Source organism: Streptococcus timonensis (genome assembly GCF_900095845.1).
In the GTDB taxonomy this organism is placed as follows: domain Bacteria; phylum Bacillota; class Bacilli; order Lactobacillales; family Streptococcaceae; genus Streptococcus; species Streptococcus timonensis.
In genome coordinates, this window is sequence record NZ_FMIX01000004.1 from 64,808 (window position 1) to 121,624 (window position 56,817).

Sequence of the window (56,817 nt, forward strand, 5' to 3'; positions counted from 1 at the left end):
GGTGTAATCGGAACACCTATGACTGTATCATCTGACATCTATCGTCAGAAAATCCATGATCTGGATCCGGATTTACAGGTGGGAAGCTTGGCCTGTCCCAAATTTGCTCCTTTGGTTGAGTCAGGTGCACTTTCAACCAGTGTGACCAAGAAAGTAGTCTACGAAACTCTACGTCCTTTGGTCGGAAAAGTGGACAGTTTGATTCTGGGTTGTACTCATTATCCGCTCCTAAGACCTATTATCCAAAATGTGATGGGACCAGAAGTAAAACTAATTGATAGTGGAGCAGAGTGCGTGCGGGATATCTCCGTCTTACTCAATTATTTCGAGATTAATCGTAGCCGGGATGCCGGCCCTCTACAACACCGTTTTTACACGACTGCAAATAGTCATAGTTTTGCTCAGATTGGAGCGGAATGGCTAGAAAAAGAGATTCATGTGGAGCATGTAACATTATGACCAACAAAATTTATGAATACAAGGATGACCAGGACTGGTATGTAGGCTCTTATAGCGTTTTTGGCGGTATTCGGACCTTGACGGATGATGAGTTAGACTTTCCTATGTTACAATTCGTCAAAATATTTGGAGATGAAGAGCGAGGCTTCCCGCTTTCAGTCACTGTTTTACGCTATGGTTCCCCTTATCGTTTGCTCTCATTTGTGGTAGATATGCTCAACCAAGAGGCAGATCGCAATTTAGAAGTCATTCAACGTCAGGGAGCTCTGCTTTTGGTTGAAAACGGGAAACTCTTATATGTGGAATTACCTAAAGAAGGAGTAGATGTTGAAGCCTTCTTTGAAACTAGCAAGGTCAGAGAAACCTTGCTCATAGCAACTCGTAATGAGGGTAAGACCAAAGAATTTCGTGCTATCTTTGACAAACTTGGATATGATGTGGAGAATCTCAATGATTACCCAGATCTACCTGAAGTTGCTGAAACTGGTATGACCTTTGAAGAAAATGCTCGCCTTAAGGCTGAAAACATCTCCAAATTGACAGGAAAGATGGTTCTAGCAGATGATTCAGGTCTTAAAGTCGATGTCCTCGGTGGTTTGCCAGGCGTTTGGTCAGCTCGATTTGCAGGAGTGGGAGCCACTGACCAGGAAAACAACGCTAAACTTTTGCACGAATTAGCCATGGTCTTTGAACTCAAGGACCGTTCGGCACAATTCCACACCACTTTGGTTGTGGCTAGCCCAGGTAAGGAAAGCTTGGTGGTCGAAGCTGATTGGCCAGGCTACATTAACTTTGAATCTAAGGGTGAAAATGGTTTTGGCTATGACCCTCTTTTCCTAGTAGGAGAAACAGGCAAGTCATCAGCTGAATTAACCCTTGAAGAAAAAAATAGTCAATCTCACCGTGCCTTAGCCGTTAAGAAACTTTTGGAGGTATTTCCATCATGGCAAAGCAAACCATCATTGTAATGAGCGATTCCCACGGAGATAGCTTGATTGTAGAAGAAATACGTGATCGCTATCTTGGGAAAGTTGATGCCATTTTTCACGATGGTGACTCGGAGCTTCGCCCAGATTCACCACTCTGGGAAGGGATTCAGGTAGTTAGAGGAAACATGGATTTCTATTCAGATTATCCAGAACGCTTAGTGACTCAACTGGGTCCTACCAAGATTATCCAGACTCACGGACACTTATTTGACATTAACTTCAATTTCCAAAAACTAGATTTCTGGGCCCAAGAGGAAGATGCTGATATCTGTCTCTATGGTCACTTGCATGTGCCAAATGCTTGGATGGAAGGGAAGACCCTCTTTCTAAATCCAGGTTCTATCAGCCAACCACGTGGAACCATTAGAGAATGCCTCTACGCTCGTGTGGAAATTGATGACAGCTATTTCAAAGTGGATTTTTTGACACGTGATCATGAGGTTTATCCAGGCTTGTCCAAGGAGTTTGCTCGATGATTGCCAAAGAATTTGAACTCTTTTTGCTGGAGCAAGAGGAAACCTTTTTGACTCCTGCTGAAAATTTGGCTGTCTTAATCGATACCCACAATGCAGATCATGCAATCCTCTTACTTAGTCAGATGACCTATAGTAGGGTTCCAGTAGTAACAGATAAGAGAAAATTTGTCGGAACAATTGGCCTAAGAGATATTTTAGCCTACCAAATGGAGAAAGGCTTGAGTCAAGAGGCCATGGCGGATACAGACATTGTTCATATGACTAAAAAGAATGTTGCAGTTGTGGAGCCAGATTATCATCTAACGGATGTATTGCACAAGCTAGTGGATGAGTCCTTCCTCCCTGTCGTAGATAAGGATGGTGTCTTCCAGGGAATTATCACACGTAAGTCTATCCTAAAGGCTGTTAATGCCCTCTTACATGACTTTAGTAAGGAATATGAGATTCGAAGTAAATGAGAGAATGGATTGTAGCATTTTTAGATGAAAAACAGGATTTGTCCAGTAATTCTAAGCAGTCTTATAAGTATGATTTAGAGCAATTTTTAGACATGATAGGAGAGCAAATTTCTGAGACAAGTTTAAAAATCTACCAAGCTCAACTATCAAATTTTAAAATTAGTGCCCAAAAGCGTAAAGTTTCTGCTTGTAATCAATTTCTCTTCTTTTTGTACCAAAAAGGAAAGATTGATACCTTTTACCGTTTGGAATTAGCCAAACAAGCTGAGAAAAGGGAAGAAAAACCAGAATTATTAGACTTGAGTTCTTTCTGGCAGGAAAGTGATTTTCCAGAAGGACGCTTACTGGCTTTGCTGATGTTGGAATTAGGACTGTTGCCAAGTGAAATTCTAACCTTGAAAATTGCGGATATAAATCTGGACTTTCAAGTGTTGAGAATTACTAAGTCTTCCCAACAAAGAATTGTAGCTTTCCCAAGAGCCTTGCTAACAGAGTTGGAGCCCTTTATGGGGCAGACCTATCTGTTTGAGAAGTCTGGAAAAACTTATTCGCGTCAATGGGCCTTTCGTCAGTTAGAAGCATTTCTAAAGGAAAAAGGTTTTGCAGATTTATCGGCTCAAGGGTTAAGGGAACAGTTTATACTGAGACAAATTGAAGAGAAGGTTGACTTGTACGAAATCGCCAAAAAATTAGGATTAAAAACAGTCATGACCTTAGAAAAATATAGATAATGGATATTAAATTAAAAGATTTTGAAGGGCCTTTGGATTTGCTCTTACACTTGGTTTCAAAGTACCAGATGGATATCTATGATGTGCCTATTACAGAGGTTATTGAGCAGTATCTAGCCTATGTATCAACTTTACAAGCTATGCGTTTAGAAGTGGCAGGTGAATATATGGTGATGGCTAGCCAACTCATGCTGATCAAAAGTCGTAAGCTCTTGCCAAAGGTTGCAGAAGTGACAGATTTAGAAGATGATCTTGAACAGGACCTCCTTTCTCAAATCGAAGAATACCGTAAGTTTAAACTTTTGGGAGAGCAGTTGGAAGTCAAGCACCAAGAACGAGCTCAATATTACTCAAAAGCACCTACTGAATTGATTTATGAGGATGCTGAACTTGTGCATGATAAGACCACGATCGATCTTTTCTTAGCCTTTTCAACCTTACTGACCAAGAAAAAGGAAGAATTCTCGAAAAACCATACAACCATTTTACGAGATGAGTATAAGATTGAGGATATGATGGTCATCGTTCGGGAAGCCTTGGTAGAAGGGCAACAACTATGTCTGCAGGATTTGTTTAAAGAAACCAAGGATTTACAAGAGGTCATTACACTCTTTTTGGCAACCCTGGAGTTGATTAAAACCCAAGAAATTCTCTTGATTCAAAAAGAGAGTTTTGGAGATATCTATCTCATGAAAAAGAATGAGGAAAATCAAGTAGAGCAAAGTCAGGCTTGATAGAGAGGAAGTATGAGTACTTTAGCAAAAATAGAAGCACTCCTGTTTGTGTCGGGTGAAGATGGAATTAGGGCTCGCCAGTTAGCAGAGCTCTTATCGTTACCACCAACAGGGGTTCAGCAGAGTCTTGAAAAATTAGCCAAAAAGTATGAAAAAGACCAGGATTCTAGTTTGGCCCTGATTGAGACAGGAGGTGCCTACAAATTGGTAACCAAGCCTCAATTTGCTGATATTTTAAAAGAATATTCTAAGGCGCCAATCAACCAGAGTCTATCTCGGGCTGCGCTTGAAACATTGTCCATTATTGCTTATAAGCAACCTATCACACGTATAGAAATCGATGCTATTCGTGGGGTTAATTCGAGTGGAGCTTTGGCAAAGTTACAGGCCTTTGACTTGATACGAGAAGACGGGAAAAAAGAGGTGCTTGGACGCCCTAACCTCTATGTAACGACGGATTATTTTCTGGATTACATGGGTATTAACCATTTGGAAGAATTGCCTGTGATTGACGAGCTTGAAATTCAAGCACAAGAAAGCCAATTATTTGGTGAAAGGATAGAAGAAGATGAGAATCAATAAATATATTGCCCACGCAGGTGTGGCCAGTAGGAGAAAAGCAGAGGAGTTGATCAAGCAAGGCTTGGTGACTGTTAACGGTCAGGTAGTACGCGAACTAGCGACAACCATTAAGTCTGGCGATAAGGTAGAAGTTGAAGGTCAACCCATCTATAACGAAGAAAAGGTCTACTATCTTCTCAATAAACCCCGCGGAGTGATTTCTAGTGTGACAGATGATAAGGGACGTAAGACTGTTGTCGACCTCTTGCCGAATGTTAAAGAGCGCATCTACCCTGTGGGACGTTTGGACTGGGATACGTCAGGTGTATTGATTTTGACCAATGATGGTGACTTTACAGATGAGATGATTCACCCGCGTAATGAAATCGATAAGGTTTATGTGGCGCGTGTTAAAGGTGTGGCTAATAAAGAAAATCTCCGCCCCTTAACTCGTGGTCTTGAGATTGATGGTAAGAAAACTAAGCCAGCGGTTTATGAGATTCTTAAAGTAGACCCAGTCAAAAACCGCTCTGTAGTACAGTTGACCATTCATGAAGGACGTAATCACCAGGTTAAAAAGATGTTTGAAGCAGTTGGGCTTCCTGTGGATAAGTTGTCTCGGACACGTTTTGGACACTTAGACTTGACGGGTCTTCGTCCAGGAGAATCACGTCGTCTCAATAAAAAAGAAATCAGCCAACTACATACTATGGCTGTAACTAAGAAATAATGAAAAGAATTTTAATTGCGCCTGTGCGCTTTTACCAACGTTTTATATCCCCAGCTTTTCCGCCTTCTTGTAGATTTGAGCCAAGTTGTTCAAACTACATGATTCAGGCTATTGAGAAGCATGGATTTAAGGGCGTTCTCATGGGACTGGCTCGAATTTTACGATGTCATCCTTGGTCTGAAATAGGTAAGGACCCCGTACCAGATCACTTTTCTTTAAAGAGAAATTCAAAATAAAAAGAATCACAGTCGTGATTCTTTTTTGGTGTAGATAGATCTATAGATTGATGATTTTCACTACCCTTCTCCTATAAAAAGTGGTAAAATGGTTGAAAGAAAGAAGGGATAGAAATGACAACATTATTTTCTAAAATCAAAGAAGTAACAGAACTTTCTGCTATCTCAGGTCATGAAGCGCCTGTTCGCTCTTATCTCCGTGAGAAAATATCACCTCACGTGGATGAAGTAGTGACAGATGGCCTAGGCGGTATCTTCGGTATCAAACATTCAGAAGTTGCGAATGCACCTCGCGTCTTGGTAGCATCTCACATGGATGAAGTTGGTTTTATGGTGAGTGAAATTAAACCAGATGGAACCTTCCGAGTAGTTGAAATCGGTGGTTGGAACCCGATGGTTGTCAGCAGCCAACGATTTAAACTCTTTACGCGCCAAGGACGTGAAATTCCAGTCATCTCAGGTTCAGTACCTCCACATTTGACTCGTGGAACAGGTGGGCCAACCATGCCAGCTGTTTCAGATATCGTCTTCGATGGTGGTTTTGCGGATAAGGCTGAGGCTGAAAGTTTTGGTATCCGTCCTGGAGATACCATCGTTCCAGATAGTAGCGCAATCCTAACAGCTAACGAAAAAAATATCATCTCAAAAGCTTGGGACAACCGCTACGGAGTTCTCATGGTGAGTGAATTAGCAGAAAACTTGTCAGGTCAAAAACTAGGCAATGAACTTTATCTTGGTGCCAATGTCCAAGAAGAAGTCGGACTTCGTGGTGCTCATACCTCAACAACTAAATTTGACCCAGAAGTTTTCCTTGCTGTAGACTGTTCACCAGCTGGTGATGTTTATGGTGGTCAAGGTAAGATTGGTGATGGAACCTTGATTCGTTTCTACGATCCAGGTCACTTGCTTCTCCCAGGTATGAAGGATTTCCTTTTGACGACAGCTGAAGAAGCTGGTATCAAGTACCAATACTACTGTGGAAAAGGTGGAACTGACGCTGGGGCAGCTCATCTGAAAAATGGTGGTGTACCATCAACAACAATCGGTGTTTGTGCCCGTTATATCCACTCTCACCAAACCCTTTATGCTATGGACGATTTCCTTGAAGCTCAAGCATTCTTACAAGCCTTGGTTAAAAAATTGGATCGTTCTACAGTAAATTTAATCAAAAATTATTAAACAGAAAAGATGGAGGTGATAGGTGTGGAAGAACCAAACCTAGAAACCTTGATACGGGATCTTTACAATAATGCCCGTCAAAACCTGAGTGAAGATTTAGTGGCTGCGCTCCTAGAGACTGCTAAGCAATTGCCCAGCACCAATGAGCGATTGCTAGCAGTACGGCTATCAGGTCTAGTCACTCTTGAACTTCTCAAAAATCCTAGGACACCTTCGCCAGAGTTAGTCAATCTGGCCCGCTTTATCAAAAAGGAAGAAGCGAGATACAGGGGTGCAGCCGCATCTTCCTTTATGATTGGAGAGCTGTTTAAAATGCTTTGATTCGAAAGAATCAAAGCATTTTTTTCGTTTTAAATTTGTTCTGCCAAAACCTTTTCAGCAAGGTTCATAGCGTGGTCTGATACACGAGTGTAGTGAGAAATGATATCGATAAAATTGACACCTGCTTGGGTAGAACATTCTCCGTTATTAAGACGTTTAATATGAGTCTTACGAAGGACACGTTCCATGTTGTTGATGTCTTCATGTCGTTCGATAAGAGCTTGAGCTTTTTTGAAATCATTATTTTCAACACTCTCAAGAGCATCTTTAACGAATTCGCTAGTTTTATGATAAATCTCTGCTAGTTCCTCTAAGGCAGCCTCAGAGAATTGAACATTTTTACGTTGCAAGTAATCGTTGAGATTGATAAGAGCTTCAGCGTGGTCTCCGATACGTTCTAAGTCTCGTGAAGAGTCAAGGATATTTGTTAAGACTTCACTCTCTTTTTGGCTCAAAGCTTCACCAGATAAACTAATGAGGTAACGAGTCAATTTTTCATCAATAGTATTGATAGCTTCTTCAGTCTTATGTCCCTTTTCTGCAACTTTTTCATCAGAATTGATGATATAGTCGTAAGAGAGGTCAAAGGCTTTCGCAGCATAATTACCCAAGTGTAGAAGTTCTTTTTTAGCATTTCCAAGAGCGATAGATGGAGCTTGTTTGATCAGTTGCTCATCAAGGTAAAGTGGCTCGTATTTGACAACTTCGTCTTCTCCAGGGATAAGTTTGGTTACCAAGAAGGCAAGAGCACCGATGAATGGAAACTGAATAATCGTGTTAGTAATGTTGAAGGTTCCGTGGGCGAAGGCAATGGTCATTTCTGGAGCTAGATTTAAGAAGCTCTCAAACCATTGGATTAAGCCTGTAAATGGAACGAGGAAGATAATACAGATAACGGTTCCGATAACGTTAAAGGTCACATGGGCTGCCGCCACACGTTTGGCTGCAATATTAGCACCCAAGGAAGCGATAATAGCAGTGATAGTAGTTCCGATGTTATCTCCAAAGAGAACTGGTAGGGCACCCTGAAGGTCAATCAGATTGCTAGCGTAGAGATTTTGTAGGATCCCGATGGTCGCTGAGGAAGCTTGAATCAGAAGGGTTAAACCTGTTCCGACAAGAACACCAAGAATTGGATTCTTACTCAGTTCTACCATGTAGTCTTTAAAGACTTGTAAATCCTTAAGGGGTTCCATAGCGCCACTCATAAGATTGAGGGCAAAGAAGATACCACCGACACCAAAGACAATTCGTCCGATGTTATTGATGGTTCTATTTTTGGTGAAGAAGAGACAGACTGCTCCGAGAAAGAGCATGGGTAAAGCATAGTCTCCCAATTTAAAACCAATGATAAAGGATGTGACGGTTGTTCCAATATTGGCTCCCATAACAATCCCAATAGCCTGATGCAGGGTCAATAGTCCAGCACTAACCAGACCAACTGTAATAACTGTAACACCTGAACTCGATTGAATCAGGGCAGTCATTCCAATTCCAACTAAAATTCCAAAGAAAGGATTGCTGGTATATTTGTCAATGTAAAATCGAAGACGATCTCCAGCTGCTTGTTGCAAACCGTCCCCCATGGTCTTGATACTATATAAGAATAGTCCCAGACCACCTAAAAAGTGAAATGCAATTTCCTGCCAATTAATGGACATTTTCTTTTTCCTCCGAAAACTAATCACGGAATTTCTCCCATTCTATTTTAAAGGATTCTAAGCAATCTCACAAGTGGTAAATAGTAAATTTTAATAAAAATGTAATGAATCTTTTATTAAAAAGTATCATTTAGTTGGGCTATTATTATTCCAACTAGTAAGCATTTTATGATTTTTTGGATGAAAATTTAAAATTAGTGAGAGTTTCGATTATCTAAGACTCACTAGTTTTATACTCTTATTTTTAAAGTCCCAGACTAATCGAGAAAGAGAAAAGTTTAAGGTTTTTCTATCTCTTTTACTGATTTTGTGATATAATTAACACATAAAAAAATTAAGGAGTCTTTTCAAATGGCAAAATTGACTGTTAAAGATGTTGAGTTGAAAGGGAAAAAAGTTCTCGTTCGTGTTGACTTCAACGTTCCTGTAAAAGATGGCGTGATTACTAACGATAACCGTATCACTGCAGCTCTTCCAACTATCAAGTACATCCTTGAACAAGGTGGACGTGCAATCCTCTTCTCTCACCTTGGACGTGTGAAAGAAGAAGCTGATAAAGAAGGTAAATCACTTGCTCCTGTAGCTGCTGACTTGGCTGCTAAGTTGGGTCAAGAAGTTACATTTATCCCAGGTGTTACACGTGGTGCTGAATTAGAAGCAGCTGTTAACGCTCTTGAAGATGGACAAGTTCTTTTGGTTGAAAACACTCGTTACGAAGATGTTGACGGCAAGAAAGAATCTAAAAACGATCCTGAACTTGGTAAATACTGGGCATCACTTGGTGATGGTATCTTCGTAAACGATGCATTCGGTACAGCTCACCGTGCACACGCATCTAACGTTGGTATCTCAGCAAATGTTGAAAAAGCTGTTGCTGGATTCCTTCTTGAAAACGAAATTGCATACATCCAAGAAGCAGTTGAAGCTCCAGAACGTCCATTCGTGGCTATCCTTGGTGGTTCAAAAGTTTCAGACAAGATCGGTGTTATCGAAAACTTGCTTGAAAAAGCTGATAAAGTTCTTATCGGTGGTGGGATGACTTACACATTCTACAAAGCACAAGGTATCGAAATTGGGAACTCACTTGTAGAAGAAGACAAATTGGATGTTGCCAAAGCTCTTCTTGAAAAAGCAAACGGTAAATTGATCTTGCCAGTTGATTCAAAAGAAGCTAATGCATTTGCTGACTACACTGAAGTGAAAGACACTGAAGGTGAAGCAGTAGATCCAGGATTCCTTGGTTTGGATATCGGTCCTAAATCTATCGCTAAATTTGACGAAGCTTTGACTGGTGCTAAAACAGTTGTATGGAATGGACCAATGGGTGTATTTGAAAACCCTGACTTCCAAGCTGGTACAATCGGTGTAATGGACGCTATCGTGAAACAACCAGGCGTTAAATCAATCATCGGTGGTGGTGACTCAGCTGCCGCAGCTATCAACCTTGGTCGTGCAGACAAGTTCTCATGGATCTCTACTGGTGGTGGAGCTTCAATGGAGCTTCTCGAAGGTAAAGTCCTTCCAGGACTTGCAGCTTTGACTGAAAAATAAGAATATTAAAAAGGAGAACTCGGCTTCTCCTTTTTTACGCTCTTTTAAAGTTTGAGAGTCCCGAGGGATAATTGGACAGAATCCAAAAAAAACAGTAAAATAGAGGAATACCAATTTAAATGAAATTTGAGTGATAATCGTGGAAAAAAGAGACAATCATACAAAAACAGCTATTTGCGGTATTATCAATGTCACCCCAGATTCTTTCTCTGATGGGGGTCAATTTTTTGCTGTTGAGGAAGCCTTGAAACAGGCTAGAAAATTGATAGACGAAGGAGCCACTATCCTAGATATTGGTGGAGAATCCACTCGACCTGGAAGTAGCTATGTTGAGATTGAAGAGGAAATCCAACGTGTTATCCCAGTCATTAAGGCTATCCGTCAAGAGAGTGATGTTCTGATTTCGGTCGACACATGGAAAAGTCAGGTTGCAGATGAAGCTCTAAAAGCTGGTGCCCATATAGTCAATGACATTACAGGTCTTATGGGGGATGAGAAGATGGCGGAAGTGATTGCCAAATCTGGAGCTCAGGTAGTCATCATGTTTAATCCAGTCATGGCACGCCCTCAGCACCCTAGTTCACTTATCTTCCCTCATTTTGGCTTTGGAGAGCCTTTTACACAGGAATACCTAGATGAGTTTGAAAAACTACCAGTAGAAGAATTGATGACAGCTTTCTTTGACCGTGCTCTAGTAAGAGCGGAAAAAGCAGGAATTTCGAAAGAAAACATCATGCTAGATCCTGGGATTGGCTTTGGCTTGACCAAAAAGGAAAATCTGCTACTTCTACGTGACCTTGATAAATTACACGAGATAGGCTATCCTATCTTTTTAGGAGTCTCTCGCAAGCGCTTTGTCATCAATATTCTGGAAGAAAATGGTTTTGAAGTAAACCCAGAAACTGAAGAAGGCTTCCGCAATCGTGATACGGCTTCAGCTCATGTGACCAGTATCGCCGCTAGACAGGGTGTAGAAGTTGTGCGTGTACACGATGTAGCCAGCCACAAGATGGCAGTTGAAATCGCATCAGCCATCCGTCTGGCAGATGATGCGGAAAATTTAAACTTGAAACAGTATAAATAAGATGAATAAAAACGAAACAAATCAGTGGATAGCTAACTATCGGACAGACCAACCGCATTTTGGTTTGGAGAGGATGGTGAAGCTATTAGCCCTACGTGGCAATCCCCATCTCAAGCTCAAGGTTATCCATATCGGAGGCACCAATGGTAAGGGTTCTACTATAGCCTTTTTGAAGAATATGTTGATAAAGATGGGGCTAAGAGTTGGAGTCTTTAGCTCACCCTATCTGATTCATTATACCGATCAGATTGCCATTAATGAGGAATCTATCCCAGAAGCAAGATTAGAGACCTTGATGGTAGACTATCGCTCACTACTTGAGGGGGAGCATGCTCTTGATTTGCAGGAAACGACAGAGTTTGAGATTATCACTGCTATAGCCTATGATTATTTTGCTTCTGAGCAAGTCGATGTGGCTATTATGGAAGTAGGTATGGGCGGACTTTTGGATAGTACCAATGTCTGTCAACCTATGCTAACGGGAATCACGACTATCGGATTAGACCATGTAGCGCTTTTAGGGGATAGCTTGGAAGCTATCGCGGAGCAGAAAGCTGGAATTATCAAACAAGGAGTTCCCCTGGTAACAGGAAATATTGTCCCAGAAGCCTTAGCAGTTATCAACCAAATCGCTAAAACGAAAGAGGCTCCCAGGCTTGTTTATGGGGAAGATTATCAAGTCAGTCATCAAGGGAGTGTGAGGACGGGAGAAGTCTTTGACTATACAAGCCCGCTTAGGCAGGGGCGCTTTCAGACAGGTCTACTTGGCATTCATCAGATAGAGAATGCTGGGATGGCCATAACCCTGTTAGATACCTATTGCAAAGAGACTGGCCGAGAATTGGCAAGTAATAACATAGTGGCTCAGGCCTTGGCAGAGACAAGCTGGCCTGGACGCTTGGAAGTTTTTTGTAGAGAACCCTTAATGATTTTGGATGGGGCCCATAATCCCCATGCTATCAAGGCTTTGGTAGAAACATTGCAAGAACGATTTGCGGACTACCATAAAGAAGTCCTCTTTACTTGTATTAAAACTAAAGCTTTAGAGGACATGTTAGACTTATTAGAGACTTTGCCAGATACTGAGCTGATATTGACTCACTTTGATGATGGTCGAGCTACAGACAAAGAAGTACTAAAAAAAGTAGCTTATTCTAGAAATCTAAACTACAAAAGTTGGCAGTCATTTCTAGACCAAAGTATGATAGATATTGAAGAGAAAAAAACAGTTAGGATAGTTACGGGCTCCTTGTATTTCTTGAGCCAGGTGAGAGCCTATCTAATGGAGAGGAAAAACTAGAGAATGGATACACAAAAGATTGAGACGGCTGTAAAAATGATTATCGAAGCGGTAGGTGAAGATGTTAATCGCGAAGGCTTACAGGAAACTCCTGCACGTGTAGCTCGCATGTATCAGGAGATTTTTTCAGGACTTGGTCAAACTGCGGAGGAGCATTTGTCAAAATCCTTTGAAATTATCGATGATAATATGGTAGTGGAAAAGGATATTTTTTTCCATACCATGTGTGAACATCACTTCTTGCCTTTTTATGGGAAAGCTCATATCGCTTATGTTCCAGACGGACGTGTGGCAGGTTTATCAAAGCTGGCACGTACAGTTGAAGTTTATGCTAAAAAGCCACAGATTCAAGAACGCTTGAATATCGAAGTGGCTGATGCTTTGATGGAATATCTAGGTGCCAAAGGTGCTTTCGTTGTTATTGAAGCAGAGCATATGTGTATGAGCATGCGTGGTGTTCGGAAACCAGGAACTGCAACTTTGACCACAGTGGCTCGTGGAGTGTTTGAGTCAGATAAGGACCTTCGAGACCAAGCATATCGTCTCATGGGACTATAAAAAATCCGCTTCAAGTGGATTTTTCTAGAAAGGATTTGTTATGGATCAACTGCGCATTAAAGATCTAGAAATTTTTGCTTATCATGGTCTTTTCCCGAGTGAGAAGGAACTGGGCCAAAAGTTTATCATTTCAGCTAGTTTATCCTATGATATGACCAAGGCTGCAACAGAGTTGGATTTGGAGTCTTCTATCCACTACGGAGAACTATGCAAAGAATGGACAGCTTGGTTTCAGGAAACCACTGAAGACTTGATTGAAACAGTTGCTTACAAACTAGTAGAGCGTACATTTGAGACTTACCCTATCGTTCAAGAGATTGAGCTGGAGCTGAAAAAACCTTGGGCACCTGTTCATCTACCCTTGGAGACCTGTTCGGTAACTATCCATCGACGTAAACAGCGAGCCTTTATTGCATTGGGAAGTAATATGGGAGATACAAAGGTCAATCTCAAACAAGCTCTTGACAAGATGCGTGCTCGAGGAATTCGTATTCTCAAAGAGTCTAGTGTGATTACAACTGAGCCATGGGGTGGTGTAGAACAAGATAGTTTTGCCAATCAGGTTATTGAAGTGGAAACATGGTTGCCGGCTCCAATTTTATTAGAAAACTTATTAGCTATTGAGTCTGAAATGGGACGGGTCAGAGAAGTGCTTTGGGGACCTCGTTTGATTGATCTGGACTTGCTTTTTATGGAGGATCAGGTCATTTATAACGATAATCTCATCTTGCCGCATCCTTATGTTGCTGAGCGACTCTTTGTTTTAGAGTCGCTGCAGGAAATTGCACCTCATTTCATCCATCCAGTCCTAGGACAACCGATTCGTCACTTATATCAAGAATTGAAAAAATAAAAAAACCTAGTCTCCTAAACTAATTGTTAGGATGCTAGGTTTTTTAATAAAGTTCATTTTCTTCTGGGAGAAGGATAGTTTCCTTTCCATCCATATCTAAGACAATTACTTTAGGTGGATAGAGAGGGTCAAAAGGGTGGGTGAAGTCAAAATCAATGATTGTAGGTAGATGTTGACTTGAAAATCGAAAGGTAATAGCTCCATTGCTATTTAAGAGTCGAAACTCTAGCTCATCTTCTAACTCAAAAACATGTTTTAGGAAATGGTCAATAATATACCAAATGGAGTCGATGACATCGTCTGGTAAGTTAGTTGCGATACCAAAACTTGCACAACGTCTATGAGAATCTGTAAAAGCCATCCATACCTCCAACTCGTTTTCTTATTATCATACTGCAAAATGGTGTAAAAATCAAGAAAAGTTTGTTGTAAAAAACTGAAGGAAATAAGAATTTTAAATAAAAATTTATTAAATGCTTGAAAATGCTTACAACAAGTGATAGAATGAAAATGGTACAAACATGAAAACAAAATTTTCAATAGAGAAAGGAACCGGAATGAACACAGATGATACAGTAACAATTTATGACGTTGCCCGTGAAGCAGGAGTTTCGATGGCGACAGTTAGTCGTGTTGTTAACGGAAATAAAAATGTTAAAGAAAACACTCGAAAGAAAGTCTTAGAGGTTATTGAACGTCTAGATTATCGTCCTAATGCAGTAGCTCGTGGCTTGGCAAGTAAGAAGACAACAACGGTTGGAGTTGTCATTCCAGATATTACAAATACATTTTTTGCGACTCTAGCAAAAGGAATTGATGATATTGCCGAAATGTATAAATACAATATTGTCCTTGCTAATAGTGATGAAGATGATGAAAAAGAAGTATCGGTGGTTAATACCCTCTTCTCAAAACAGGTTGATGGTGTCATCTTTATGGGCTATCACTTAACAGAAAAAATCCGTTCAGAATTCTCACGTTCACGAACACCTGTAGTTTTGGCAGGAACTGTGGATGTAGAGCATCAACTTCCGAGCGTTAATATTGATTATAAGACTGCTACTGCAGATGCTGTTCGTCATTTGTTGAAGCGCAACAAAAAAATTGCCTTTATCAGTGGTCCATTAGTAGACGATATTAATGGGAAAGTGCGCTTGGTTGGATATAAGGATGCATTGAAAGAAGCGGGTATCAACTATAGTGAAGGTCTTGTCTTTGAGTCAAAATACCGCTATGATGATGGTTATGCTTTAGCAGAGCGTTTGATTTCTTCAAAAGCAACGGCAGCTATTGTTACAGGTGATGAATTGGCTGCAGGAGTCTTGAATGGATTGGCTGACCAAGGAGTTTCTGTACCAGAAGAATTTGAAATTATCACCAGTGATGATTCACAAATCGCACGCTATACAAGACCAAATCTAACGACTATTGCTCAACCTTTGTATGATTTAGGTGCAATCAGTATGCGTATGTTGACTAAGATTATGCACAAAGAAGAGTTGGAAGAAAGAGAAGTACTACTTCAACATGGCTTAACAGAGCGTCGATCAACTCGTAAAAAATAAAAAAATAAACTCAGGAAATTGTTAAGTTTCCTGAGTTTTTCTTATCCTTCCATATATTCTCTAAGTTCATCACCTTTGAGTCCAGCATTAATCGCGATAAGGAGTTTTAGGCGAGCTTTTTGAGCATTCAACTCTTTAACGAAAAAGACACCTGATTTTCGCAAACAAACCCCTCCTCCGTCGTAGGCATAGACAGGTTCGGCGATACCATTAAAACAGCGAGAAACTAGAGCGATTGGTAGCCCTTCTTGAATGAGGGAGTTCAATTTTTGCGCAGTTTCTTTTGGAACATTGCCAGCTCCAAAGGCTTGAATAATCAGCCCGTCTAGTTGGTCAATAGGAAGTAAATCGAGCAGTTCGTCGGTCATGCCTGCATAGACTGGAATGATAGGAACTAAACCTTTAATAGAATGAAGGTCAAAACGAACACGAGGTTCAGCAGTTTTGAAATAGAGAATTTCCTGTTTCATAATGAGTCCAAGGGGGCCATGAGTCGGCGTTTGGAAAGTCCCAACATTAGTAGTGTGGGTCTTGGTAACATACTTGGCGGCGTGGATTTCATCATTCATAACAACCAGTACACCTTTGTCGGTTGCTTTCTCATCACTGGCCACTCGTAAGGCGCTTAGGTAGTTATAAACTCCATCACTTCCAAGTTCATTGGAACTTCTCATAGCTCCAGTTAACACGATAGGGATTTTCGGAATATCCATAGTATCAAGGAAATAAGCTGTTTCTTCAAGGGTATCAGTTCCATGTGTAATAACCACTCCATCAAAAGATGCCGCCTCTTGCTTGATTTTATGATAAAGGGCTAACATATGTTTAGGTGTAATGTGGGGACTGGGTAAGTTTAAAAAATCTAGGGAATGGACCTGGATACCTTCTAGGGGATTTAAGACATGATTCATAGGATTGTCCAAACTAGTTCTGACAGCACCTGATTCGTCTGCTTGCATAGAAATAGTGCCACCGGTGTGTAAAACGAGGATTTTCTTTGTCATGATTCGCTCACTTTTTCTGAAATATGGTATAATCATTGTATCATAAAAGAAAGGAATGAGACAGTCATGGAAGTCAAAGCAGTATTTTTTGATATAGATGGAACGCTGGTAAATGATCGTAAGAGTGTTTTGAAATCCACAAAAGAAGCCATTAAGATTGTAAAAGAACAGGGTGTCCTAGTTGGAGTAGCAACAGGACGAGGACCTTTTTTTGTTAAAGATTTGATGGATGATTTAGATTTAGATTTTGCAGTTACCTATAATGGCCAATATATCTTTAACAAAGACCGTGTTCTCTTTGCCAGTCCTATCGATAAGGGAAGTCTCAGACAAATCATCTCTTATGCAAAGGCAAATCAAAAAGAAATCGCTATGGGAACTAGACAAGCAGTTGTTGGTTCTCGAATCATGTCTTTTGGTCTCAGTCCTTTATCACAATTGGTCAGTCGATTTGTACCTAAGTTTTTGACTCGAACAATCAGTAACTCATTCAACCGTATGGTTAGTAAAGCTGTCCCTCAAAAAGAAGAGGATTTGCTAGACTTAATCAATCAACCGGTCTATCAAGTTCTGATGTTGATGACTCCAGAAGAGTCTAATCAAGCAGCTACAGAATTAGACCATCTCAAATTCACTAGAAGTAATCCTTTTGCAGCGGACATTATCAACCAGGGGAATTCCAAGTTAGAAGGGATTCGCCGTGTCGGAAAAGAGTATGGTTTTGATCTTAATCAAGTCATGGCTTTTGGAGACTCTGATAATGACTTGGAAATGTTGGCTGGTGTTGGGATGTCTGTTGCTATGGGAAATGGTAGCAGTAGTGTTAAGGAAGTAGCAAAACACATCACAACAAGCAACCAAGAGGGAGGTATACACAAGGCCTTGGAGTACTTTGGTGTATTGTCTTCTGAAAAAGTATTTGTGAGTCGAGATTATCACTTTAACAAGGTTAAAGCCTTCCATCATTTGATGGATGAGAGAACTCAGGAGGAGCCTAAGGCTTGGGATGTAAAAGGAGCAACTCATCGAGCTGCATTCAAAGTTGAAGAGTTGGTTGAATTTGTTCGTGCTTCTAGTCATTCAGAGGAAGAATTTCAACAGGCTATTAGAGATTTGCATCAGGCCCTTGATATATCAGCAGATAAAGTTTCTCAAAAAATACCGGCTAAAAGTACTTTGGTTGGGCAAGTCGATGCCTTGATTGATACCCTGTATTTTACTTATGGTAGTTTTGTATTGATGGGAGTGGACCCAGAGCGTATTTTTGAAATTGTCCACCAAGCCAATATGGCCAAGATTTTCCCAGATGGTAAGGCCCAGTTTGATCCAGTGACTCACAAGATTCTCAAACCTGAAGATTGGGAGGAGAAACATGCCCCAGAACCAGCTATTAAGAAGGAACTTGAACGTCAAATCAGGGCTTATGAACGCCATAGAGAAAGAGAAAATAAACAATAAAAAGGAGCGCATTGGCTCCTTTTTTAATTCTTTTTAAAAAGTTTTATCTGTGTCTCTAACAACCAGGAGATCGACACTGGCATGGCGTAAGATATATTCTGATGAAGAACCGACAAGTAGACGCTCGAAGGCATTAAGTCCAGTTGCTCCAACTAAAATCAAGTCGACTTCTTCTTGTTCAGGAATGGTTTTAGCTAATAGAGTTTTAGGATTTCCCAATTCAATCACAATTTGGACGTCATTGAGCCCTACATCTTTTGCACGTTTGTCATACTCTGCCATCAAGTTTTGAGCTTCAAGTTGTAATTCTTCATATACTTGAGCATCATATGTTGAAATACTTTGAAGGGCACGAGTGTCGATTACATGGGCAATGGTCAATTTAGCTTGATTTCGTAGTGCAATGTGAACACCTTTGACGAAGGCCAAATCAGCTTCTTTAGAACCATCAACAGCTACCATAATATTTTCATAACGTTGTGTCATAGCAAAAACCTCCTTAGTTTTATCACCTCCATTGTAACCCTTTTCACTAAAAAAGTAAAGTAAAAAACAATAGGAAAAGACGTGGTTTTTGATTTTAAAGAGGGGTTTGGTATAATGAAATCAGAGAAAAACAAGAGGAAAAATCATGACAAAAATTGCGGTACTTTCGGACATCCATGGGAATACAACAGCTCTAAAAGCAGTCTTAGACGATGCTCGACGACTAGAAGTCGATGAGTACTGGCTATTAGGAGATATTCTTATGCCTGGTACAGGTCGAAAAAACATTCTAGAACTATTATCAACATTACCGATTACTGCTCAGGTCTTGGGAAATTGGGAATATAGTCTATGGCGGGCTTGTCATCGAAAATTAGATGAAACTAAACCAAGTCTGCGTTATCTTCTACGCCAGTGTCAGTATATCATGGAGGAAGTTAGTGTAGAGGAGATTGAGGCTTTACAAAAATACCCTTTGCAAACTCATCGCCAATATGGAAGTATGACTGTTGGGATTAGCCACCATTTGCCGGATAAAAACTGGGGGAGAGAGTTGATTCATCTGGGTAAGCAAGAAGACTTTGATCGTTTAGTAGTCAATCCAGACTGTGATATAGCTGTATACGGTCATATTCACCAACAGTTTTTGCGCTATGCAAGTGGAGGTCAACTTATCTTAAATCCAGGATCAATTGGGCAACCCTTCTTTTTATCAGACAAGCTCCGAAAGGATCTGCGTGCCCAATACATGATTTTAGAGTTCGATGAACAAGGTTTGAAAGATGTGGACTTTAGGCGTGTGGAATACGATGTTGAGAAAGAATTACTGTTGGCAAAGGATTTGAATTTACCCTATTATCAAGTCTATTATGAAAGTTTAGTTAATGGAATCCACCATACCCATAATCAAGAGTTTTTGCATGAGATTGCTCAAGATCAGGGACATGATGAAGAGCTTGATGATTGGCTTAGTAGTAACTATTGACATTACAACTAGATGGGCTATAATAAATAAAGGATATCAGCTCAATAGGAGGATAGAACATGCAAATTTCAAGTCGATTTACCATTGCGACTCATATGTTGATCATTATTGCCCTAAAAGGGAAGGAAAGCAAGGTGACTAGCGATTTTCTAGCTAGTAGCGTCGGTGTGAATCCGGTTATTATCCGTAAAACCCTGTCCCAACTGAAAAAGGCAGAGTTAATCTCAGTCGCGCGTGGAACTGGTGGATCAGAGATTATCAAAGACCTAGAGGATATCAGTCTTTTAGATGTTTACCAAGCAGTTGAGTGTTTAGGAAAGAAAGGACAACTCTTTAGTTTCCATGATAATCCTAATCCTGACTGTCCAGTAGGAGCTAACATCCATGGGGTTTTAGATGAAAAGTTAGATAAAATTCAAGAAGCCATGGAAGAAGAATTAAGCCAAACTAGTCTGGCTCGAGTGGTGGCAGATGCAGAAGCAAAGATCTAAAGTTAAGAGGACCTAAGGTCCTCTTTTTCTATGCGGATAATGATGATAAAATAGAATCATTATAGTAGGAAGAATCTATCTCGTTATAGGAATTGTATTAGCCTTTATACTGTCATTCTGGAAGGATAATAGAAGTTTGTGGAATCCAGTATTATTTTTATTATCCCTCATTTCAAGTTATTTTTATCTATCCTACCTTTTTTATAAAAATGGGTATGAGAATGTTCAGTAGCTTTTTATGTATTAGCCTTTGTCTTGCTTCCTTTTTTGTTTTTCTGAGTGGAATCTTTTTAGTCTATAATGGGGTTATCCTGGAGGACCAATCAAGAACGACCTATGAGAATCTTCTTTATTCTAAGAAGTTTGGCGAGAAACTGGTGGCAAGCCCCCAATTTCTTTTTGTGACCAATGATTATCATGTTTTTAGAACAAGTACCTATGCTCGTAAGCTTAAAATGAAAGGTGATGGTCTAGGTTGTCGGACAGCGGGCTATTACATTCCATCAGACTTTATCCGTGAATTTGTAGCTCTATGTGTGAAATTGAAGTGGCTCTTTGTGTTCTTCTACGGATTATTATTCCTAGCTCTTCTTTTATCCTATAAGGGAATTCTTTGGTAATAAGAAACTCTCCTTAATTTTTTAAGGAAAGTTTTTATGATAGAAATAGTTGAAAAAAGTAGACTAAAAAGCTTGATAACTGAAGAAAAAATGAGGAAAAATTATTTCAATGCTTATTCTAAGAACTACTTATCTTATCGCAGATGTGAGAAATAGTTGAGAAGGTTTATCAAGGAAAAGATGGTCGGAACTATAAAGTATTTGTGTCTGAATGTCTGAGAAACCATGATTTTTAAGAGTCTCTTCAAGTTTCGAAATAATAAAACCATGGTTTTCTCCATCTGGTACGGTATAATCAGCGATAAATAGTTGTCCTCCGGGAGTCAAATGTTCCTGAAACATAGCTAGACTGGAATCAAGATGAGGCATGTGATGAAGAACACGACTAACGATAATGAGATCGAATGTTTGCTCTAATGGCTGAAGCACTAAGTCTTGTTGAATCAAGTGTAGATTTTCAAGTTTTTGGTTTTCAACCTTGATACGAGCTTGCTCCAGCATTCTTTCTGCGATGTCAACCAAGGTCACTGACTTGGCTTGTTTGGCTAAAGGAAGAGCGATAAGTCCAGTTCCTCCTCCAAAATCCAGGATTGATTTGGTGGATAGCTCAGAGACTTGTTGATTTATCTCTGCATTTACAAGGTCTGCTAGAAATTGATTTTTGGGAGAATCGAAAGATTCTGCTCGATGATTAAAATGATGTTCCATATCAATAGTGTAGCATAAAGAGAAGATGTTTTAAAATTTTGGCTACGTCTTGTTGAAAAAGTATAGAATTATCAACTGGTGTATAGCTTTTAAACTTTGATGAGAACAGGAGTTTTTTGGGATTTTGATTGAAAGAGTTAAGAAAATAAAGAGGAGAAAAACTTGAAATCATGTTATAATAAAGGGATAGAATCGTAAGAAAGAGTGGATGAATTTTGATTATTCCGACTTATAATTGGCAATTTGCACCTCAAGTTGAGGATGCAGATTTTACAAAAATCGCCAAGAAAGCTGGGCTAGGGCCTGAAGCTGCTCGTCTATTATTTAGCCGTGGTATTAAGGATGAAGATAGTTTGACTCGTTTTTTGGCACCAAGTCTAGATGATTTACATGATCCCTATCTTCTCCACGATATGGACAAGGCAGTGAATCGTATTCGTCGTGCTATAGAGCAGGGGGAATTTATTCTCGTTTATGGAGACTACGACGCGGATGGGATGACATCAGCTTCAATCCTTAAAGAAACATTAGAACAATTAGGAGCCGAGTGTTTAGTCTATCTTCCTAATCGTTTTACAGATGGTTATGGTCCTAATGCCAGTGTCTACAAGTACTTCATTGAGCAACAAGGGATATCCTTGATTGTAACCGTAGATAATGGAGTTGCAGGTCATGAGGCTATTGACTTGGCTCAATCTATGGGAGTAGATGTTATTGTAACGGATCATCATTCTCTACCAGAGGTCTTACCAGATGCTCATGCAATCGTTCATCCGGAGCATCCTGAAGCAGACTATCCTTTTAAACATTTGGCGGGTTGTGGGGTGGCTTTTAAACTAGCTTGTGCCCTCTTGGAAGAAGTGCAGGTTGAGTTGCTTGATTTGGTTGCTATTGGAACGATTGCTGATATGGTCAGTTTGACAGATGAAAATCGCATCATGCTTCAGTACGGTTTAGAAGTTTTACGCAACACTCAACGAATTGGGCTTCAAGAGTTATTTGAAATCGCAGGGATTTCTAGCAGTGATGTTACAGAAGAAATTGTTGGTTTTCAGTTAGCACCACGATTAAATGCCCTAGGACGCTTGGATGATCCTAATCCTGCCATTGAGTTACTAACTGGCTTTGATGATGAAGAGGTGCGTGATGTTGCCCTCATGATTCAAGAAAAAAATGAAGAACGCAAGGAAATTGTTCAGGCTATCTATGAAGAAGCTAAAAGCTTGGTAGAACCTAACAAAAGTGTTCAAGTTTTGGCCAAGGAAGGTTGGAACCCAGGAGTTCTTGGGATTGTAGCTGGTCGCTTGTTGGAAGAATTAGGGCAGACAGTTATTGTTCTGAATATTGAAGATGGTCGTGCCAAGGGTAGTGCTCGAAGTATTGAAGCAGTCGATATCTTTGAAGCCTTGGACCCGCATCGGGAACTTTTTATCGCCTTTGGTGGGCATGCAGGCGCTGCAGGTATGACTTTAGAAGTTGATAACTTAGAAGCCTTGTCAGAACTTTTGGAAGCTTATATCACAGAAAAAGGATTGGATGTAGCCACCAAAAACAATTTGCGTCTAGATGAAGAATTGGATTTAGAGGCTTTAACGATTGAGACTGTAAAAAACTTTGAACGCTTGGCGCCATTTGGTATGGATCACCAAAAACCTGTCTTTTATATAAGAGATTTTCAGGTTGAGAATGCACGTACTATGGGGGCAGGAAATTCCCATCTAAAATTGAAGATTTTAAAAGGCTCAGCAAACTTTGAAGTTGTAGCTTTTGGCAAAGGATCCTTGGCAACAGAGTTTGCTCAAGTCAAAGATTTGGAGTTAGCAGTAACCCTATCCGTAAATCAGTGGAATGGACAAACAGCTTTGCAGTTGATGATGGTTGATGCGCGTGTTGATGGAGTTCAACTTTTTAACATCCGTAGTAAAAGTGTAGAGCTACCAGAGGGAGTGCCTGTCCTAGATTTTACCAGTGATTTACCAGAAATGCTTTCTAGCCCAGCAATCGTTGTAAAAAATATTCCCGAGGATCTCAGTCTTCTCAAACAAGTGTTGCAAGAACAGGATTTCTCTGCTATTTACTTTAAAAATGATATCGCTAAAGCATATTATTTGACAGGTTATGGAACAAGAGAGCAATTTGCTAAGCTCTATAAGACTATTTACCAGTTCCCAGAATTCGATATTCGCTATAAATTAAAAGATTTAGCAGCCTATCTCAAAATTGAGCAAATCTTACTCGTCAAGATGATTCAAGTTTTTGAAGAACTTGGTTTTGTCAGCATTGAAAATGGTGTGATGAGGGTTAATAAAGATGCGGCTAAACGGGATATTGCTGAAAGTCAGATTTATCAAAATCTCAAGCAAACTGTTAAAGACCAAGAAATGATGGCACTTGGAACAGTACAGGAAATCTATGACTTTTTAATGGAAAAATAGAAGAAAGGAAGCTGAGATGGATAATCTCAGCTTTTTTAACCTCCCTTATCCGCCTTAAATTTCATGTATTAAAAATATAACTATTTGTAATATGACTAAAATATAACTCTAAAATATCTGACATGTAAATTAGGTATGATTTCCTTATAAACAACAAAAACAAATAAGAATTATTAAAAAGGGAGAAATTCATTATGAAAAAAACAGTTGCTAAACTGACTCTTGGTTTGACATCTACTGCCATTTTGGCGACAGTTGGTGCCCAAACTGTTAGTGCAGACTCTTACGTTGTCCAAAATGGGGATTCATTTTTTGCTATTGCTAGTGCACATGGTATGGATCCTTATGTGTTGGCCACTAACAATGGGAAAACCATTTTTGACACTATCCACCCAGGTGATATTCTGGAAGTGAGCAGTTTATCTCAAGGTAGTTTTTCATATAATGCACCAGCTTATGAGGCAACTAGCGCTGCAGATGATGTGTCAGATGTAGAAGGTGTTGTCGAAAATACTCCGACTGACTATGGGAACTCTTATCCTATTGGTCAGTGTACATGGGGTGTGAAAGAATTGGCACCTTGGGCTAGCAACTGGTGGGGGAATGCCAATACTTGGGCAATCTACGCAAGTGCTCAAGGCTATAGAATAGGGAATGTTCCGGTAGCAGGAGCGATTGCCGTATGGGACGGTGGTGAATATGGCCATGTTGCTTATGTAACAGATGTACAAAGCGAAAATTCTATCCAGGTATTCGAATCAAACTATAAGCGTCAAAAGCAAATTGCTAATTATCGTGGCTACTTTAATCCCAATGAATTTTTAGGTAGAGTCACTTATATCTACCCAAACTAAAAATGATTAAAAAAGATTTAGAAATTCTAAATCTTTTTCTTTTTGGGCAATTCCTCATACTGAGTATAGACCTAGTAAGAGATTGCTGAATGTTTTAAGACTCTATAATAGACAGAAGCTTTGATCGTTTGAGAATTCAATCGTTCAATTATGTTTGATAGAGTATCTTAAAGATATAAAAAATCCATTCCATTTTTAGCGTTCAATAATCTCTGGTTGAAATAAAACCTTCATTTTGAAAATCGGTAAAAAAATGGTATAATGAAAGGACATAATTCGGTAGAAAGTAGAAGATACTTTCAGAATAAGAGAGCTTTTAAAACTCTACAAACTAGTTATTGTAATACCTCGGAGGGAAAATGACCAATATTAAATTAACAACTTTAGGTGGCGTCCGTGAAAACGGGAAAAATATGTATATTGCGGAGATTAACGACTCAATCTTTGTTTTGGATGCAGGTTTAAAATATCCTGAAAACGAGCAGCTTGGAGTTGACGTTGTTATTCCAAATATGGAATATCTATTTGAAAATAGTGACCGAATTGCAGGTGTCTTTTTAACGCACGGACATGCGGATGCGATTGGGGCTCTACCTTATTTATTGACAGAAGCTAAGGTTCCGGTTTTCGGTTCGGAGTTGACTATTGAACTAGCGAAACTGTTTGTCAAGAGTAATGACAGTGTCAAGAAATTTGATGATTTCCACGTCATTGATGAGAATACTGAAATTGACTTCGGTGGGACAGAGGTTTCCTTCTTCCGTACTACCCACTCTATTCCTGAGAGTTTGGGTGTCGTTTTAAAAACTTCAGAAGGAAATATTGTATATACTGGTGACTTTAAGTTTGACCAAACAGCCAGTGAGTCTTATGCAACAGATTTTGGCCGTTTGGCGGAAATTGGTCGTGAGGGAGTCTTGGCACTTCTAAGTGATTCTGCTAATGCGGATAGTAATATTCAAGTAGCGAGCGAAAGTGAAGTAGGTGATGAAATCACCCAAACAATTGCTGATTGGGATGGTCGTATTATCGTAGCTGCGGTAGCGAGTAACCTTTCCCGTATCCAACAAGTTTTTGATGCAGCTGCTGAGACAGGGCGTCGCGTTGTTTTAACTGGTTTTGATATTGAAAACATTGTGCGAACAGCTATCCGTTTGAAAAAGTTATCGCTTGCTAATGAAAGTTTATTGATTAAACCAAAAGATATGTCCCGTTTTGAAGATCATGAATTGATTATTCTTGAGACAGGACGTATGGGAGAGCCGATTAATGGACTTCGTAAGATGTCTATTGGGCGCCACCGTTATGTGGAAATCAAGGATGGAGATTTAGTGTACATCGTTACAACGCCATCAATTGCTAAAGAAGCCGTTATGGCTCGTGTAGAAAACATGATTTACCAAGCAGGTGGTATTGTTCGACTAATCACATCAAGCTTACGTGTATCAGGGCATGGAAATGCTCGTGATTTACAGTTGATGATCAATCTTCTGCGACCACGATATCTCTTCCCTATTCAAGGAGAGTATCGTGAATTGGATGCTCACGCTAGAGCAGCAATGGCAGTTGGCATGTTGCCAGAGCATATTTTCATTCCCAAAAAAGGAAGTACTATGTCCTATGAACATGGTGACTTTGTTCCGTCAGGTGCTATCACTGCGGGAGATATTCTGATTGATGGAAATGCTATTGGAGATGTCGGAAATGTTGTTCTTCGTGACCGTAAGGTCTTGTCGGAGGATGGGATCTTTATCGTTGCGATTACAGTTAACCGTCGTGAGAAGAAAATCATTGCCAAGGCACGAGTGCACACACGTGGATTTGTTTATCTCAAGAAGAGTCGTGACATCTTGCGTGAGAGCTCAGAGCTGATTAACCAAACAGTTGAAGACTATCTACAAGGTGAAGAATTTGAATGGTCAGAGCTCAAAGGTAAAGTTCGAGACAGTTTGTCCAAGTTCCTCTTTGATCAAACTAAGCGTCGTCCAGCCATCTTACCAGTAGTTATGGAAGCAAAATAACAATTAAATTAAAATAAGAAAAAGTCGAATTTCGGCTTTTTCTTATCTTAAACCTAAAAGGAGAAAATAATGGCAGTAATGAAGATTGAGTACTACTCAGAAGTTTTGGATATGGAATGGGGAGTCAATGTTCTGTACCCTGATGGCTCTAGGGTAACAGACCCGGATTGCACAGATATTCCTGTCCTCTATCTCTTACATGGGATGTCTGGCAACCATAATAGTTGGCTCAAACGCACCAATGTTGAGCGTTTGCTACGTGGTACTAATCTTATTGTTGTTATGCCTAATACTAGTAATGGATGGTATACCGACACCCAATATGGATTTAACTACTATACTGCCGTATCAGAAGAGTTACCTAAAGTCATGAAGCGCTTTTTCCCTAACATGACTAGTAAACGTGAAAAGACTTTTATTGCTGGACTATCTATGGGCGGTTATGGTTCCTTCAAATTAGCTCTGTCAACTAACCGTTTCTCCTATGCAGCTAGTTTTTCTGGTGCCCTTAGTTTTCAGGAGTTTTCTCCAGAAAATCAAGATTTAGGGAATCGGACATATTGGCAAGGTATTTTTGGTGAGATTAAAAATTGGGAAAGTAGTCCATATTCACTGGAAAGCCTAGCTGAAAAGTCAGATAAGAAGACAAAACTCTGGATTTGGTGTGGCGAACAAGATTATCTTTATTCTGCTAATAATCTAGCAGTTAAAAATCTCAAAAATCTAGGTTTTAATGTAACCTATAGTCATAGTCCAGGTGCCCATGAATGGTATTACTGGGAAAAACAACTGGAACGATTTTTAGCTACTCTACCTATCAACTTTGTTTTGGAAGAGCGCCTTATATAAGAATTAAAGTTCTGTTTAGGCGTGAGAACATAAAGATTCTATAATTCTTTATTTTTTAACAAAAAAGTAGTAGAATAGGTATGTTATAAATTTATTAGGAAAAGGACCAGCCAATGTATCATTATCAAATAGGTATTTCACCTGAAATACATGATGAGTTTGTCAAAAAAAGTGAATTGGCAAATCTTTTACAAAGTAGTGCTTGGGCTAATGTAAAAAATCAATGGGATAACGAGATAGTTGGCTTTTTTAAAGACGAACAGTTAGTAGCTTCAGCCAGCTTGTTATATAGGTCTTTACCTTTTGGTTTTACCATGTGTTATGTTGCGAGAGGTCCAATATTGGATTATAAAGATAAAGAGTTATTACAATTCGTTTTTACCTCTCTCAAAACGATCGCCAAAAGGAAAAAGTCACTATTCGTTAAATGTGATCCTAGTCTTGTTTTAAGTAAAACTGTAATACATAAGGATTGTACAACTTGTTCTAATCCGGAGACAAAAGAAATCATCCAGAGTTTACAAGCTATTGGGGTAATTTGGTCTGGATTATCAACAGACATGTCTCAAACTATTCAGCCAAGGATTCAGGCTAAGATCTATAAAGAAGGGTTTAAAGAAAACTTACCGAAGTCAACCAAACAAGCGATTCGTACAGCTTTAAATAAAGGAATCGAGATTAAGTATGGAAGAGAAGAGCTATTAGATGATTTTACGACTTTGATGAGAAAAACAGAAGTCAGAAAAGATATTCATCTGCGAAATGAAGAGTATTATCATCAATTATTAGCTGCGTATGAAAACTCTAGTTTTATTACAATGGCTTATTTAGATTTAGAAAAACGATTAGAAGAATTAGAGTCTAAATTAGCAAAAAACAAACTAGCTGCAGAAGCTTTCTCTCAAGAAACAAAACCAGGTAAAATTAAGAATAATGAAGAAGAGCGGGAACGCTTAGTTCAAGAAATTGCATTTTTGAATACTCACATTGAGTCCGGAGTGAAGGTGGCTCCGCTTTCGGGAACCTTAACAATAGAATTTGGTACTACTTCTGTCAATCTGTATGCCGGAATGGATGATACCTTTAAACAATATAATGCGCCTATTCTGACTTGGTATTCTACAGCTAAACAATCTTTTGACCGTGGAGCTTTATGGCAGAATCTTGGAGGAGTTGAGGGAGATTTTAAAGGTGGTCTATATCTTTTTAAATCTAAATATTCTCCAACAATCGAAGAGTATATTGGGGAATTAACAATACCGATTCATCCTCTATATCCTTTAGGTGGACAAATTTATAAACTTAGAAAAAAATTAAGAAAAAAACATTAAAGAAAGCATTCATATGACACTGACATTACTCACTAAAGAAGAGTTTCAACGTTATTCGGAAAAGGTCCCTGGCTATTCTTTCATGCAGTCTATTCAGATGGGGGAACTGTTAGAAGCTAGAGGGGCTCAAGTGGTTTATCTTTCTTTGAAGAAAGAAGGAGAAATTCAAGTTGCGGCTCTGATTTATAGCTTGCCTATGCTAGGTGGCCTTCATATGGAGTTGAATTCTGGGCCTATTTATACCCAAAAATCTGCACTGTCAAAATTTTATCAATATTTAAAGGAATATGCCAAGCAGAGTGGTGCTTTAGAGTTGATTGTAAAACCTTTTGAGACCTATCAAAATTTTGAGAGTGATGGCAACCCAATAGATGAAGAAGAGAAAAGCATTATTCAAGAGTTGTGTAGTTTAGAATATCAATTTGATGGTCTTAAAACAGGATACCCAAACGGAGAAATATTTTGGCACTACGTTAAAGATTTAAAAGGTTTCGATGAAGAATCTTTGTTGAAATCTTTTAATAAGAATAGTTCTAGAAACATTCAATCCTCACTTGATTATGGTGTTACCATTCGAAGTGCTGAAAGAGAGGAAATTCCACTATTCAAAAAAATTATTGAAGAAACTGGACAAAGGCAAGGTTTTAAGGATAAGGATTTAGATTATTACTGTAAATTGTATGATATTTTTGAGGATAAGGCAGCTTTTCTAATTGCAGAGGTGAATCCTAAACAATCAATCGAAGCTCTTAATATGAAACAGGCTAGCCTTGATGAAAAGTCAAAGAATTTCAAGCAACAGATTCAAGCGATACAAAAGAAATTAGATTTTCTAAATTCTTTGCCTACTGATTCAGAAAGGATCCTATTGGCTTGTGCTTTGATAATATATACTAACTCGGAAGCAACATATTTGTTCGGAGGCTCTTATGCTGATCTCCAAAAGTTTTCTGCTCCATTTTTACTTCAATATTATGCTATGAAACAGGCGTTACAAAAGAATATTCCTACATATAACTTTTTTGGTATCCAAGGTCTCTTTGATGGTAGCGATGGAGTTCTACGCTTTAAGCAGAATTTCAATGGCTATATTGTTCGTAAACCAGGCACTTTCCGATATTATCCAAACCCGTTCAAGTTTAAGTGTTTACAAGTTTTGAAAAAATTAATGGGGAGATAAGTAAAAGAAGTACTTTTAGTTTTCTTTCAGCTTACTCGAGTAAAATAAGGAATCTATCTTTAGAATGGGAATCCATGGTTTAAAGGTGGATTCTTATTTTTTTGAAAGGTGGGCAATAATGGACTGGATTATTCGTGTGTTATGTCGGTTTTTACTAGGGATTTTGCGTATGTTTTGGCGCCTTGTATGGACGCTTATCTTCTTCATTCTCATCACTTTTGGGATTCTCTGGTATGTGACAGGTGATTTACCTGCTACTTTAAATCAAGTTAGCAAAGTGGTCCAAGTCGGCCAAGCAGGTTGGGATCAATGGCAAGAAACTGGTAAGTTGCAAGGTTTGTCTCAGACAGATCATCATCAAGATTCAGGAGCAAAATGGTCAAAGGCGCAAGCAACTATCTATATTGATCCTCAAATGGATGCCACTTTCCAAAAAGCCTACCTTGAAGCTATTGCTAGTTGGAACCAGACAGGGGCTTTTAACTTTGAGCTTGTAACAGAAGCGGATCAGGCCAATATTTTCGCTACCGAAATGAATAGTGGTTCAACAGCCGTTGCTGGTGAGGCGGAGAGTCAGACAAATCTCCTAACCAAACAATTCATTTCAGTGACCGTTCGCTTGAATCATTATTATTTATCCAATCCAAACTATGGCTATACCTATGATCGTATCATGCATACAGCAGAGCATGAACTAGGTCATGCGATTGGTTTGGAACACACCAATGAAGTTTCGGTTATGCAACCAGCAGGCTCCTATTATGGAATCCAAGCTCAAGATGTAAAAGAGGTTCAAGAACTATATGAGTCTGGGGAATAAGTGATTTTCTAAGGAAACTGGAGCTCTCTGATTTAAGCAATACAGGGGGCTTTTTGCTATAATGGAACTATGAATAACTTGATTAAATCAAAACTGGAGCTCTTGCCGACTAGCCCTGGTTGTTACATTCACAAAGACAAGAACGGTACTATCATCTATGTGGGGAAGGCTAAAAATCTGCGCAATCGGGTGCGGTCCTACTTCCGTGGGAGCCATGATACCAAGACAGAAGCCCTGGTGTCTGAAATTGTGGATTTTGAGTTTATTGTCACGGAGTCTAATATTGAGGCCCTTCTTTTAGAGATTAATCTCATCAAGGAAAACAAGCCTAAGTACAATATTATGCTCAAGGATGATAAGTCCTATCCTTTCATCAAAATCACCAATGAGCGCTATCCTCGACTAATTATTACTCGTCAGGTCAAAAAAGACGGAGGTCTCTATTTTGGTCCCTATCCGGATGTGGGGGCAGCCAATGAAATCAAACGGCTATTGGACCGGATTTTCCCGTTTCGCAAGTGTACCAATCCTCCTTCCAAGGTTTGTTTTTATTACCATATCGGCCAGTGTATGGCTCATACGGTTTGTCGAAAGGATGAAGCCTATTTTAAAGCTATGTCCCAAGAAGTCTCTGATTTTCTCAAGGGGCAAGACGATAAAATCATTGATGACCTCAAGGAGAAGATGGCTGTGGCAGCCCAAAGTATGGAGTTTGAACGTGCAGCGGAATACCGTGATTTGATTCAGGCCATTGGCACCCTTCGGACTAAGCAACGAGTCATGGCTAAAGACCTCCAAAACCGTGATGTATTTGGTTACTATGTGGATAAGGGGTGGATGTGTGTTCAGGTTTTCTTTGTCCGTCAAGGTAAACTGATTGAACGCGATGTCAATCTGTTCCCTTATTACAACGATCCAGACGAGGATTTCCTGACCTATGTGGGGCAGTTTTATCAAGAAAAATCTCACTTGATTCCCAATGAAATCCTGATTCCTCAAGATATTGACGAAGAAGCTATCAAGGCTTTGGTTGATACTAAGGTCCTCAAACCCCAGCGAGGGGAGAAGAAGCAACTGGTTAATCTAGCTATCAAAAACGCTCGTGTTAGTTTAGAGGAGAAGTTTAATCTGTTAGAGAAATCAGTCGAAAAGACTCAAGGAGCTATTGAAAATCTTGGGCGACTTCTACAAATTCCAACCCCAGTCCGTATCGAGTCTTTTGATAACTCTAATATTATGGGGACTAGTCCAGTCTCTGCTATGGTTGTTTTTGTCAACGGGAAACCGAGCAAGAAGGATTACCGCAAGTATAAAATCAAGACGGTGGTCGGACCAGATGACTATGCAAGTATGCGAGAGGTTATTCGTAGACGTTATGGACGGGTCCAGCGTGACGGTTTGACACCGCCAGATCTAATCGTCATCGATGGTGGTCAGGGACAGGTTAACATTGCTAAGCAAGTTATCCAAGAGGAGTTGGGGTTGGATATTCCTATCGCAGGTCTGCAAAAAAATGACAAGCACCAAACTCATGAGTTGCTCTTTGGAGATCCTCTTGAAGTGGTAGAGTTGTCTAGGAATTCTCAGGAATTTTTCCTCCTCCAACGCATTCAAGATGAAGTGCACCGTTTTGCCATTACCTTTCACCGGCAACTTCGTTCTAAGAATTCCTTCTCCTCTCAATTGGATGGAATTGAAGGTTTGGGTCCCAAACGCAAGCAGAATTTGATGAAATATTTCAAATCTCTGACAAAAATCAAGGAAGCTAGCGTGGACGAGATTGTTGCAGTTGGTATACCAAGAGCAGTGGCAGAGACAGTTCATCAGCACTTAAATCTAGAAGAAGACTCAGCGCTAGCTCAAGTAGCTGAGAAGCCGGTTGAATACAAGGAATAAAGTAGCAATGGAATGTTTTGGCTTTAGTGGGTGCAAGCTAGTCGGATTTGTGGTAAAATAGATAGGATATGACAAAAGAATTTCATCATGTAACGGTCATGCTCCATGAGACCATTGATATGCTAGATGTAAAACCTGATGGTATTTACGTTGATGCGACCTTGGGAGGAGCAGGACACAGCGAGTATTTATTAAGTAAGTTAAGCGAGAAAGGGCATCTCTATGCCTTTGATCAAGACCAGAATGCCATTGATAATGCGCAAAAACGTTTGGCTCCCTATATCGAAAAGGGAATGGTAACCTTCATCAAGGATAATTTCCGTCATTTGAAGGACCGCTTACATGACTTAGGTGTGACTGAAATTGATGGAATTTGTTATGATTTAGGTGTGTCAAGCCCGCAGTTGGATCAACGTGAACGTGGTTTTTCCTATAAGAAGGATGCACCGCTGGATATGCGCATGAATCAGGAAGCTAGTTTGACCGCTTATGAAGTTGTTAATCACTATGACTACCATGATTTGGTAAGAATCTTTTTCAAATATGGAGAGGACAAGTTTTCCAAACAGATTGCTCGAAAAATTGAACAGGCACGTGAACAGAAACCGATTGAGACCACGACGGAATTGGCAGAGATTATTAAATCTGCCAAACCGGCAAAGGAGCTCAAGAAAAAAGGCCACCCAGCCAAACAAATTTTCCAAGCTATCCGTATAGAGGTCAATGATGAACTGGGTGCTGCAGATGAATCAATCCAGCAGGCTATGGATATGCTGGCTCTAGATGGCAGAATATCAGTGATTACCTTCCATTCTCTGGAAGATCGTTTGACCAAGCAACTATTTAAGGAAGCTTCGACAGTAGAAGTTCCAAAAGGCTTGCCTTTTATTCCAGATGAACTCAAGCCCAAAATGGAATTGGTTTCTCGCAAGCCGATTTTACCAAGCAAGGCAGAATTAGAAGCTAATAATCGTTCCCATTCAGCTAAGCTAAGAGTCGCTAGAAAAATTCACAAGTAAGAGGATAAAATGATAGAAAAAAGAGAAACGACTAGCCAACTACTTCAGGCACGTATCAAGAGATTCTCGCGGGTTGAAAAGGCTTTTTACCTTTCAATTGCCATTACAGCCCTAGTCTTAGCTATCAGTGTTGTTTATATGCAAACAAAGCTATTGCAAGTCCAAAGTGAGTTGACGAGTGTGAATGCTCAGATTGAAGAGAAGAAGACCGAGTTGGACGATGCTAAGCAAGAAGTCAATGAATTAATCCGGTCAGAACGCTTAACAGGTATTGCAGATTCGCAAGAGTTACAATTATATAATGATAATATCCGATCGGCGGAGTAGTAGATGAAAACTATAAAAGAAAAAATAATACGCTTTGCCATTAAGAATCGTAAATCTCCAATGGAAAACCGCAGACGAGTGGGAAAGAGTCTGAGCCTTTTGGCCGTCTTTCTCTTTGCTGTTTTTTTGGTTAATTTTGCGGTAATTATTGGTACAGGCTCCAAGTTTGGTGTTAACTTAGTTAAGGAAGCAGCTAGAGTTCACCAGACTACACGAACAGTTCCTGCAAAGAGGGGAACCATATACGACCGTAATGGAACACCTATAGCAGAAGATGCCACATCTTATAATGTTTATGCGGTAATTGACAAAGAATATAAATCTGCAAACGGTGAGATTCTTTATGTTGAAGAATCTCAGTATAACAAAGTCGCGGAAGTCTTTCATAAGTATTTAGATATGGAAGAATCTTATGTAAAGGAGCAACTTTCTCAGCCTAATCTAAAGCAGGTTTCTTTTGGTGCTAAAGGAAGTGGCATTACTTATGCAAATATGATGTCTATTAAAAATGATCTGGAAGCTGCAAAGATAGAAGGTATTGACTTCACCACAAGTCCCAATCGAAGTTATCCAAATGGCCAGTTTGCTTCATCTTTTATAGGATTGGCTCAATTGCATGAGAATGAAGATGGCACAAAAGGACTCATCGGAACATCTGGAATGGAAAGTTCTTTAAATAGCATATTAGCTGGTACCGATGGTATTATTACATATGAGAAAGATCGTCTAGGAAATATAGTTCCAGGAACTGAAAAAATTACTCAGCAAACGATCAATGGAAAAGACGTTTATACAACCTTGTCTAGTCCACTACAATCCTTTTTAGAGAGTCAGATGAATATCTTTCAAGCTAAACTTAAAGTTAAATATGTCAACGCTACTTTGGTGAGTGCCAAAACGGGAGAAATTCTTGCAACGACACAAAGGCCAACTTTTGATGCAGATACAAAAGAAGGACTGGATGAGAATTTTGTTTGGAGAGACTTTCTATATCAAAGCAACTATGAACCTGGATCAACCATGAAGGTAATGACTCTGGCGGCGGCTATTGACAATAAAACATTTCCTGGAGGGGAGTATTTTAATAGTAGTGAATTAAAAATTGCTGATGTTACCATCAAGGACTGGGATGTAAATGAAGGCTTGACGAGTGGTGGAATGATGACTTACTCACAAGGATTTGCCCACTCTAGTAATGTCGGAATGACCTTGTTAGAGCAAAAGATGGGAGATACAACTTGGTTGGATTATCTCAATCGTTTCAAATTCGGAATTCCAACAAGATTTGGGATGAATAATGAGTATGGTGGACAATTGCCTGATGACAATATTGTTAATATTGCCATGAGTTCCTTCGGTCAGGGTATTTCTGTAACTCAAACGCAAATGCTTAGAGCTTTTACAGCTATTGCTAATGATGGAGTTATGCTAGAGCCTAAATTTATCAGTGCTTTATATGATCCAAATGATGAGACGGTTCGTAAGTCGAAAAAAGAAGTAGTGGGGAATCCTGTTTCTAAGGAAGCAGCTAGCGTGACACGAGAGCATATGGTTACGGTAGGAACAGATCCCTATTATGGAACCCTGTATAACCATAGAGAGGGGAGAGGAGTGATTTCTCTTCCAAATCAAAGCGTTGCAATGAAATCTGGGACTGCACAGATTGCTGATGAGCAAAACGGTGGATATTTAGTTGGGGAAACCAATCATATCTTTTCTGTGGTAACCATGCATCCTTCTGAAAATCCTGATTTTATTCTCTATGTGACAGTTCAACAACCAGAACATTATTCTCAGGCTATGCTTGGTGAATTTGCCAATCCTATACTTGAGAGAGCTTCGGCCATGAAAGAATTGCTTAATCTCCAATCAACTGCTAAGAATTTAGATCAAGTAACAACTACAACTAGCTACGCAATGCCTTCGACTAAAGACTATAGTCCTGGGGGATTGGCAGAAGAACTACGTCGTAACCTTGTACAACCGATTGTTGTTGGTTCAGGTACTAAAATTAAGGAAAGCTCAGTAGCAGAGGGAACCAATTTAGATGCTAATGAACAAATCTTACTTCTTTCTGATAAGGTAGAAGAAATGCCGGATTTGTATGGTTGGACGAAGCAAAATGTTGAAAAGTTAGCTAAGTGGCTAAATATTGAAGTTGAATTTGAAGGCAGTGGAGAAACTGTTAAAAAACAAAGTGTTCGAACCAATACAACTTTGAAAGATTTACAGAAAATAAAAATAACTTTAGGAGATTAGTATGATCATGTCTATTCTTGCTGGAGTGTGCGCTTTTATTCTAACGGTCATTGGAATTCCAGCCTTTATCCGTTTTTATCGTAAAGCACAAATCACTGGTCAGCAGATGCACGAGGATGTGAAACAGCATCAAGCAAAAGCTGGGACACCAACAATGGGTGGAATTGTTTTCCTTATAGTAGGTGTTTTAGTCAGCTTTATCTTTGCGCTTTTAACAAATCAATTAACCAACAATGTAGGGATGATACTCTTCATCTTGCTGCTATATGGTTTGGTAGGTTTTTTAGATGACTTTCTCAAGGTTTTTAGAAAAATCAATGAAGGGCTTAATCCAAAACAAAAACTCTTGCTTCAACTAGTCGGAGGAGTAATCTTCTATTTCTTCTATGATAGAGGTGGAGATATCTTGAATGTTTTTGGTTATCCCCTACACCTGGGAGTCTTTTATATCTTCTTTGCTCTCTTTTGGTTAGTCGGTTTTTCAAACGCTGTTAACTTGACTGACGGAATTGATGGGTTGGCAAGTATCTCAGTAGTGATTAGCCTATCTGCCTATGGAATCATTGCTTATGTACAAAACCAATTGGATATTCTCCTGGTGATTCTTGCCATGATTGGTGGTCTTCTTGGTTTCTTCGTCTTTAACCACAAGCCTGCTAAGGTATTTATGGGGGATGTCGGAAGTTTAGCACTTGGAGGAATGTTAGCGGCTATTTCCATGGCTCTTCACCAGGAATGGACCCTGCTCTTGATTGGTCTCGTTTATGTTTTTGAAACAACATCTGTTATGATGCAGGTTAGCTACTTTAAGATTAGTGGAGGCAAGCGTATATTCCGTATGACACCCGTTCATCATCATTTTGAGTTGGGTGGATTTTCAGGTAAAGGTCAAGCCTGGAGTGAGTGGAAGGTAGACTTCTTCTTTTGGGGAGTGGGCTTGCTTGCTAGTCTCGTTACCTTGGCTTTCATGTATTTATTCTAAAATAGAATATTGGATTATAAAAGAGAAGGATTTATACCCTTCTCTTTTTAGTTCCTATTTTCTTCAATTGAGGAATCCTTTTCTCAAAAAAGTAAAATTATGATAAAATGGAAAAAAAGAAAGATGAAATGATGAGTTATTTTAAAAAATATAGATTTGATAAAAGCAAGTTCAAGTTAGGGATGCGCACCTTTAAAACAGGAATCGCTGTTTTTTTGGTCCTCATGATTTTTGGTTTTTTTGGATGGAAGGGACTTCAGATTGGAGCTCTTACAGCCGTTTTTAGTTTGAGAGAAGACTTTGATAAGAGTGTCCACTTTGGGACATCACGTATTTTAGGGAATAGTATCGGTGGTTTTTATGCGCTGATTTTCTTTCTCTTGAACAACTTTTTTCACGGAGCCTTTTGGGTAACTCTCCTTGTGGTTCCGATATGTACCATGTTAACCATCATGACAAATGTTGCTATGAACAATAAGTCAGGGGTCATTGGGGGAGTTGCAGCCATGCTGATTATTACCCTATCAATTCCGAGCGGAGAGACTGTTTTGTACGTGTTTGCTCGAGTTTTTGAGACTTTTATGGGAGTTTTTGTAGCAATTCTAGTAAATTATGATATAGATCGCTTGCGGAGTCTCATACAGAAAAAATAAAATAATGTCACAAGATATGACATTAACAATTGACGATTGATTTTTTTTAGACTATAATAGACAGAAAGAAGAGGAAGTGCACATGAAGGAAAAAGAATTTCGTCGCAATATGGCAGTTTTCCCCATTGGTAGTGTTATGAAGCTGACCGATCTTTCGGCGCGTCAAATTCGTTATTATGAAGATCAAGAGTTGATAAAACCTGATCGAAACGAAGGCAATCGCCGGATGTATTCTTTAAATGATATGGATCGGTTGCTTGAGATTAAGGATTATATCTCTGAAGGTCTGAACATTGCTGCTATCAAGAAAAAATATGCCGAACGTGAGGCGAAAGCCAAGAAACCAGTCAGTCAAACTGAGGTGCGTCGGGCCCTTCGGAATGAAGTTCTTCAACAAAGTCGCTTTGCTTCTCAACAATCGCCTTTTGGTCGCGGTTAGGCAACCGCTAGTCGTCATATATAAGGAGAAAAACCATGCCAATCACAGCTGCAGATATTCGTCGTGAAGTTAAGGAAAAAAATGTAACCTTTATCCGTCTCATGTTTTCAGATATTTTGGGAACAATGAAAAACGTCGAAATTCCTGCTACAGATGAACAACTAGACAAGGTCTTGTCAAACAAGGCTATGTTTGATGGATCTTCTATTGAAGGGTTTGTTCGTATCAATGAATCAGATATGTACTTGTACCCTGACCTAGACACATGGACTGTCTTCCCTTGGGGAGATGAGAACGGTAGTGTCGCAGGATTGATCTGTGATGTCTATACAACAGAAGGAGAGCCATTTGCTGGAGATCCTCGAAGCAACCTTAAACGAGCTCTTCATCACATGGAAAAAGTTGGATTCAAATCTTTCAACCTTGGTCCGGAACCAGAATTCTTCCTATTCAAGCTTGATGAAAATGGAGACCCAACTCTTGAGGTGAATGACAAGGGTGGTTATTTTGATTTGGCGCCTACAGACCTTGCGGATAATACCCGTCGTGAGATTGTAAATGTCTTGACTAAAATGGGATTTGAAGTAGAAGCCAGTCACCACGAAGTTGCCGTAGGTCAACATGAGATTGACTTTAAGTATGATGAAGTTCTTCGTGCATGTGACAAGATTCAAATCTTTAAACTTGTTGTAAAAACAATTGCGCGTAAACATGGTTTGTATGCAACCTTTATGGCTAAACCAAAATTTGGTATCGCTGGTTCAGGGATGCACTGCAATATGTCCTTGTTTGACGCGGAAGGAAACAACGCCTTCTTTGATCCAAATGATCCAAAAGGAATGCAATTGTCAGAAACAGCCTATCATTTCCTTGGTGGTTTGATCAAGCACGCTTACAATTACACAGCTATTATGAACCCAACAGTAAATTCATACAAACGTTTGGTTCCAGGCTACGAAGCTCCGGTTTACATCGCTTGGGCTGGTCGTAACCGTTCACCACTTGTCCGCGTTCCTGCTACTCGTGGAATGGGAACTCGACTTGAGTTGCGCTCAGTTGACCCAATGGCTAATCCATACATCGCAATGGCTGTTCTTTTGGAAGTTGGTTTGCACGGGATCGAAAACAAAATCGAAGCACCAGCACCAATCGAAGAAAACATCTATATTATGACTGCAGAAGAGCGTAAAGAGGCTGGCATCACAGACCTTCCATCAACTCTTCATAACGCTTTGAAGGCTATGACAGAAGACGAAGTGGTTAAAGCAGCTCTAGGTGAACACATCTACACTAGCTTCCTTGAAGCCAAACGAATTGAGTGGGCAAGTTACGCAACCTTCGTTTCACAATGGGAAATTGATAACTACCTAGATCTATACTAATGATAAATCAGAAAGATTGTCCGTGAGGACGATCTTTTTTTCTTGCAATTTATATCGAGATGTGATATATTTTATATAACGAAGTGCGATATATCGGATTAAATAGGAGGTCTGATTAAATGGAATTAACAGATAAGATTAGGCGTGTCTACCTTCCCATGACTGAAACGGGTTTTTATATTCTATTCTGTCTGCAAAAGGAGAATCATGGCTATGGTATTACTCAAAAGGTTAAAGAGATGACAGATTCGCAAGTGTCAATTAGTCCTGGAACTATGTATGGGACCCTATCGAAGATGGAAAAGGATGGTTTGGTTTCCTTTGTCCGAGAAGAGGAGAAACGTAAAATCTATCAGATAACAGACTTGGGCCGAAAAGTTTTAGAGATTGAGTTGAAACGTATTGAACGGCTCTATAGAAACAGTCGGGAGGAGCTTTGATGGAAAAGAAAGTTGTTTATAGAATTGCTACCATTGCGGATTATGATAGAGAGGCTCTCTATCTCGGAAAAATGCATGTTCAGGGCTGGAAACTTAAGGAAGTAAATTATTCTAACTTAGTAGTTGCGGTTAAGTATACTTTTGAAAAGTGCCAACCGGAGCAGGTGGTTTATCAGTTGGACTTTTATCCTATGAAAAAGTCAGAGAGAGCTCCCTATTTACAACTATTTAAAGATTGTGGGTGGGAACATATTACAGACTTTAATGGTTTTTCCTACTTTAGAAAGCTTTATTCTGGAGTTGAATCGGATGCCGAGTTTGAAATTTATAATGACGCGGCCGGGAAGTTAGCAATGGTCAAGAAGATTTTAACAATGCGAATGCTTCCTATTTTGCTTCTCTTTTCAGCACTACTACCGGTTTTCTCAAAGTTTGTCAGTGGAGGTAGTTCTTTCAGTTGGGGAATGTTTTTGATTGTTATCACAGACTGTACTTTATTGATAGTTTTCACGATTCAGATTTCTTATATTTTTTGGAGATTGTTTCAAAAGTGGAGAGAATTATCTGATAAATAAAACCATTTTGGAGGTTAGACAATGAAAAGCAAAGTACAATTTCGAATGTTTACCATTTTTGATTTGGATAAGGTAGAATATTATTTGCATGAGATGCATTTGAAAGGTTGGAAATTTAAATCGAATCGTTTTGGCTTTTTCTATTTTGAACAATGCCGACCAGATGATGTAATTTACCGTGTGTGGAATACTAGCTACCTTAGAAAAAATGAGGTAGATTTACAAAGTATTAAGGATAGAGGATGGGAATTTGTGGAAAATTGTTCTTATACTGTTTTTAGAAAAACAACTTGTGATGTAGATTCAAATGATCAATCTTTCATGGACAATCGTCTTCAATGGGCCGATGTGAAATCTAGACTTCGTACATCTATAGTTTCTATCTCTGGCGGTCTAGTTATTTGTATGAGCTTGTTTCGCGAAAGTCTCTCTCAATCTTTCTTCCTTATTTTTGCCCTTTATGCCCTCATGATTTCTTATCTAATTTATAGTTTTTATAGACTTAAAAAGAAATATCTTGAGAATGTAAGATGATTTTCTAGGTCCTCAGACTGATTTTTAGCACTCTCGGTAAAAGAGTGCTAATTTTTTGAGTTTTTGTCTTGACATTCTTTTCTAAGGGTGTATAATAGAATCATAAGTTAGCACTTGGAGGTCACGAGTGCTAAAAAGATCTATCAGAGAGGAGTGACGAGATGGTTACGGAACGTCAGCAGAATATTTTAAATCTGATTATTGACATCTTTACCAAAACGCACGAACCTGTTGGATCCAAAGCCTTGCAAGAGTCTATCAACTCAAGTAGTGCTACCATTCGAAATGATATGGCAGCTCTAGAAAAGCAAGGTTTACTTGAAAAGGCACATACTTCCAGTGGTCGTATGCCGAGTGTGGCAGGTTTTCAATACTATGTCAAACACTCCCTATCCTTTGACCGTTTAGCCGAGAATCAAGTTTATGAGATAGTAAAAGCCTTTGATCAAGAATTCTTCAAGCTAGAGGATATTCTTCAAGAGGCAACGAAAATTTTGTCAGACTTGAGTGGTTGTACGGTTGTAGCGCTGGATGTAGAACCAAGTAGGCAGAAGCTAACAGCTTTTGATATTGTTGTCCTCGGGCAACATACAGCTCTTGCTGTTTTTACGCTTGATGAGTCTAGAACAGTTACCAGTCAGTTTTTGATTCCGAGAAATTTCTTGCAGGAGGATTTAAATCGCCTCAAGACCATGATTCAAGAACGTTTCCTGGATCAGACTGTTTTGGATATTCACTACAAGATTCGGACAGAGATTCCGCAAATTATCCAACGTTACTTCACAACAACGGATAATGTTATGGATCTTATTGAGCATATCTTCAAAGAAATGTTCAATGAAAATATCGTGGTTTCTGGCAAAGTCAATCTTTTGAATTTCGCTAATTTAGCGGCCTATCAATTCTTTGATCAGCCACAAAAGGTAGCTTTGGAAATTCGAGAGAATCTGATTGGCGACCAGATGCAAAGTGTCCGAGTTGCGGATAGCCAAGAATCTTGTCTTGCTGACTTAGCAGTGATTAGCAGTAAGTTCCTGATTCCCTATCGTGGGTTTGGAATCCTTGCGATTATTGGTCCAGTTAATCTGGATTATCAACAATTGGTCAATCAACTTAATGTTGTCAATCGAGTTCTAACCATGAAGTTGACTGATTTTTACCGCTATCTCAGTAGCAATCACTATGAAGTGAATTAAGATTGAAATCATTAAAGGAGGCGAAAATGGCCCAAGATATAAAAAATGAAGAAGTAAAAGAAGAGGAAGTTGTTGAACCAGTAGAAGAAACAACTCCTGAGAAGTCGGAATTGGACTTGGCTAATGAACGTGCTGAGGAGTTTGAAAACAAATATCTTCGTGCCCACGCAGAAATGCAAAACATTCAGCGTCGTGCCAATGAAGAGCGTCAACTCTTGCAACGCTATCGTAGCCAAGATTTGGCAAAAGCAATCTTACCATCGCTTGATAATATTGAACGCGCCCTTGCAGTTGAAGGTTTGACAGATGATGTCAAAAAAGGCTTGGAAATGGTCCAAGAAAGCTTGATTCACGCTCTGAAAGAAGAAGGAATCGAGGAAATCGCAGCTGATGGAGAGTTTGACCATAACTACCATATGGCTATTCAAACAGTTCCAGCTGATGATGAGCATCCAGCAGACACCATCGCACAAGTCTTCCAAAAAGGCTACAAACTACATGACCGTATCCTACGCCCAGCCATGGTGGTTGTATATAACTAGGCTAGAGAACTTAAAAACCTTGTCCGAAACGACACTAAACTATGAAGAAAGATAAAAAATTATTCAGCTTTGCAATAGTGAGCGAAGCGAACCAAAGGCGATACTCTTTGCCGTGGCGCTATTTGCGCAAACTTTGAGACCTTAGGCTCAAAGTTTAGTCAAAGAGATTGACGAAGTCAAGCTCTGGCGGCGTCGCCACTTAAGAAGAGTATCAAAAAGAAAAAAAGATAAAATTTAAGGAGAAAAACACATGTCTAAAATTATCGGTATTGACTTAGGTACAACAAACTCAGCAGTTGCAGTTCTTGAAGGAACTGAATCAAAAATCATCGCAAACCCAGAAGGAAACCGCACAACTCCATCTGTAGTTTCATTCAAAAACGGAGAGATCATCGTTGGTGATGCTGCAAAACGTCAAGCAGTTACAAACCCAGATACAGTCATCTCTATCAAATCTAAGATGGGTACTTCTGAAAAAATTTCCGCTAATGGTAAAGAATACACACCACAAGAAATCTCAGCTATGATTCTTCAATACTTGAAAGGTTACGCTGAAGAATACCTAGGTGAAAAAGTAACCAAGGCTGTTATCACAGTTCCAGCTTACTTTAACGATGCTCAACGTCAAGCAACTAAAGACGCTGGTAAAATCGCTGGTCTTGAAGTAGAACGTATCGTCAACGAACCAACTGCAGCAGCTCTTGCTTACGGTTTGGATAAGACTGACAAAGAAGAAAAAATCTTGGTATTCGACCTTGGTGGTGGTACATTTGACGTATCTATCCTTGAACTCGGTGATGGTGTCTTCGATGTATTGGCAACTGCAGGGGACAACAAACTTGGTGGTGACGACTTTGACCAAAAAATCATCGACTACTTAGTAGCTGAATTCAAGAAAGAAAATGGAATCGACTTGTCAACAGACAAGATGGCTCTTCAACGTTTGAAAGATGCCGCTGAAAAAGCTAAGAAAGACCTTTCTGGTGTAACTTCAACACAAATCAGCTTGCCATTCATCACTGCTGGTGAAGCTGGGCCTCTTCACTTGGAAATGACTTTGACTCGTGCTAAATTCGATGATTTGACTCGCGACCTTGTGGAACGTACAAAAGTTCCAGTTCGCCAAGCTCTTTCAGATGCAGGTTTGAGCTTGTCAGAAATCGACGAAGTTATCCTTGTCGGTGGTTCAACTCGTATCCCTGCCGTTGTAGAAGCTGTTAAAGCTGAAACTGGTAAAGAACCAAACAAATCAGTAAATCCTGACGAAGTTGTTGCTATGGGTGCTGCTATCCAAGGTGGTGTTATCACTGGTGATGTCAAAGACGTTGTCCTTCTTGACGTAACACCATTGTCACTTGGTATCGAAACAATGGGTGGTGTCTTTACAAAACTCATCGACCGTAACACAACAATCCCAACATCTAAATCACAAGTCTTCTCAACAGCAGCAGACAACCAACCAGCCGTTGATATCCACGTTCTTCAAGGTGAACGCCCAATGGCAGCAGATAACAAGACTCTTGGACGCTTCCAATTGACAGATATCCCAGCTGCACCTCGTGGTATCCCACAAATCGAAGTAACATTCGACATCGATAAGAACGGTATCGTATCTGTTAAGGCCAAAGATCTTGGAACTCAAAAAGAACAAACAATTGTTATTCAATCTAACTCAGGTTTGACAGACGAAGAAATCGATCGCATGATGAAAGATGCAGAAGCCAACGCTGAAGCAGATAAGAAACGTAAAGAAGAAGTAGACCTTCGTAACGAAGTAGACCAAGCTATCTTTGCGACTGAAAAGACAATCAAAGAAACTGAAGGCAAAGGCTTCGATGCAGAACGTGATGCTGCACAAGCTGCCCTTGATGATCTTAAGAAAGCTCAAGAAGACAACAACTTGGACGAAATGAAAGCAAAACTTGAAGCATTGAACGAAAAAGCACAAGGACTTGCTGTGAAACTTTACGAACAAGCCGCAGCAGCCCAACAAGCTCAAGCAGGAGCAGAAGGCGCACAAGCAACAGGAAACGCAGGCGATGACGTCGTAGACGGAGAGTTTACTGAAAAGTAAAACAATCCACTGGATTGTTTTAGCGGAACCTCATGAAATAAAGAAAGGTTCCGAGATTTTAGGATTCCTTTAATCCGAAACTCAATTCAGCCTTACTCGTTAAGAATGTCAAATCACTAAAGGAATTGTCATTCTACGGTGCTTTGCTTAAATGTTAATAATGATAAGAAGAAATCCAGAGGTTGCAACCCAGCCTCTGTTTTTCGGTAAAAAGGGAATAAACCTGATTGATGTTGGGTTTGTTTCACAATATCAATAGAAAGGAACAAAGAGTGTTCGAGAAATTGAACTCGAGCTCTTAAGTTTCTTACTCAATACAAAAGAAAGGAATTGAACCCGACCTAAATGGTGGTTTGATTCGCAACATCAATAGAAAGGAACAAAGAGTGTTTGGGAAATTGTAGCCGAACTCTGAAGTTTCTTACTCAATACAAAAGAAAGGAATTGAACCCGACCTAAATTCTCGGAAAAAAGATAAATCTGTCTAGGAGCATCGCTCCAGCGTCAGATTTCCTATTTTTCAGTCGAATTTTACGGTCTTGGTATCTTAAATGAACAATACTGAATTTTATGACCGTTTGGGCGTTTCAAAAAATGCATCACAAGATGAAATCAAGAAAGCCTATCGGAAATTATCTAAAAAATATCACCCAGATATCAACAAAGAGCCTGGTGCTGAGGACAAGTACAAGGAAGTTCAAGAAGCCTATGAGACTTTAAGTGACGAACAAAAGCGGGCAGCTTATGACCAATACGGTGCGGCTGGAGCCAACGGTGGCTTTGGTGGTGCAGGCGGTTTCGGTGGCTTCGATGGTGCAGGCGGTTTTGGTGGATTTGAAGATATCTTCTCAAGTTTTTTCGGCGGAGGCGGTCCTTCTCGCAATCCAAACGCTCCTCGTCAAGGTGATGACCTCCAGTATCGCGTTAATTTGACTTTTGAAGAAGCCATCTTTGGTACTGAAAAAGAAGTCAAATACAATCGTGAATCAAGCTGTCGTACTTGTAACGGATCAGGTGCTAAGCCTGGAACAAGTCCAGTTACTTGTGGACGCTGTCACGGTTCTGGTGTTATCAACGTCGATACTCAAACACCGCTTGGTATGATGCGTCGCCAAGTAACCTGTGATGTCTGTCATGGTCGCGGAAAAGAAATCAAAGATCCATGTACAACTTGTCATGGAACAGGTCATGAAAAACAAGCCCACAGTGTCCATGTGAAAATTCCAGCAGGTGTCGAAACTGGTCAACAAATTCGTCTAGCTGGTCAAGGGGAGGCAGGCTTTAACGGTGGTCCTTATGGAGACTTGTATGTAGTAGTTTCTGTAGAAGCAAGCGATAAATTTGAACGTGAAGGAACAACTATTTTCTACAAGTTAAATCTCAATATTGTCCAAGCAGCCCTTGGAGATACAGTAGATATTCCAACAGTTCATGGGGATGTTGAGTTAGTCATCCCAGAAGGAACGCAGACTGGTAAAAAATTCCGCTTACGTGGCAAGGGAGCTCCTAGTCTTCGTGGTGGTGTTGTCGGTGACCAGTATGTGACTGTCAATGTTGTGACTCCAACAGGTTTGAACGACCGTCAAAAAGCAGCCTTGAAAGAATTCGCAGCTGCAGGTGACTTGAAAGTCAATCCAAAGAAAAAAGGTTTCTTTGACCATATAAAAGATGCCTTTGAAGGAGAATAAAGCAAAAAGAGCCAATCGGCTCTTTTTGTGTTGTTGTCGGAGGAATCATTCCCTAAATAATCTGCTATTCAGACCGTTGAGTGAGCAAGCCAGCTGCATCCATCTCCTGGATCAGTTGGTTGATTTCTGCTTCTTTACCAGGTTTCACGGTGACAGTGTCAATATGCTTAATCGCCGAATTATCCTGAATATCTACCAAGGTCAACGCTTTTTCATAGAATGCGATACCCTTTTTTAGGCTCTCCTGATCCTTCCAATATAGAATTGAGTAATTAGGATTTGGTTTCTTTCCGATTTCTTGTAAATAATTCCTACTTTCTTTCTCTAAAAATTGCAATAAACCGTGATTGAACAAGTTATCCCCTACTTTATAGTAAGAAATATCTCCTGTCTGTAGGACATAGACTTTGAGTCGGTTTTTAGTGAGGTTTGGACTTTCTTTAAGGACGGGGTGACTATTGATAACCTCGTCTGAGAAAGTCACATAAAAATCTAAGCCTCCTCCCTCATATTGATAACTTCCATTTGATTCTACTTTCTCAGGAGGCATGTCAAGGGAGATAAAGATTTGTTTTAAGGCTTCATTTCCTTCTCGGATGTCACTTGGTGAGGCCTTGAAAAGATTGGACAGTATTAGAAATGCTAGGGCGACAAGAAGACAGAGGCCACCAGAAATAATCAGGACCACACGAGTCAGAACTTTTAAGATCTGTTTCATTTTCATTCCCTCTCTTTTCTGTTAGGAATTGATAACCCAAAATGGATTTAAGAGGATATAAGGAAACTAGGAGACTTTCTTTGCCTTATTGATTTTCTTCCTGCATTTCTTTTAGTACAGTGAGTCTTGTTTGGATATCTTTTTCCAAGACTTTAAACTTGTAGGTCAAATCCTTTTGGTATTCCTTGATTTGTTCTTTTTGTTGGTTAATGACTTCAAGACTATTTTGGATAATATCTAGATCGTCTTTGATGGATTCGATTCGTGAACTAGTATCGCTAACTTCTTCGGTAATGGTTTCACGGTTCTTTGTAAGAAGGTAGCTGCCTAGAGCAGAACCGGCAAAAAGTAGTAAATTAGATAGTTTCATAGCAACTCCTTAAGCGTTTTTGATTGTTTCAGCGACTTGGGCAAGTTTGTCAAAGTCAGGTTCATGACTGATAAAGTCAAGTTTGAGGTCGTCGTCTGCCCCATAACGTGGCACTAGGTGCACATGGGTATGAAAGACCGTTTGACCAGCGACTTCTTCACAGTTAGAAATAATGTTCATACCGGATGCTTTGGTAGCAGCCATAATTTTTTTTGCTACGACTGGAGCTTGAGCGAAGAGGCAACTAGCACTATTTGGGTCCATTTCTAGGAGATTACGGTAGTGCTCTTTCGGAACAAGTAAGGTATGTCCGGGCGTTACTTGGGATATATCAAGAAAAGCAAGAACTTGATCATCTTCATAAACCTTAGATGCAGGGATTTCTCCAGCAATGATTTTACAAAAAATGCAATCTGACATAAAAAGCACCTCTACTGACTTAAATTTTGATATAATATAGCTACATTATACCAAATTCGGAGAAAATATGTTAGAAATAAAAAACCTGACAGGAGGCTATGTTCACGTCCCTGTCTTAAAGAATGTATCTTTTACAGTTGAAAGTGGGAAATTGGTTGGTTTGATTGGACTAAATGGTGCTGGTAAATCAACTACAATTAACGAAATTATTGGACTTTTGACACCTTATAGTGGGGAAATCAATATCGATGGCTTGACCTTACGAACTAATCCTCGTGAATACCGTCAGCAGATTGGTTATATCCCTGAAACTCCTAGTTTATATGAGGAATTGACTCTTAGAGAGCATATTGAGACGGTTGCTATGGCCTATGGTATCGAGCAAGAACAAGCTTTTGAACGAGTAGAACCTCTTTTGAAGATGTTTCGTTTGGATCAGAAATTAGATTGGTTCCCAGTTCATTTTTCTAAGGGAATGAAACAGAAGGTCATGATTATCTGTGCCTTTGTTGTAGATCCTAGTCTTTTTATAGTAGACGAGCCATTCCTAGGTCTAGATCCTTTGGCAATTTCGGATTTAATTCAGCTTTTAGACGAGGAAAAGAAAAAGGGGAAATCGATTCTCATGAGTACCCATGTTCTTGATTCTGCAGAAAAAATGTGTGACTCTTTTGTAATTTTACATAAGGGACAAGTAAGAGCTAAAGGAGATCTTCCTCAACTACGCCAAGCTTTTGATATGCCAGAAGCAAGTCTCAATGATATCTATTTGGCCTTAACCAAAGAGGAGGAACTATGAAAGACTTGTTTCTAAAGCGAAAGCAAATTTTTCGCAAGGAATGTATAGGCTACCTTAGATATGTGCTCAATGATCATTTTGTTTTATTTTTACTGGTCTTATTAGGTTTTCTAGCTTTTCAGTACAATCAACTTCTCCAAAATTTTCCTGAGAATCACCTGCCAATTGTTTTTTTACTGGTGATTATTTCTGGTCTCATACTAGTATGGGGAGGAATTGCAACCTATCTAGAAGCACCTGATAAACTATTTCTCATCGTTGCTGAAGAAGAAGTGAAAGAACACATCAAAAAGCAAAGCTTGAGATCATTTGTTTTTTGGCTCAGTGTACAGAGCTTTCTTTTAATCTTATTAGCGCCATTATTCTTAGCGATGGGGGTTGGTTTACCAATTTTTGCACTCTATCTATTGATGATGGGGGCAGGGAAATACTGGCTTTTTCAAAGAAAAGCAAATTCTTTTTTTAGGGAAAATGGACTAGACTGGGATTTACTGATTCTTCAAGAAAACAAAAGAAAGCAATTTCTTCTTAGATTCTTTGCACTATTTACACAAGTTAAAGGAATTTCAAACAGTGTTAAACGTCGAGCTTATTTAGACTTTCTATTAAAAACTCTTGCTAAAGTCCCTGGAAAAATTTGGCAAAATCTCTATCTACGCTCTTATCTTCGTAATGGTGATCTATTTGCTCTAAGCATCCGCCTTCTACTTTTATCTATCTTGGCTTTAATTTTTATAGATCAGTCTTGGGTTGCTATTGCAATAGTTACCTTGTTTAACTATCTTTTAATTTTCCAACTTCTTGCCCTTTACCATGCTTTTGATTATCAATATCTTACGCAGTTATTTCCATTAGAAAAGGGCGAAAAAGAAAAAGGATTAAAAGCAATTGTTTCAGCTATAGGAGTCGTTGTCTTATTGTTGGAAAGTTTGGTTGGAATTATCGTCATAGATGACAAGATGGGCCTTCTTGCTCTAGTTGGAATCAGTTTAGCCTTCAAGTATTTTTATATACCTTACCAACTTGGTAGATTGGTTGACGAATAGGTTAAAAACTAGTAGAATAGTAAGGAAATATGATACGGAGGGAAGAAATGGATTTGGGTGATATGGAGCTAACGCTGACCCCTATATCTGGGAAAAGTGGTAAGGCTTATATGGGAAGTTATCCCGACGGGAAGCGTATTTTTGTAAAAATGAATACATCTCCAATCCTATCTGGTTTAGCTAGAGAACAAATTGCTCCGCAGTTACTTTGGAGTCGTCGTTTATCAGATGGTCGTGATATGTGTGCTCAGGAGTGGTTGACAGGAAAAATCCTGACTCCAAGTGATATGAATCGTAAGCAAATTATTGATATTTTGACGCGTCTGCACCGTTCTCGTCCCTTAATGACACAGTTGACTCGTTTAGGTTATAAATTAGAAACACCTCTTGATTTAATTCAATCTTGGATTGAAAAAGCCCCAACTGCTCTGAAAAATAATCAGTATCTACAATTGGTACTAAAGGATATGCGAGAAAATCTTCCGTCTTTCAGAGAAGATTATGCGACAATTGTCCACGGGGATGTGCGTCATAGTAATTGGATCGAAACAGATAGTGGCTTAATTTATCTAGTCGATTGGGATTCGGTTCGTCTAACTGATCGCATGCTTGATGTTGCGCATATGCTTTGTCATTATATCCCAGAGCATCAATGGGTAGAGTGGTTAACCAACTACGGTTATAAAAATAATCAAACGGTCATGAATAAATTGATTTGGTATGCTCAGTTATCGTTTTTAAACCAGATTACCAAATATTATGAAAACCTAGACTTAGATAATGTTAATCGGGAAATTTATGCCCTGCGTATTTTCCGAGACAAGTATGGAAAGAAAAAATGAGAGTAAGAAATCGTAAAGGAGCAACGGAGTTACTAGAGGCTAATCCTCAGTATGTTGTTCTAAATCCTGTGGAAGCCAAAGGGAAATGGAGAGAATTGTTTGGAAATAATCATCCCATTCATGTTGAAGTTGGTAGTGGGAAGGGTGCCTTTGTTTCAGGTATGGCTAAACAAAACCCAGATATTAACTATATCGGGATTGATATTCAGAAGTCTGTATTAAGCTATGCTTTGGATAAGGTGCTAGAAGTTGGAGTTCCTAACATTAAACTCTTATGGGTAGATGGATCAGATTTGACCAATTATTTTGAAGATGGTGAGATCGACCGCTTGTATTTGAATTTCTCGGATCCATGGCCTAAAAAACGTCATGAGAAGCGTCGTTTGACCTACAAGACCTTCTTGGACACCTTCAAGCGAATCCTACCTGAACATGGTGAAATTCATTTCAAGACAGATAATCGTGGCTTGTTTGAATATAGCTTAGTGAGCTTTTCACAATATGGCATGAAGCTCAAAGGGGTTTGGTTGGATTTGCATGCCAGTGACTTTGAAGGAAATGTCATGACTGAGTATGAACAAAAGTTCTCAAGCAAAGGTCAAGTCATCTACCGAGTTGAAGCAGAATTTTAAGAAAAAGCTTAAAATCAAGTAGTTTGAGTGCTTATTCTTTACATTAGTACAAAAAAGTGCTATACTTAACAGTAGGAATATAAGAAAGAGAGGCGGGGAGATATCTTCGCCTCTTGCTTATGAGGAGGTGTTGTCCTATCGCAACAATTGTTGAATTAGTAACAAAAATTATTGAACCGGCCATTCAAGCTCCATTTGAATTGGTGGATGTTGAATATGAAAAGGTTGTAGGAGATTATGTTCTAAGTATCTTTGTTGATAAACCAGGCGGTATTACTTTGAACGATACGGCAGATTTGACAGAAGTGATTAGTCCTCTGTTGGATCAGATTCAACCAGATCCATTCCCAGAACAGTACTTCCTAGAAGTGACTAGCCCTGGCTTGGAGCGTCCTTTGAAAACCAAGGAAGCTATAGCTGGAGCAGTTGGGAAATACATTCACGTTGGTCTTTATAAGGCCATCGACAAGCAGAAAGTCTTTGAGGGAACCTTGTTGGCCTTTGAAGACGATGAGTTGACTGTGGAATATATGGACAAGACACGCAAGAAAACAGTCCAAATTCCATACAGTTTGGTATCAAAAGCACGTTTAGCAGTAAAACTATAGAAAAGAAAGGAAGCTTTTGAGGATTCAAAAGTGAATAGAAGATGAGTAAAGAAATGCTAGAGGCCTTCCGAATTTTGGAAGAAGACAAGGGAATCAAGAAGGAAGATATCATTGACGCAGTAGTAGAGTCACTTCGTTCCGCTTATCGCAGACGCTATGGTCAATCAGACAGCGTAGCTATCGACTTCAACGAAAAAACAGGTGACTTTACAGTTTACACTGTCCGTGAAGTTGTTGATGAAGTATTTGATAGTCGTTTGGAAATCAGCTTGAAAGATGCTCTTGCCATTAATTCAGCCTATGAGCTTGGTGACAAAATCAAGTTTGAAGAGGCACCAGGAGAGTTTGGTCGTGTAGCAGCCCAATCTGCTAAACAAACGATCATGGAAAAAATGCGTAAGCAAACACGTACAATTACCTACAATACTTACAAAGAGCATGAACAAGAAATCATGTCAGGTACAGTAGAACGTTTTGACAACCGCTTCATTTATGTTAACCTTGGCAGCATTGAAGCCCAACTGTCTAAACAAGACCAAATTCCTGGAGAAGTTTTTGCTTCTCATGATCGTATTGAAGTCTATGTCTATAAAGTTGAAGACAATCCTCGTGGAGTAAACGTCTTTGTTAGCCGTAGTCATCCAGAGATGATCAAACGTTTGATGGAACAAGAGATTCCAGAAGTTTACGATGGAACCGTTGAAATCATGAGCGTAGCCCGTGAAGCAGGTGACCGTACTAAAGTTGCTGTTCGCAGTCACAATCCAAACGTGGATGCTATCGGAACAATCGTTGGACGTGGTGGAGCGAACATCAAGAAAATCACTAGCAAATTCCACCCGGCTCGCTACGATGCTAAGAGCGATCGTATGGTGCCAATAGAAGAAAATATCGATGTCATCGAGTGGGTAGCAGATCCAGCTGAGTTTATTTACAATGCTATTGCTCCTGCTGAAGTTGACCAAGTTATCTTTGATGAAAATGACAGCAAACGTGCCTTAGTCGTTGTTCCAGATAACAAACTATCTCTTGCTATTGGTCGCCGTGGACAAAACGTTCGTTTGGCAGCTCATTTGACAGGATACCGCATTGATATCAAGTCAGCTAGCGAGTTTGAAGCGATGGAAGAAGCTGGTCAAGTTGATTACGCAACAACAGAAGAGTATATTGAAGAATAAGATTGCTAGAGGAGGGAAAGATGAAAACAAAGAAAATCCCTTTGCGCAAGTCTGTTGTTTCTAACGAAGTGATTGATAAGCGAGATTTACTCCGTATTGTCAAGAACAAAGAAGGGCAGGTCTTTATTGACCCGACAGGCAAGGCTAATGGTCGTGGCGCTTATATCAAGCTAGACAATGCAGAAGCCTTAGAGGCAAAAAAGAAAAAAGTCTTTAACCGTAGTTTTAGTATGGAAGTCGATGAAAGCTTTTATGATGAATTAGTCGCTTATGTCGATCACAAAGTTAAAAGAAGAGAGTTAGGACTTGAATAAGCAAAAAGTAAGCAATCTCTTGGGATTGGCTCAGCGAGCAGGGAAAATTATCTCGGGTGAAGAAATGGTTGTCAAGGCCGTTCAAGACCAGAAAGTAAAATTGGTTTTTTTAGCCCATGATGCTGGCCCAAATCTAACCAAGAAGATTCAGGATAAAAGTCATTATTATCAAGTAGAAGTTATTACCGTGTTTTCAACACTGGAATTAAGCATAGCAGTCGGAAAATCGAGAAAGGTTTTGGCTGTAACAGATGCTGGATTTACAAAGAAAATGAGGTCTCTTATGGAATAGAAGAGGAGGACATGATTTGTCTAAGAAAAGATTGTACGAAATCGCAAAAGAACTTGGAAAAGAAAGTAAGGAAGTTGTAGCGCGTGCAAAAGAGTTGGGCTTGGAAGTGAAAAGCCATGCATCAAGCGTAGAGGAAGCACTAGCTGCTAAAATTGTGGCAAGTTTTAAACCTACTCCTAAACAAAAGGAGAAACCTAAAACTGTAGCACCCAAACAAGAGGAAGTAAAGGAAACTACCCAAGCAGGAGCCCCAGAGCAACCTAAGACTGATAAGGTAGTTGCTAGACCTCAAAGCCGTAACTTTAAGGCAGAACGTGAAGCGCGTGCCAAGGAGCAAGCGGAACGACGCAAGCAAAACAGAGGTAACAACCGCGAACAACAACAAAACGGTAACCGTCAAAAAAACGATAACCGTAATGGTGGGAAACCTAGTCAAGGAAACCGTGACAATCGCCGTTTTAACGACCAAGGGAAGAAACCACAAGGTCAAGGGAATCGTGGTAATGAACACCGTCAACAAGAGGATAATCGTCCAAAACAGGCTGGACCTCGTGTTGACTTCAAGGCTCGCGCAGCAGCTCTTAAAGCAGAACAAAATGCAGAGTATGCTCGTTCAAGTGAGGAGCGCTTCAAGCAATCTCAAGCAGCAAAAGAAGCTTTAGCTCAAGCCAACAAACGCAAGGAGCCAGAAGAAATCTTTGAAGAAGCCGCTAAAGTTGCTGAACAAGCTCCAACAGTTGTTGAAGTAGCCCCTGTAGCTAAGGAAACTGTAGTAGATACACGTCGTAAAAAACAAGCTCGACCAGATAAAGAACGTGATGATTTCGATCACGAAGAAGATGGTCCAAGAAAACAACAAAAGAATCGAAGTAGTCAAAATCAAGTGAGAAATCAAAGAAATAGTAACTGGAACAATAATAAGAAAAATAAAAAGGGCAATAAGCAAAATAACCGTAATCAGGTTCAAAAACCTGTTACGGAGCGTAAGTTCCATGAATTGCCTACAGAATTTGAATATACAGATGGTATGACCGTTGCGGAAATCGCAAAACGTATCAAACGTGAGCCAGCTGAAATTGTTAAGAAACTCTTCATGATGGGCGTGATGGCGACACAAAACCAATCTTTGGATGGTGACACAATCGAACTCCTCATGGTAGATTATGGTATTGAAGCCAAACAAAAAGTTGAAGTAGACAATGCTGATATTGAGCGTTTCTTTGCTGAAGATGGATATCTGAACGAAGACCAACTAGTGGAACGTCCACCAGTTGTTACCATCATGGGACACGTTGACCATGGTAAGACAACTCTTTTGGATACTCTTCGTAATTCTCGTGTTGCAACTGGTGAAGCAGGGGGAATCACTCAGCATATCGGTGCCTACCAAATCGTAGAGGGTGGGAAGAAGATTACCTTCCTTGATACACCAGGACACGCGGCCTTTACATCTATGCGTGCGCGTGGTGCCTCAGTTACCGATATTACTATCTTGGTCGTAGCAGCTGATGACGGTGTAATGCCTCAGACTATTGAAGCCATCAACCACTCAAAAGCGGCTAATGTTCCAATCATCGTAGCTATCAACAAGATTGATAAACCAGGTGCTAACCCAGAGCGTGTAATTGGTGAATTGGCAGAGCATGGTATCATGTCAACAGCTTGGGGTGGAGATTCTGAATTTGTAGAAATCTCAGCTAAGTTTAACCAAAACATCGATGAGTTGTTGGAAACAGTCCTTCTTGTGGCTGAGCTCCAAGAACTCAAGGCTGACCCAACTGTCCGTGCGATCGGTACTGTTATTGAAGCTCGTTTGGATAAAGGTAAAGGTGCGGTTGCAACCCTTCTTGTTCAACAAGGTACTTTGAACGTACAAGACCCTATCGTTGTCGGAAATACTTTTGGACGTGTCCGTGCTATGACCAATGATCTTGGCCGTCGTGTTAAGGTTGCAGGGCCATCAACACCGGTTTCCATCACTGGTTTGAACGAAGCGCCAATGGCTGGTGATCACTTTGCCGTTTACGAAGATGAAAAATCTGCTCGTGCAGCAGGTGAAGAACGTGCTAAACGTGCCCTTCTCAAACAACGTCAAACAACCCAACGCGTTAGTCTTGAAAACCTCTTTGATACTCTTAAAGCTGGGGAACTCAAGTCAGTTAACGTTATCATCAAGGCCGACGTGCAAGGTTCTGTTGAAGCTCTCTCTGCCTCACTTCAAAAGATTGATGTTGAAGGTGTGAAAGTTACCATTGTTCACTCAGCCGTTGGTGCCATCAACGAGTCAGACGTAACCCTTGCCGAAGCATCCAATGCCTTTATCATTGGTTTCAACGTACGCCCTACTCCACAAGCTCGTCAACAAGCGGATGCTGACGATGTGGAAATCCGTCTCCACAGTATCATCTACAAGGTGATTGAAGAGATGGAAGAAGCTATGAAAGGTATGCTTGATCCAGAATTTGAAGAAAAAGTTATTGGTGAAGCAATTATCCGTGAAACCTTCAAAGTTTCTAAAGTGGGAACAATCGGTGGATTTATGGTTATTAATGGTAAAGTCACCCGTGATTCTAAAGTCCGCGTTATTCGTGACGGTGTAGTTACTTACGACGGTGAACTAGCAAGTTTGAAACACTATAAAGATGACGTTAAAGAAGTTACAAACGGCCGTGAAGGTGGTCTCATGATTGAAGGCTACAATGATCTTAAGGTGGATGATGTGATTGAAGCCTACATCATGGAAGAAATTAAGAGATAATTTTTTGCTCCTTTCTTAGGTGGTGAGGGACGCAAGCAAACCCAAGGTTTCATTGCTTATTTTTGAGCCACATGTCTCAAAAATCCCCAGTGATTGAACTGAATTATCAGCCCAATTACTTTCACAACGGCGAAAGAAGCAGATGA

At 39.8% G+C, this 56,817-nt stretch carries 59 protein-coding genes and 1 pseudogene (1 of these 60 running past the window's edge); 52 read left to right on the forward strand and 8 right to left on the reverse strand.

The window, feature by feature from the left end; all coding sequences use genetic code 11:
• From racE to BQ2679_RS03585, 11 genes are all read left to right on the forward strand, one after another.
• Positions 1-459 carry the 3' portion of a glutamate racemase gene (gene racE, locus BQ2679_RS03535; RefSeq protein WP_075566231.1) on the forward strand. The gene continues 336 nt to the left of window position 1, outside the view, so only the last 459 of its 795 coding nucleotides appear in the window; its start codon lies beyond the left edge, outside the window; the stop codon is at positions 457-459.
• Positions 456-1,427, forward strand: a complete 972-nt coding sequence (locus BQ2679_RS03540; protein WP_075566233.1) for a nucleoside-triphosphate diphosphatase — start codon at positions 456-458, stop codon at positions 1,425-1,427. Before racE ends, BQ2679_RS03540 begins: the two co-directional genes overlap by 4 nt.
• Positions 1,403-1,924 carry a metallophosphoesterase gene (locus BQ2679_RS03545; RefSeq protein ID WP_006151436.1) on the forward strand — a complete coding sequence of 174 codons (522 nt, stop codon included), beginning with the start codon at positions 1,403-1,405 and terminating at the stop codon, positions 1,922-1,924. The genes BQ2679_RS03540 and BQ2679_RS03545 overlap by 25 nt, the downstream gene beginning before the upstream one ends.
• A complete protein-coding gene (cbpB, locus tag BQ2679_RS03550; protein WP_075566236.1) occupies positions 1,921-2,382 on the forward strand; it encodes a cyclic-di-AMP-binding protein CbpB in 462 nt (153 codons plus the stop codon). Before BQ2679_RS03545 ends, cbpB begins: the two co-directional genes overlap by 4 nt.
• Positions 2,379-3,113: a site-specific tyrosine recombinase XerD gene (gene xerD / locus BQ2679_RS03555; protein ID WP_075566237.1), complete on the forward strand. Its 735-nt coding sequence runs from the start codon at positions 2,379-2,381 to the stop codon at positions 3,111-3,113. Before cbpB ends, xerD begins: the two co-directional genes overlap by 4 nt.
• Positions 3,113-3,847 carry a segregation/condensation protein A gene (locus BQ2679_RS03560; RefSeq protein ID WP_075566240.1) on the forward strand — a complete coding sequence of 245 codons (735 nt, stop codon included), beginning with the start codon at positions 3,113-3,115 and terminating at the stop codon, positions 3,845-3,847. The genes xerD and BQ2679_RS03560 overlap by 1 nt, the downstream gene beginning before the upstream one ends.
• A gap of 12 nt (positions 3,848-3,859) precedes the next feature.
• Positions 3,860-4,429 carry an SMC-Scp complex subunit ScpB gene (scpB, locus tag BQ2679_RS03565; RefSeq protein ID WP_075566242.1) on the forward strand — a complete coding sequence of 190 codons (570 nt, stop codon included), beginning with the start codon at positions 3,860-3,862 and terminating at the stop codon, positions 4,427-4,429.
• Entirely contained in the window at positions 4,416-5,138 is a 723-nt protein-coding gene (locus tag BQ2679_RS03570) for a pseudouridine synthase (RefSeq protein ID WP_075566244.1), read from the forward strand. The genes scpB and BQ2679_RS03570 overlap by 14 nt, the downstream gene beginning before the upstream one ends.
• Complete coding sequence (yidD, locus tag BQ2679_RS03575) at positions 5,138-5,374, forward strand: membrane protein insertion efficiency factor YidD (protein ID WP_075566246.1); 237 nt, start codon at positions 5,138-5,140, stop codon at positions 5,372-5,374. Before BQ2679_RS03570 ends, yidD begins: the two co-directional genes overlap by 1 nt.
• A 114-nt stretch (positions 5,375-5,488) precedes the next feature.
• Positions 5,489-6,553 carry a glutamyl aminopeptidase gene (gene pepA / locus BQ2679_RS03580; RefSeq protein WP_075566248.1) on the forward strand — a complete coding sequence of 355 codons (1,065 nt, stop codon included), beginning with the start codon at positions 5,489-5,491 and terminating at the stop codon, positions 6,551-6,553.
• A gap of 24 nt (positions 6,554-6,577) precedes the next feature.
• Positions 6,578-6,874 (forward strand): bacteriocin immunity family protein, encoded by a 297-nt coding sequence (locus BQ2679_RS03585; protein WP_075566250.1) that lies wholly within the window; start codon positions 6,578-6,580, stop codon positions 6,872-6,874.
• 29 nt (positions 6,875-6,903) lie between these two features.
• Here the strand turns inward: BQ2679_RS03585 and BQ2679_RS03590 are convergent, their stop codons facing one another.
• Complete coding sequence (locus tag BQ2679_RS03590; protein WP_075566252.1) at positions 6,904-8,535, reverse strand: Na/Pi cotransporter family protein; 1,632 nt, start codon at positions 8,533-8,535, stop codon at positions 6,904-6,906.
• A gap of 351 nt (positions 8,536-8,886) precedes the next feature.
• Here BQ2679_RS03590 and BQ2679_RS03595 point away from each other — a divergent pair, with 351 nt between their 5' ends.
• The 5 genes from BQ2679_RS03595 (at position 8,887) to folK (ending at position 13,881) form a co-directional block, all read left to right on the forward strand.
• Complete coding sequence (locus BQ2679_RS03595; protein WP_075566254.1) at positions 8,887-10,086, forward strand: phosphoglycerate kinase; 1,200 nt, start codon at positions 8,887-8,889, stop codon at positions 10,084-10,086.
• A 139-nt stretch (positions 10,087-10,225) separates the two neighbouring features.
• On the forward strand, positions 10,226-11,170 hold the full coding sequence (folP, locus tag BQ2679_RS03600) for a dihydropteroate synthase (RefSeq protein WP_075566256.1): 945 nt from the start codon (positions 10,226-10,228) through the stop codon (positions 11,168-11,170).
• A gap of 1 nt (position 11,171) precedes the next feature.
• Positions 11,172-12,470, forward strand: a complete 1,299-nt coding sequence (locus BQ2679_RS03605; RefSeq protein ID WP_075566258.1) for a bifunctional folylpolyglutamate synthase/dihydrofolate synthase — start codon at positions 11,172-11,174, stop codon at positions 12,468-12,470.
• A gap of 3 nt (positions 12,471-12,473) precedes the next feature.
• Positions 12,474-13,028, forward strand: a complete 555-nt coding sequence (gene folE, locus BQ2679_RS03610) for a GTP cyclohydrolase I FolE (protein WP_075566260.1) — start codon at positions 12,474-12,476, stop codon at positions 13,026-13,028.
• 40 nt (positions 13,029-13,068) lie between these two features.
• Positions 13,069-13,881 carry a 2-amino-4-hydroxy-6-hydroxymethyldihydropteridine diphosphokinase gene (folK, locus tag BQ2679_RS03615; RefSeq protein WP_075566262.1) on the forward strand — a complete coding sequence of 271 codons (813 nt, stop codon included), beginning with the start codon at positions 13,069-13,071 and terminating at the stop codon, positions 13,879-13,881.
• A gap of 43 nt (positions 13,882-13,924) precedes the next feature.
• Here folK and BQ2679_RS03620 read toward each other — a convergent pair whose 3' ends face one another.
• Positions 13,925-14,242, reverse strand: coding sequence for a DUF960 domain-containing protein (locus tag BQ2679_RS03620; RefSeq protein WP_075566264.1), 318 nt, complete (start codon positions 14,240-14,242; stop codon positions 13,925-13,927).
• Between the two features lie 196 nt (positions 14,243-14,438).
• Between BQ2679_RS03620 and ccpA the strand changes: the two genes are divergently transcribed.
• Positions 14,439-15,446: a catabolite control protein A gene (gene ccpA / locus BQ2679_RS03625; protein ID WP_075566266.1), complete on the forward strand. Its 1,008-nt coding sequence runs from the start codon at positions 14,439-14,441 to the stop codon at positions 15,444-15,446.
• Positions 15,447-15,487: 41 nt separating this feature from the next.
• Here the strand turns inward: ccpA and BQ2679_RS03630 are convergent, their stop codons facing one another.
• Complete coding sequence (locus tag BQ2679_RS03630; protein ID WP_075566268.1) at positions 15,488-16,450, reverse strand: asparaginase; 963 nt, start codon at positions 16,448-16,450, stop codon at positions 15,488-15,490.
• Between the two features lie 66 nt (positions 16,451-16,516).
• On the opposite strand from BQ2679_RS03630, the gene BQ2679_RS03635 reads away from it, so the two are divergent.
• Complete coding sequence (locus BQ2679_RS03635; RefSeq protein WP_075566270.1) at positions 16,517-17,908, forward strand: Cof-type HAD-IIB family hydrolase; 1,392 nt, start codon at positions 16,517-16,519, stop codon at positions 17,906-17,908.
• A gap of 33 nt (positions 17,909-17,941) precedes the next feature.
• Here BQ2679_RS03635 and BQ2679_RS03640 read toward each other — a convergent pair whose 3' ends face one another.
• Positions 17,942-18,394 carry a universal stress protein gene (locus BQ2679_RS03640; RefSeq protein WP_075566273.1) on the reverse strand — a complete coding sequence of 151 codons (453 nt, stop codon included), beginning with the start codon at positions 18,392-18,394 and terminating at the stop codon, positions 17,942-17,944.
• A gap of 145 nt (positions 18,395-18,539) precedes the next feature.
• Here BQ2679_RS03640 and BQ2679_RS03645 point away from each other — a divergent pair, with 145 nt between their 5' ends.
• The 3 genes and pseudogenes from BQ2679_RS03645 to BQ2679_RS11035 form a co-directional block, all read left to right on the forward strand.
• Positions 18,540-19,379: a metallophosphoesterase family protein gene (locus tag BQ2679_RS03645; protein WP_075566275.1), complete on the forward strand. Its 840-nt coding sequence runs from the start codon at positions 18,540-18,542 to the stop codon at positions 19,377-19,379.
• Between the two features lie 59 nt (positions 19,380-19,438).
• Entirely contained in the window at positions 19,439-19,870 is a 432-nt protein-coding gene (locus BQ2679_RS03650) for an Rrf2 family transcriptional regulator (RefSeq protein WP_075566277.1), read from the forward strand.
• A 305-nt stretch (positions 19,871-20,175) separates the two neighbouring features.
• Positions 20,176-20,490: pseudogene (locus BQ2679_RS11035) on the forward strand (YdcF family protein); the annotation flags it as partial.
• A gap of 129 nt (positions 20,491-20,619) precedes the next feature.
• Here the strand turns inward: BQ2679_RS11035 and BQ2679_RS03660 are convergent.
• Complete coding sequence (locus BQ2679_RS03660) at positions 20,620-21,198, reverse strand: class I SAM-dependent methyltransferase (RefSeq protein WP_075566278.1); 579 nt, start codon at positions 21,196-21,198, stop codon at positions 20,620-20,622.
• Between the two features lie 215 nt (positions 21,199-21,413).
• On the opposite strand from BQ2679_RS03660, the gene recJ reads away from it, so the two are divergent.
• From recJ to dnaJ, 22 genes are all read left to right on the forward strand, one after another.
• Positions 21,414-23,633, forward strand: a complete 2,220-nt coding sequence (gene recJ / locus BQ2679_RS03665; protein WP_075566280.1) for a single-stranded-DNA-specific exonuclease RecJ — start codon at positions 21,414-21,416, stop codon at positions 23,631-23,633.
• A gap of 194 nt (positions 23,634-23,827) precedes the next feature.
• A complete protein-coding gene (locus tag BQ2679_RS03670) occupies positions 23,828-24,487 on the forward strand; it encodes a COG3942 and LysM peptidoglycan-binding domain-containing protein (protein ID WP_075566286.1) in 660 nt (219 codons plus the stop codon).
• A gap of 359 nt (positions 24,488-24,846) precedes the next feature.
• Positions 24,847-26,508, forward strand: a complete 1,662-nt coding sequence (locus BQ2679_RS03675; RefSeq protein WP_075566288.1) for a ribonuclease J — start codon at positions 24,847-24,849, stop codon at positions 26,506-26,508.
• Positions 26,509-26,577: 69 nt separating this feature from the next.
• A complete protein-coding gene (locus BQ2679_RS03680) occupies positions 26,578-27,357 on the forward strand; it encodes an alpha/beta hydrolase (RefSeq protein WP_075566291.1) in 780 nt (259 codons plus the stop codon).
• A gap of 113 nt (positions 27,358-27,470) precedes the next feature.
• Positions 27,471-28,688: an aminoacyltransferase gene (locus BQ2679_RS03685; protein ID WP_075566294.1), complete on the forward strand. Its 1,218-nt coding sequence runs from the start codon at positions 27,471-27,473 to the stop codon at positions 28,686-28,688.
• A gap of 13 nt (positions 28,689-28,701) precedes the next feature.
• Positions 28,702-29,868, forward strand: a complete 1,167-nt coding sequence (locus BQ2679_RS03690) for a peptidoglycan bridge formation glycyltransferase FemA/FemB family protein (RefSeq protein WP_075566296.1) — start codon at positions 28,702-28,704, stop codon at positions 29,866-29,868.
• A gap of 118 nt (positions 29,869-29,986) precedes the next feature.
• Positions 29,987-30,688, forward strand: coding sequence for a matrixin family metalloprotease (locus BQ2679_RS03695; protein WP_075566298.1), 702 nt, complete (start codon positions 29,987-29,989; stop codon positions 30,686-30,688).
• A gap of 69 nt (positions 30,689-30,757) precedes the next feature.
• Positions 30,758-32,584: an excinuclease ABC subunit UvrC gene (gene uvrC / locus BQ2679_RS03700; protein ID WP_075566300.1), complete on the forward strand. Its 1,827-nt coding sequence runs from the start codon at positions 30,758-30,760 to the stop codon at positions 32,582-32,584.
• 68 nt (positions 32,585-32,652) lie between these two features.
• The gene (gene rsmH, locus BQ2679_RS03705) at positions 32,653-33,603 is read left to right on the forward strand and encodes a 16S rRNA (cytosine(1402)-N(4))-methyltransferase RsmH (protein WP_075566302.1); all 951 of its coding nucleotides are present in this window, start codon (positions 32,653-32,655) and stop codon (positions 33,601-33,603) included.
• A gap of 9 nt (positions 33,604-33,612) precedes the next feature.
• Positions 33,613-33,930, forward strand: a complete 318-nt coding sequence (gene ftsL, locus BQ2679_RS03710) for a cell division protein FtsL (RefSeq protein ID WP_075566304.1) — start codon at positions 33,613-33,615, stop codon at positions 33,928-33,930.
• 3 nt (positions 33,931-33,933) lie between these two features.
• A complete protein-coding gene (pbp2x, locus tag BQ2679_RS03715; RefSeq protein WP_075566306.1) occupies positions 33,934-36,189 on the forward strand; it encodes a penicillin-binding protein PBP2X in 2,256 nt (751 codons plus the stop codon).
• Between the two features lies 1 nt (position 36,190).
• Positions 36,191-37,171 (forward strand): phospho-N-acetylmuramoyl-pentapeptide-transferase, encoded by a 981-nt coding sequence (mraY, locus tag BQ2679_RS03720; protein WP_075566311.1) that lies wholly within the window; start codon positions 36,191-36,193, stop codon positions 37,169-37,171.
• 131 nt (positions 37,172-37,302) lie between these two features.
• Positions 37,303-37,824, forward strand: a complete 522-nt coding sequence (locus tag BQ2679_RS03725) for an FUSC family protein (protein WP_075568048.1) — start codon at positions 37,303-37,305, stop codon at positions 37,822-37,824.
• Positions 37,825-37,906: 82 nt separating this feature from the next.
• Positions 37,907-38,263, forward strand: coding sequence for a transcriptional repressor GlnR (glnR, locus tag BQ2679_RS03730; RefSeq protein ID WP_000659542.1), 357 nt, complete (start codon positions 37,907-37,909; stop codon positions 38,261-38,263).
• 35 nt (positions 38,264-38,298) lie between these two features.
• Positions 38,299-39,645 carry a type I glutamate--ammonia ligase gene (glnA, locus tag BQ2679_RS03735; RefSeq protein WP_075230045.1) on the forward strand — a complete coding sequence of 449 codons (1,347 nt, stop codon included), beginning with the start codon at positions 38,299-38,301 and terminating at the stop codon, positions 39,643-39,645.
• A 119-nt stretch (positions 39,646-39,764) separates the two neighbouring features.
• A complete protein-coding gene (locus BQ2679_RS03740) occupies positions 39,765-40,085 on the forward strand; it encodes a PadR family transcriptional regulator (protein ID WP_000423982.1) in 321 nt (106 codons plus the stop codon).
• Complete coding sequence (locus tag BQ2679_RS03745) at positions 40,085-40,660, forward strand: DUF2812 domain-containing protein (protein ID WP_075566313.1); 576 nt, start codon at positions 40,085-40,087, stop codon at positions 40,658-40,660. Before BQ2679_RS03740 ends, BQ2679_RS03745 begins: the two co-directional genes overlap by 1 nt.
• A 21-nt stretch (positions 40,661-40,681) precedes the next feature.
• Positions 40,682-41,194 carry a DUF2812 domain-containing protein gene (locus BQ2679_RS03750; RefSeq protein WP_075566315.1) on the forward strand — a complete coding sequence of 171 codons (513 nt, stop codon included), beginning with the start codon at positions 40,682-40,684 and terminating at the stop codon, positions 41,192-41,194.
• A gap of 161 nt (positions 41,195-41,355) precedes the next feature.
• The gene (gene hrcA, locus BQ2679_RS03755) at positions 41,356-42,390 is read left to right on the forward strand and encodes a heat-inducible transcriptional repressor HrcA (RefSeq protein ID WP_045763634.1); all 1,035 of its coding nucleotides are present in this window, start codon (positions 41,356-41,358) and stop codon (positions 42,388-42,390) included.
• Positions 42,391-42,416: 26 nt separating this feature from the next.
• A complete protein-coding gene (grpE, locus tag BQ2679_RS03760; protein ID WP_075566317.1) occupies positions 42,417-42,932 on the forward strand; it encodes a nucleotide exchange factor GrpE in 516 nt (171 codons plus the stop codon).
• Between the two features lie 250 nt (positions 42,933-43,182).
• Complete coding sequence (gene dnaK, locus BQ2679_RS03765; RefSeq protein WP_075566318.1) at positions 43,183-45,006, forward strand: molecular chaperone DnaK; 1,824 nt, start codon at positions 43,183-43,185, stop codon at positions 45,004-45,006.
• A 551-nt stretch (positions 45,007-45,557) separates the two neighbouring features.
• Positions 45,558-46,694, forward strand: a complete 1,137-nt coding sequence (gene dnaJ / locus BQ2679_RS03770; protein WP_075566320.1) for a molecular chaperone DnaJ — start codon at positions 45,558-45,560, stop codon at positions 46,692-46,694.
• Positions 46,695-46,758: 64 nt separating this feature from the next.
• Here dnaJ and BQ2679_RS03775 read toward each other — a convergent pair whose 3' ends face one another.
• The 3 genes from BQ2679_RS03775 to BQ2679_RS03785 all read right to left on the reverse strand — a co-directional run bounded on the left by BQ2679_RS03775 (position 46,759) and on the right by BQ2679_RS03785 (position 48,202).
• Positions 46,759-47,412: a hypothetical protein gene (locus BQ2679_RS03775; RefSeq protein WP_083237596.1), complete on the reverse strand. Its 654-nt coding sequence runs from the start codon at positions 47,410-47,412 to the stop codon at positions 46,759-46,761.
• 85 nt (positions 47,413-47,497) lie between these two features.
• Positions 47,498-47,782 carry a hypothetical protein gene (locus BQ2679_RS03780; protein ID WP_075566324.1) on the reverse strand — a complete coding sequence of 95 codons (285 nt, stop codon included), beginning with the start codon at positions 47,780-47,782 and terminating at the stop codon, positions 47,498-47,500.
• A gap of 9 nt (positions 47,783-47,791) precedes the next feature.
• Positions 47,792-48,202 carry an HIT family protein gene (locus tag BQ2679_RS03785; protein ID WP_075566326.1) on the reverse strand — a complete coding sequence of 137 codons (411 nt, stop codon included), beginning with the start codon at positions 48,200-48,202 and terminating at the stop codon, positions 47,792-47,794.
• Positions 48,203-48,269: 67 nt separating this feature from the next.
• On the opposite strand from BQ2679_RS03785, the gene BQ2679_RS03790 reads away from it, so the two are divergent.
• From BQ2679_RS03790 to infB, 9 genes are all read left to right on the forward strand, one after another.
• Positions 48,270-49,001 (forward strand): ABC transporter ATP-binding protein, encoded by a 732-nt coding sequence (locus tag BQ2679_RS03790; protein WP_075566328.1) that lies wholly within the window; start codon positions 48,270-48,272, stop codon positions 48,999-49,001.
• Positions 48,998-50,047 (forward strand): ABC transporter permease, encoded by a 1,050-nt coding sequence (locus tag BQ2679_RS03795; protein WP_075566330.1) that lies wholly within the window; start codon positions 48,998-49,000, stop codon positions 50,045-50,047. The genes BQ2679_RS03790 and BQ2679_RS03795 overlap by 4 nt, the downstream gene beginning before the upstream one ends.
• Before the next feature lie 47 nt (positions 50,048-50,094).
• Positions 50,095-50,889 carry a cell cycle regulator CcrZ gene (gene ccrZ, locus BQ2679_RS03800; RefSeq protein ID WP_075566336.1) on the forward strand — a complete coding sequence of 265 codons (795 nt, stop codon included), beginning with the start codon at positions 50,095-50,097 and terminating at the stop codon, positions 50,887-50,889.
• On the forward strand, positions 50,886-51,521 hold the full coding sequence (gene trmB / locus BQ2679_RS03805) for a tRNA (guanosine(46)-N7)-methyltransferase TrmB (protein ID WP_075566338.1): 636 nt from the start codon (positions 50,886-50,888) through the stop codon (positions 51,519-51,521). Before ccrZ ends, trmB begins: the two co-directional genes overlap by 4 nt.
• Positions 51,522-51,640: 119 nt before the next feature.
• Positions 51,641-52,129 carry a ribosome maturation factor RimP gene (rimP, locus tag BQ2679_RS03810; protein ID WP_075566345.1) on the forward strand — a complete coding sequence of 163 codons (489 nt, stop codon included), beginning with the start codon at positions 51,641-51,643 and terminating at the stop codon, positions 52,127-52,129.
• Between the two features lie 41 nt (positions 52,130-52,170).
• Positions 52,171-53,307 carry a transcription termination factor NusA gene (nusA, locus tag BQ2679_RS03815; RefSeq protein WP_075566347.1) on the forward strand — a complete coding sequence of 379 codons (1,137 nt, stop codon included), beginning with the start codon at positions 52,171-52,173 and terminating at the stop codon, positions 53,305-53,307.
• A gap of 20 nt (positions 53,308-53,327) precedes the next feature.
• Positions 53,328-53,621 carry an RNase P modulator RnpM gene (gene rnpM / locus BQ2679_RS03820; protein ID WP_075566349.1) on the forward strand — a complete coding sequence of 98 codons (294 nt, stop codon included), beginning with the start codon at positions 53,328-53,330 and terminating at the stop codon, positions 53,619-53,621.
• The gene (locus BQ2679_RS03825) at positions 53,614-53,913 is read left to right on the forward strand and encodes a YlxQ-related RNA-binding protein (RefSeq protein ID WP_075566351.1); all 300 of its coding nucleotides are present in this window, start codon (positions 53,614-53,616) and stop codon (positions 53,911-53,913) included. Before rnpM ends, BQ2679_RS03825 begins: the two co-directional genes overlap by 8 nt.
• 16 nt (positions 53,914-53,929) lie before the next feature.
• Complete coding sequence (infB, locus tag BQ2679_RS03830) at positions 53,930-56,671, forward strand: translation initiation factor IF-2 (protein ID WP_075566353.1); 2,742 nt, start codon at positions 53,930-53,932, stop codon at positions 56,669-56,671.
• Positions 56,672-56,817 lie beyond the last annotated feature (146 nt).

What these genes read in the sequence shown, in the direction of transcription:
- dnaJ (WP_075566320.1), top strand. Translation starts at nt 45,558, where the DNA reads ATGAACAATACTGAATTTTATGACCGTTTGGGCGTTTCAAAAAATGCA.
- glnA (WP_075230045.1), top strand. Translation starts at nt 38,299, where the DNA reads ATGCCAATCACAGCTGCAGATATTCGTCGTGAAGTTAAGGAAAAAAAT.
- pbp2x (WP_075566306.1), top strand. Translation starts at nt 33,934, where the DNA reads ATGAAAACTATAAAAGAAAAAATAATACGCTTTGCCATTAAGAATCGT.
- BQ2679_RS03635 (WP_075566270.1), top strand. Translation starts at nt 16,517, where the DNA reads ATGGAAGTCAAAGCAGTATTTTTTGATATAGATGGAACGCTGGTAAAT.
- BQ2679_RS03590 (WP_075566252.1), bottom strand. Translation starts at nt 8,535, where the DNA reads ATGTCCATTAATTGGCAGGAAATTGCATTTCACTTTTTAGGTGGTCTG.
- BQ2679_RS03620 (WP_075566264.1), bottom strand. Translation starts at nt 14,242, where the DNA reads ATGGCTTTTACAGATTCTCATAGACGTTGTGCAAGTTTTGGTATCGCA.
- rnpM (WP_075566349.1), top strand. Translation starts at nt 53,328, where the DNA reads ATGAAAACAAAGAAAATCCCTTTGCGCAAGTCTGTTGTTTCTAACGAA.
- glnR (WP_000659542.1), top strand. Translation starts at nt 37,907, where the DNA reads ATGAAGGAAAAAGAATTTCGTCGCAATATGGCAGTTTTCCCCATTGGT.
- folK (WP_075566262.1), top strand. Translation starts at nt 13,069, where the DNA reads ATGGATCAACTGCGCATTAAAGATCTAGAAATTTTTGCTTATCATGGT.
- BQ2679_RS03595 (WP_075566254.1), top strand. Translation starts at nt 8,887, where the DNA reads ATGGCAAAATTGACTGTTAAAGATGTTGAGTTGAAAGGGAAAAAAGTT.
- rsmH (WP_075566302.1), top strand. Translation starts at nt 32,653, where the DNA reads ATGACAAAAGAATTTCATCATGTAACGGTCATGCTCCATGAGACCATT.
- uvrC (WP_075566300.1), top strand. Translation starts at nt 30,758, where the DNA reads ATGAATAACTTGATTAAATCAAAACTGGAGCTCTTGCCGACTAGCCCT.
- BQ2679_RS03785 (WP_075566326.1), bottom strand. Translation starts at nt 48,202, where the DNA reads ATGTCAGATTGCATTTTTTGTAAAATCATTGCTGGAGAAATCCCTGCA.
- BQ2679_RS03645 (WP_075566275.1), top strand. Translation starts at nt 18,540, where the DNA reads ATGACAAAAATTGCGGTACTTTCGGACATCCATGGGAATACAACAGCT.
- rimP (WP_075566345.1), top strand. Translation starts at nt 51,641, where the DNA reads ATGAGGAGGTGTTGTCCTATCGCAACAATTGTTGAATTAGTAACAAAA.
- BQ2679_RS03680 (WP_075566291.1), top strand. Translation starts at nt 26,578, where the DNA reads ATGGCAGTAATGAAGATTGAGTACTACTCAGAAGTTTTGGATATGGAA.
- nusA (WP_075566347.1), top strand. Translation starts at nt 52,171, where the DNA reads ATGAGTAAAGAAATGCTAGAGGCCTTCCGAATTTTGGAAGAAGACAAG.
- BQ2679_RS03675 (WP_075566288.1), top strand. Translation starts at nt 24,847, where the DNA reads ATGACCAATATTAAATTAACAACTTTAGGTGGCGTCCGTGAAAACGGG.
- BQ2679_RS03790 (WP_075566328.1), top strand. Translation starts at nt 48,270, where the DNA reads ATGTTAGAAATAAAAAACCTGACAGGAGGCTATGTTCACGTCCCTGTC.
- hrcA (WP_045763634.1), top strand. Translation starts at nt 41,356, where the DNA reads ATGGTTACGGAACGTCAGCAGAATATTTTAAATCTGATTATTGACATC.
- BQ2679_RS03740 (WP_000423982.1), top strand. Translation starts at nt 39,765, where the DNA reads ATGGAATTAACAGATAAGATTAGGCGTGTCTACCTTCCCATGACTGAA.
- scpB (WP_075566242.1), top strand. Translation starts at nt 3,860, where the DNA reads ATGAGTACTTTAGCAAAAATAGAAGCACTCCTGTTTGTGTCGGGTGAA.
- cbpB (WP_075566236.1), top strand. Translation starts at nt 1,921, where the DNA reads ATGATTGCCAAAGAATTTGAACTCTTTTTGCTGGAGCAAGAGGAAACC.
- BQ2679_RS03670 (WP_075566286.1), top strand. Translation starts at nt 23,828, where the DNA reads ATGAAAAAAACAGTTGCTAAACTGACTCTTGGTTTGACATCTACTGCC.
- pepA (WP_075566248.1), top strand. Translation starts at nt 5,489, where the DNA reads ATGACAACATTATTTTCTAAAATCAAAGAAGTAACAGAACTTTCTGCT.
- BQ2679_RS03780 (WP_075566324.1), bottom strand. Translation starts at nt 47,782, where the DNA reads ATGAAACTATCTAATTTACTACTTTTTGCCGGTTCTGCTCTAGGCAGC.
- BQ2679_RS03545 (WP_006151436.1), top strand. Translation starts at nt 1,403, where the DNA reads ATGGCAAAGCAAACCATCATTGTAATGAGCGATTCCCACGGAGATAGC.
- BQ2679_RS03725 (WP_075568048.1), top strand. Translation starts at nt 37,303, where the DNA reads ATGAGTTATTTTAAAAAATATAGATTTGATAAAAGCAAGTTCAAGTTA.
- ftsL (WP_075566304.1), top strand. Translation starts at nt 33,613, where the DNA reads ATGATAGAAAAAAGAGAAACGACTAGCCAACTACTTCAGGCACGTATC.
- BQ2679_RS03685 (WP_075566294.1), top strand. Translation starts at nt 27,471, where the DNA reads ATGTATCATTATCAAATAGGTATTTCACCTGAAATACATGATGAGTTT.
- ccpA (WP_075566266.1), top strand. Translation starts at nt 14,439, where the DNA reads ATGAACACAGATGATACAGTAACAATTTATGACGTTGCCCGTGAAGCA.
- trmB (WP_075566338.1), top strand. Translation starts at nt 50,886, where the DNA reads ATGAGAGTAAGAAATCGTAAAGGAGCAACGGAGTTACTAGAGGCTAAT.
- dnaK (WP_075566318.1), top strand. Translation starts at nt 43,183, where the DNA reads ATGTCTAAAATTATCGGTATTGACTTAGGTACAACAAACTCAGCAGTT.
- BQ2679_RS03660 (WP_075566278.1), bottom strand. Translation starts at nt 21,198, where the DNA reads ATGGAACATCATTTTAATCATCGAGCAGAATCTTTCGATTCTCCCAAA.
- BQ2679_RS03795 (WP_075566330.1), top strand. Translation starts at nt 48,998, where the DNA reads ATGAAAGACTTGTTTCTAAAGCGAAAGCAAATTTTTCGCAAGGAATGT.
- folE (WP_075566260.1), top strand. Translation starts at nt 12,474, where the DNA reads ATGGATACACAAAAGATTGAGACGGCTGTAAAAATGATTATCGAAGCG.
- BQ2679_RS03695 (WP_075566298.1), top strand. Translation starts at nt 29,987, where the DNA reads ATGGACTGGATTATTCGTGTGTTATGTCGGTTTTTACTAGGGATTTTG.
- BQ2679_RS03775 (WP_083237596.1), bottom strand. Translation starts at nt 47,412, where the DNA reads ATGAAACAGATCTTAAAAGTTCTGACTCGTGTGGTCCTGATTATTTCT.
- BQ2679_RS03605 (WP_075566258.1), top strand. Translation starts at nt 11,172, where the DNA reads ATGAATAAAAACGAAACAAATCAGTGGATAGCTAACTATCGGACAGAC.
- mraY (WP_075566311.1), top strand. Translation starts at nt 36,191, where the DNA reads ATGATCATGTCTATTCTTGCTGGAGTGTGCGCTTTTATTCTAACGGTC.
- BQ2679_RS03540 (WP_075566233.1), top strand. Translation starts at nt 456, where the DNA reads ATGACCAACAAAATTTATGAATACAAGGATGACCAGGACTGGTATGTA.
- BQ2679_RS03560 (WP_075566240.1), top strand. Translation starts at nt 3,113, where the DNA reads ATGGATATTAAATTAAAAGATTTTGAAGGGCCTTTGGATTTGCTCTTA.
- xerD (WP_075566237.1), top strand. Translation starts at nt 2,379, where the DNA reads ATGAGAGAATGGATTGTAGCATTTTTAGATGAAAAACAGGATTTGTCC.
- BQ2679_RS03745 (WP_075566313.1), top strand. Translation starts at nt 40,085, where the DNA reads ATGGAAAAGAAAGTTGTTTATAGAATTGCTACCATTGCGGATTATGAT.
- BQ2679_RS03630 (WP_075566268.1), bottom strand. Translation starts at nt 16,450, where the DNA reads ATGACAAAGAAAATCCTCGTTTTACACACCGGTGGCACTATTTCTATG.
- BQ2679_RS03640 (WP_075566273.1), bottom strand. Translation starts at nt 18,394, where the DNA reads ATGACACAACGTTATGAAAATATTATGGTAGCTGTTGATGGTTCTAAA.
- BQ2679_RS03650 (WP_075566277.1), top strand. Translation starts at nt 19,439, where the DNA reads ATGCAAATTTCAAGTCGATTTACCATTGCGACTCATATGTTGATCATT.
- yidD (WP_075566246.1), top strand. Translation starts at nt 5,138, where the DNA reads ATGAAAAGAATTTTAATTGCGCCTGTGCGCTTTTACCAACGTTTTATA.
- BQ2679_RS03750 (WP_075566315.1), top strand. Translation starts at nt 40,682, where the DNA reads ATGAAAAGCAAAGTACAATTTCGAATGTTTACCATTTTTGATTTGGAT.
- ccrZ (WP_075566336.1), top strand. Translation starts at nt 50,095, where the DNA reads ATGGATTTGGGTGATATGGAGCTAACGCTGACCCCTATATCTGGGAAA.
- grpE (WP_075566317.1), top strand. Translation starts at nt 42,417, where the DNA reads ATGGCCCAAGATATAAAAAATGAAGAAGTAAAAGAAGAGGAAGTTGTT.
- BQ2679_RS03690 (WP_075566296.1), top strand. Translation starts at nt 28,702, where the DNA reads ATGACACTGACATTACTCACTAAAGAAGAGTTTCAACGTTATTCGGAA.
- BQ2679_RS03570 (WP_075566244.1), top strand. Translation starts at nt 4,416, where the DNA reads ATGAGAATCAATAAATATATTGCCCACGCAGGTGTGGCCAGTAGGAGA.